At 31.9% G+C, this 57,671-nt stretch carries 48 protein-coding genes (1 of these 48 running past the window's edge); 12 read left to right on the forward strand and 36 right to left on the reverse strand.

All coding sequences use genetic code 11. The annotated features are described in order from the left end of the window. Positions 1-162: 162 nt before the first annotated feature. The 4 genes from RT714_RS12810 to RT714_RS12825 form a co-directional block, all read right to left on the reverse strand. Complete coding sequence (locus tag RT714_RS12810) at positions 163-1,056, reverse strand: HAMP domain-containing sensor histidine kinase (RefSeq protein ID WP_313758134.1); 894 nt, start codon at positions 1,054-1,056, stop codon at positions 163-165. Continuing rightward, the gene (locus RT714_RS12815) at positions 1,053-1,721 is read right to left on the reverse strand and encodes a response regulator transcription factor (protein WP_313758135.1); all 669 of its coding nucleotides are present in this window, start codon (positions 1,719-1,721) and stop codon (positions 1,053-1,055) included. The genes RT714_RS12810 and RT714_RS12815 overlap by 4 nt, the downstream gene beginning before the upstream one ends. 77 nt (positions 1,722-1,798) lie before the next feature. Further along, on the reverse strand, positions 1,799-2,617 hold the full coding sequence (locus RT714_RS12820; RefSeq protein ID WP_313758136.1) for a 3-keto-5-aminohexanoate cleavage protein: 819 nt from the start codon (positions 2,615-2,617) through the stop codon (positions 1,799-1,801). 87 nt (positions 2,618-2,704) lie between these two features. Beyond that, the gene (locus RT714_RS12825; RefSeq protein ID WP_313758137.1) at positions 2,705-3,088 is read right to left on the reverse strand and encodes a hotdog domain-containing protein; all 384 of its coding nucleotides are present in this window, start codon (positions 3,086-3,088) and stop codon (positions 2,705-2,707) included. A gap of 218 nt (positions 3,089-3,306) precedes the next feature. On the opposite strand from RT714_RS12825, the gene RT714_RS12830 reads away from it, so the two are divergent. The 3 genes from RT714_RS12830 to RT714_RS12840 are packed head-to-tail and all read left to right on the forward strand — an operon-like array spanning position 3,307 to position 7,377. After that, positions 3,307-4,014, forward strand: coding sequence for an ABC transporter ATP-binding protein (locus RT714_RS12830; protein ID WP_399326933.1), 708 nt, complete (start codon positions 3,307-3,309; stop codon positions 4,012-4,014). Positions 4,015-4,019: 5 nt separating this feature from the next. Then, a complete protein-coding gene (locus RT714_RS12835; RefSeq protein WP_313758139.1) occupies positions 4,020-6,083 on the forward strand; it encodes a CARDB domain-containing protein in 2,064 nt (687 codons plus the stop codon). After that, positions 6,076-7,377 (forward strand): ABC transporter permease, encoded by a 1,302-nt coding sequence (locus tag RT714_RS12840; protein WP_313758140.1) that lies wholly within the window; start codon positions 6,076-6,078, stop codon positions 7,375-7,377. Before RT714_RS12835 ends, RT714_RS12840 begins: the two co-directional genes overlap by 8 nt. 41 nt (positions 7,378-7,418) lie before the next feature. Here RT714_RS12840 and RT714_RS12845 read toward each other — a convergent pair whose 3' ends face one another. The 3 genes from RT714_RS12845 to RT714_RS12855 form a co-directional block, all read right to left on the reverse strand. Continuing rightward, on the reverse strand, positions 7,419-9,317 hold the full coding sequence (locus RT714_RS12845; RefSeq protein ID WP_313758142.1) for an S-layer homology domain-containing protein: 1,899 nt from the start codon (positions 9,315-9,317) through the stop codon (positions 7,419-7,421). Between the two features lie 35 nt (positions 9,318-9,352). Continuing rightward, positions 9,353-10,951: a CTP synthase gene (locus tag RT714_RS12850; protein WP_313758144.1), complete on the reverse strand. Its 1,599-nt coding sequence runs from the start codon at positions 10,949-10,951 to the stop codon at positions 9,353-9,355. A 190-nt stretch (positions 10,952-11,141) separates the two neighbouring features. Next, entirely contained in the window at positions 11,142-11,720 is a 579-nt protein-coding gene (locus RT714_RS12855) for a LysM peptidoglycan-binding domain-containing protein (protein WP_313758145.1), read from the reverse strand. 172 nt (positions 11,721-11,892) lie between these two features. Here RT714_RS12855 and RT714_RS12860 point away from each other — a divergent pair, with 172 nt between their 5' ends. From RT714_RS12860 to RT714_RS12870, 3 genes are read left to right on the forward strand one after another with little or no spacing between them, the layout of a single operon-like run. Beyond that, the gene (locus RT714_RS12860; protein ID WP_313758146.1) at positions 11,893-13,380 is read left to right on the forward strand and encodes a spore germination protein; all 1,488 of its coding nucleotides are present in this window, start codon (positions 11,893-11,895) and stop codon (positions 13,378-13,380) included. Beyond that, entirely contained in the window at positions 13,377-14,531 is a 1,155-nt protein-coding gene (locus tag RT714_RS12865) for a Ger(x)C family spore germination protein (RefSeq protein WP_313758147.1), read from the forward strand. The genes RT714_RS12860 and RT714_RS12865 overlap by 4 nt, the downstream gene beginning before the upstream one ends. 20 nt (positions 14,532-14,551) lie before the next feature. Beyond that, positions 14,552-15,640, forward strand: a complete 1,089-nt coding sequence (locus RT714_RS12870) for an endospore germination permease (RefSeq protein ID WP_313758148.1) — start codon at positions 14,552-14,554, stop codon at positions 15,638-15,640. A 15-nt stretch (positions 15,641-15,655) separates the two neighbouring features. On the opposite strand, the gene RT714_RS12875 is transcribed toward RT714_RS12870, so the two are convergent. From RT714_RS12875 to RT714_RS12895, 5 genes are all read right to left on the reverse strand, one after another. Next, on the reverse strand, positions 15,656-17,017 hold the full coding sequence (locus RT714_RS12875) for an amidohydrolase (RefSeq protein ID WP_313758149.1): 1,362 nt from the start codon (positions 17,015-17,017) through the stop codon (positions 15,656-15,658). Further along, positions 17,010-18,134, reverse strand: coding sequence for a M20/M25/M40 family metallo-hydrolase (locus RT714_RS12880; protein WP_313758150.1), 1,125 nt, complete (start codon positions 18,132-18,134; stop codon positions 17,010-17,012). Before RT714_RS12880 ends, RT714_RS12875 begins: the two co-directional genes overlap by 8 nt. A 44-nt stretch (positions 18,135-18,178) precedes the next feature. After that, positions 18,179-18,847 (reverse strand): hypothetical protein, encoded by a 669-nt coding sequence (locus tag RT714_RS12885; RefSeq protein WP_313758151.1) that lies wholly within the window; start codon positions 18,845-18,847, stop codon positions 18,179-18,181. A gap of 20 nt (positions 18,848-18,867) precedes the next feature. After that, positions 18,868-19,575, reverse strand: a complete 708-nt coding sequence (locus RT714_RS12890; protein WP_313758152.1) for a DUF5058 family protein — start codon at positions 19,573-19,575, stop codon at positions 18,868-18,870. A gap of 457 nt (positions 19,576-20,032) precedes the next feature. Continuing rightward, entirely contained in the window at positions 20,033-21,313 is a 1,281-nt protein-coding gene (locus RT714_RS12895; RefSeq protein WP_313758153.1) for a hypothetical protein, read from the reverse strand. Positions 21,314-21,681: 368 nt separating this feature from the next. On the opposite strand from RT714_RS12895, the gene RT714_RS12900 reads away from it, so the two are divergent. From RT714_RS12900 to RT714_RS12920, 5 genes are all read left to right on the forward strand, one after another. Next, the gene (locus tag RT714_RS12900) at positions 21,682-23,349 is read left to right on the forward strand and encodes a peptide ABC transporter substrate-binding protein (RefSeq protein WP_313758155.1); all 1,668 of its coding nucleotides are present in this window, start codon (positions 21,682-21,684) and stop codon (positions 23,347-23,349) included. An 83-nt stretch (positions 23,350-23,432) separates the two neighbouring features. Continuing rightward, on the forward strand, positions 23,433-24,362 hold the full coding sequence (locus RT714_RS12905) for an ABC transporter permease (RefSeq protein ID WP_313758157.1): 930 nt from the start codon (positions 23,433-23,435) through the stop codon (positions 24,360-24,362). Further along, positions 24,362-25,318, forward strand: coding sequence for an ABC transporter permease (locus RT714_RS12910; RefSeq protein ID WP_313758158.1), 957 nt, complete (start codon positions 24,362-24,364; stop codon positions 25,316-25,318). The genes RT714_RS12905 and RT714_RS12910 overlap by 1 nt, the downstream gene beginning before the upstream one ends. A gap of 12 nt (positions 25,319-25,330) precedes the next feature. Beyond that, complete coding sequence (locus RT714_RS12915) at positions 25,331-26,332, forward strand: ABC transporter ATP-binding protein (protein ID WP_313758159.1); 1,002 nt, start codon at positions 25,331-25,333, stop codon at positions 26,330-26,332. Then, on the forward strand, positions 26,332-27,294 hold the full coding sequence (locus RT714_RS12920) for an oligopeptide/dipeptide ABC transporter ATP-binding protein (protein WP_313758161.1): 963 nt from the start codon (positions 26,332-26,334) through the stop codon (positions 27,292-27,294). The genes RT714_RS12915 and RT714_RS12920 overlap by 1 nt, the downstream gene beginning before the upstream one ends. Before the next feature lie 51 nt (positions 27,295-27,345). On the opposite strand, the gene murJ is transcribed toward RT714_RS12920, so the two are convergent. From murJ to RT714_RS13025, 21 genes are all read right to left on the reverse strand, one after another. Further along, positions 27,346-28,875 carry a murein biosynthesis integral membrane protein MurJ gene (murJ, locus tag RT714_RS12925; RefSeq protein ID WP_313758163.1) on the reverse strand — a complete coding sequence of 510 codons (1,530 nt, stop codon included), beginning with the start codon at positions 28,873-28,875 and terminating at the stop codon, positions 27,346-27,348. Positions 28,876-28,986: 111 nt separating this feature from the next. Further along, positions 28,987-29,856: a protease complex subunit PrcB family protein gene (locus RT714_RS12930; protein WP_313758165.1), complete on the reverse strand. Its 870-nt coding sequence runs from the start codon at positions 29,854-29,856 to the stop codon at positions 28,987-28,989. Positions 29,857-30,074: 218 nt separating this feature from the next. Then, positions 30,075-30,785 carry an ABC transporter ATP-binding protein gene (locus RT714_RS12935; RefSeq protein WP_313758166.1) on the reverse strand — a complete coding sequence of 237 codons (711 nt, stop codon included), beginning with the start codon at positions 30,783-30,785 and terminating at the stop codon, positions 30,075-30,077. Then, positions 30,785-31,552: an ABC transporter ATP-binding protein gene (locus RT714_RS12940; RefSeq protein ID WP_313758167.1), complete on the reverse strand. Its 768-nt coding sequence runs from the start codon at positions 31,550-31,552 to the stop codon at positions 30,785-30,787. The genes RT714_RS12935 and RT714_RS12940 overlap by 1 nt, the downstream gene beginning before the upstream one ends. After that, entirely contained in the window at positions 31,539-32,600 is a 1,062-nt protein-coding gene (locus RT714_RS12945) for a branched-chain amino acid ABC transporter permease (RefSeq protein WP_313758169.1), read from the reverse strand. Before RT714_RS12945 ends, RT714_RS12940 begins: the two co-directional genes overlap by 14 nt. Positions 32,601-32,603: 3 nt before the next feature. Continuing rightward, the gene (locus RT714_RS12950) at positions 32,604-33,497 is read right to left on the reverse strand and encodes a branched-chain amino acid ABC transporter permease (protein WP_313758171.1); all 894 of its coding nucleotides are present in this window, start codon (positions 33,495-33,497) and stop codon (positions 32,604-32,606) included. Positions 33,498-33,520: 23 nt separating this feature from the next. Continuing rightward, the gene (locus tag RT714_RS12955; RefSeq protein ID WP_313758172.1) at positions 33,521-34,687 is read right to left on the reverse strand and encodes an ABC transporter substrate-binding protein; all 1,167 of its coding nucleotides are present in this window, start codon (positions 34,685-34,687) and stop codon (positions 33,521-33,523) included. Positions 34,688-34,891: 204 nt separating this feature from the next. Beyond that, complete coding sequence (locus RT714_RS12960; RefSeq protein WP_313758174.1) at positions 34,892-36,508, reverse strand: amidohydrolase; 1,617 nt, start codon at positions 36,506-36,508, stop codon at positions 34,892-34,894. 111 nt (positions 36,509-36,619) lie between these two features. Then, entirely contained in the window at positions 36,620-37,966 is a 1,347-nt protein-coding gene (gene allB / locus RT714_RS12965) for an allantoinase AllB (RefSeq protein WP_313758175.1), read from the reverse strand. Positions 37,967-38,001: 35 nt separating this feature from the next. Then, positions 38,002-39,342 (reverse strand): NCS1 family transporter, encoded by a 1,341-nt coding sequence (locus RT714_RS12970; RefSeq protein WP_313758176.1) that lies wholly within the window; start codon positions 39,340-39,342, stop codon positions 38,002-38,004. A 225-nt stretch (positions 39,343-39,567) separates the two neighbouring features. Further along, positions 39,568-40,782, reverse strand: coding sequence for an alanine--glyoxylate aminotransferase family protein (locus RT714_RS12975; RefSeq protein WP_313758177.1), 1,215 nt, complete (start codon positions 40,780-40,782; stop codon positions 39,568-39,570). A 14-nt stretch (positions 40,783-40,796) separates the two neighbouring features. Next, on the reverse strand, positions 40,797-41,546 hold the full coding sequence (locus tag RT714_RS12980) for a DUF2877 domain-containing protein (RefSeq protein ID WP_313758179.1): 750 nt from the start codon (positions 41,544-41,546) through the stop codon (positions 40,797-40,799). Continuing rightward, positions 41,536-42,801, reverse strand: a complete 1,266-nt coding sequence (locus tag RT714_RS12985; protein WP_313758181.1) for a DUF1116 domain-containing protein — start codon at positions 42,799-42,801, stop codon at positions 41,536-41,538. Before RT714_RS12985 ends, RT714_RS12980 begins: the two co-directional genes overlap by 11 nt. Positions 42,802-42,816: 15 nt before the next feature. Next, entirely contained in the window at positions 42,817-44,511 is a 1,695-nt protein-coding gene (fdrA, locus tag RT714_RS12990) for an acyl-CoA synthetase FdrA (protein WP_313758182.1), read from the reverse strand. A gap of 15 nt (positions 44,512-44,526) precedes the next feature. Next, on the reverse strand, positions 44,527-46,137 hold the full coding sequence (locus RT714_RS12995) for an L-lactate permease (RefSeq protein WP_313758184.1): 1,611 nt from the start codon (positions 46,135-46,137) through the stop codon (positions 44,527-44,529). 206 nt (positions 46,138-46,343) lie between these two features. After that, positions 46,344-47,708 carry an NCS1 family transporter gene (locus RT714_RS13000; RefSeq protein ID WP_313758185.1) on the reverse strand — a complete coding sequence of 455 codons (1,365 nt, stop codon included), beginning with the start codon at positions 47,706-47,708 and terminating at the stop codon, positions 46,344-46,346. Between the two features lie 22 nt (positions 47,709-47,730). After that, positions 47,731-49,083, reverse strand: a complete 1,353-nt coding sequence (gene allB / locus RT714_RS13005; RefSeq protein WP_313758186.1) for an allantoinase AllB — start codon at positions 49,081-49,083, stop codon at positions 47,731-47,733. A gap of 250 nt (positions 49,084-49,333) precedes the next feature. Next, complete coding sequence (allC, locus tag RT714_RS13010) at positions 49,334-50,572, reverse strand: allantoate deiminase (protein ID WP_313758188.1); 1,239 nt, start codon at positions 50,570-50,572, stop codon at positions 49,334-49,336. 198 nt (positions 50,573-50,770) lie between these two features. Continuing rightward, positions 50,771-51,910, reverse strand: coding sequence for an alanine--glyoxylate aminotransferase family protein (locus RT714_RS13015; RefSeq protein WP_313758189.1), 1,140 nt, complete (start codon positions 51,908-51,910; stop codon positions 50,771-50,773). Between the two features lie 25 nt (positions 51,911-51,935). Then, the gene (locus RT714_RS13020) at positions 51,936-52,283 is read right to left on the reverse strand and encodes a cupin domain-containing protein (RefSeq protein ID WP_313758190.1); all 348 of its coding nucleotides are present in this window, start codon (positions 52,281-52,283) and stop codon (positions 51,936-51,938) included. A gap of 117 nt (positions 52,284-52,400) precedes the next feature. Next, on the reverse strand, positions 52,401-53,636 hold the full coding sequence (locus tag RT714_RS13025; RefSeq protein ID WP_313758192.1) for a dicarboxylate/amino acid:cation symporter: 1,236 nt from the start codon (positions 53,634-53,636) through the stop codon (positions 52,401-52,403). A 205-nt stretch (positions 53,637-53,841) separates the two neighbouring features. Here RT714_RS13025 and allE point away from each other — a divergent pair, with 205 nt between their 5' ends. Further along, positions 53,842-54,606 carry a (S)-ureidoglycine aminohydrolase gene (gene allE, locus RT714_RS13030; RefSeq protein WP_313758193.1) on the forward strand — a complete coding sequence of 255 codons (765 nt, stop codon included), beginning with the start codon at positions 53,842-53,844 and terminating at the stop codon, positions 54,604-54,606. Positions 54,607-54,636: 30 nt separating this feature from the next. On the opposite strand, the gene RT714_RS13035 is transcribed toward allE, so the two are convergent. The 3 genes from RT714_RS13035 to RT714_RS13045 form a co-directional block, all read right to left on the reverse strand. Then, positions 54,637-56,292, reverse strand: a complete 1,656-nt coding sequence (locus RT714_RS13035) for a PucR family transcriptional regulator ligand-binding domain-containing protein (protein ID WP_313758195.1) — start codon at positions 56,290-56,292, stop codon at positions 54,637-54,639. A 67-nt stretch (positions 56,293-56,359) separates the two neighbouring features. Next, entirely contained in the window at positions 56,360-57,205 is an 846-nt protein-coding gene (locus tag RT714_RS13040) for a transposase (RefSeq protein ID WP_313758197.1), read from the reverse strand. Positions 57,206-57,340: 135 nt separating this feature from the next. Continuing rightward, positions 57,341-57,671, reverse strand: the final stretch of a protein-coding gene (locus RT714_RS13045; protein WP_313758198.1) for a 5'-nucleotidase C-terminal domain-containing protein. 1,457 nt of this gene lie beyond the right edge of the window; the window shows 331 of its 1,788 coding nt (coding positions 1,458-1,788); its start codon lies beyond the right edge, outside the window — the gene reads right to left on this strand; its stop codon occupies positions 57,341-57,343.

Raw genomic sequence — 57,671 nt, forward strand, 5'->3', positions numbered from 1 at the left:
TGATAAATTCTACATTAAGGTTGGTGCTCATTGCGTTTGACCTACTAAAGCTCACTATCGTTCGCTAAGTTAGGTCATAAAAAATAGTCTATAACTTCTAATATAGACTATAGCAAACTATTCTTTCCAGATTCTTTCTAGATTCTAACAATTATGAAAGAATTACATTAAATTTTTATCCTTTGGTAAGAATACAGAAAATCTAGTTTGTTCAGAGAAAGATTCTACTTGAATATACCCTCCCTGTCCTTCTATTATTTCTCTGGATAAATATAATCCTATACCTACCCCTTCTCTATCTCTTGCATTTTCACCTCTATAAAATCTTTGAAATATCTTGTTAATTTCTTCTTCCTTAATTTCAATTCCGTTATTTATAATATCAATCCTAAGAAAAACAGTATATTCTATAATTTTTATGTGGATATTTCCATGTTCTAAACCATACTTAATCCCATTATCCACAATGTTATAAATAGCTTCTTCAGTCCACTTAAAATCAAAGGATGCAAAATGATCATCATCTTCTACAAAATCTATATAAATATTCTTTTCCTCAGCTTTTTTTAAACTAGAACTAATAATATTTTTAATTAAGTTATTAACACTGTTCAAACTAGGATTTAATTTTATTACTCCCGTTTCTAACCTAGATGTCTTTATTAAGTTTCGAATTAAAAAACTTAATTTATTTGCTTGAAATATTATTTCATCAATATATTCTATAGACTGGTTTTCCTTTAAAAGTTGTGAATAAAGCACAATATTTGATATTGGCGTCTTAGATTGATGTGAAATATCAGAAATTAAAATTTCTATATTCTTCTTTTGGTTAATTAAGTTTTTTTCCGTTGCTTGAGAATCTAATAAATATCTATAAAATTTTGATTCTATTTTAGATAACTCTGATTCATCAAAACTTTTTTCAGTAAAATTGCCTTTTATAGCTAAATCTAGCATTTCATTAATTCTAATAGTTATAATCTTTATATTTTTTCTTATATATAGAATATACATTACTAAACCTACAATAACTATAATTAAAAAAAATTTCATAAATCAATCACCCAAGTATAGCCTATTCCATATACTGTTTTAATATATTCATGAGCATCTAATTTATTTCTCAATCTATTTATACTAACAGAAAGGGCATTTTCATCTACATACTCAGCACCATCAGACCAGATTTTATCAATCAATTTATCCCTAGATACTATCTTTCCAATATTTTGTATTAACATATTTAGCAATTTATACTCTGTTTTACTTAAAACAATTTCCTTATTATCCTTCAGAAAAATCATATCATCAAAATTAAATGAGTAATCATCTATTTCAAATTTATTTACGACCTTTTGAGAGGAACGTCTTAAAAGAGCTAAAAACCTAGCCCTTAAAACCATAAGACTAAAAGGCTTAGTAATATAGTCATCAGCGCCAAGCTCAAATCCTGTGACTATATCAATCTCCATGTCCTTAGCAGTTAGCATTATTATAGGGACTTCGCTTGTCTTACGAATTTCTTTACAAAATTCCATGCCATCACCATCAGGTAAATTTAAATCTAGAATAATTAAATCTATGTTATTTTCTAAAAACAACTTTCTGCCTTCAGATAAATTAAATCCTTGATAGAAATTATAATCCTCATCTTTTAAAGATAGAGCGATCCCTTTATTTAAGGCTATATCATCTTCTATTATTAAAATATTCTTCAATATTTACACCTACCTAATTTTAAAATAACTTCACTTTTTGGTGCCTGGCACCAAAAAGTGAAGTTATTGTTATTCATCTATCTCTTTTTAAGCCCTAATATTTCTCTTGCTTCATCTGGAGCAGCTATTTCTCTGCCTAGTTCCTTAGCTATTCTTACTACCTTTTCAACTAATTCACCATTTGACTTAGCTAATACTCCTTTTTCTATATATACATTATCCTCAAAACCTACTCTAACATGTCCACCCATAGCAATAGCAACAGCTCCTAATGGGAATTCATGTCTGCCTATTCCTGCTACAGTCCAAGTAGAGCCTGCTGGAATACTATCTACCATAAAGGATAAATCTCTAACAGTTGCAGCCATTTGTACTCCTAGTACAAAATCAAAATGCATTGGTTCTTTTATAAATCCTTGCTTAGCATATTTAATTGCATAATCAACCATACCCTTATCAAATACTTCTATCTCTGGTTTAACGCCTCTTTCAATCATAAGTCTACCAAAGTTTTTAATAGTATTTTCAGTATTTACAAATACTTCATCTCCACCAAAGTTACAAGTACCACAGTCTAAAGTTGCCATCTCTGGTCCTAGTTCTGTTGGCTGAAGTCTTTCTTCATCGGTCATACCTACTGCTCCACCTGTAGAAGGTTGAATAATAACATCAGGACATCTCTTGTAGATTTCATCCATACAAGCCTTGAATCTAGCTTTATCTTGAGTTGGAGTACCATCATCTTCTCTAACATGAAGATGAATTATACTTGCTCCAGCCTTATATGCTGCTTCCGCTTCTCTGCCGATTTCCTCTACTGTATATGGAACTGCTGGATTATTTTCTTTAGTTACTTCTGCACCACAAATTGCCGCAGTAATAATTAATTTTTCCATTAAAACGCCCCCTTTAATTCAATGTTCAATTAACAATTAACCGTTAACAATTAATACATTAATGTTTTAATTGTTCTTTGGGAATTGTTACTTTCTAATCTTGTCCTTTGGTACTACACAAGTTCCCTCTGCTCTGCACACTACCTCTGGTTCTTCTAATACATCACAAGCTGATGGACTAATATCTGGTCTAGGTATTATAACCTTTCTAGCTTCAAATACCATTTTTCTAGAAGTATTTCCTACACTAACAATCTCTCCCACTGCTTCAATATAATCCCCTGCATATACTGGTGCCTTAAACTCTACCTTATCATAAGCCACAAATAAGCCTTCATCTCCGTCATGTCTAATAAGTAATTCTGTAGCAACATCCCCAAATAATGCCAACATTCTAGCACCATCTACTAAATTCCCACCATAATGAGCATCTTGAGTACTCATTCTAAGTCTAATCATTGCCTTTTCCATATTGTCCCCTCCATTACTTATATAATTAGATTTATTATATCATATTGATAATATACTAACAAGATATTGAATTCTTACTATTTTCCAAGGAATACCTTATATTGTAATAGAATTACAAAACAGTAAGATATGCCTATAAACTTTAATAATATTGTAACCTTTTAATAAACCTTCTTATGATAAAATATACTCAGATTAATTGCATAGGAGTGAATTTTTTGAAGGAATTAATAGTATTAAGTAATCTAAGAAAGATATACAAAATGGGAGATGAAAAAATAGTTGCCCTTGACAATATAAATTTATCTATTAAAAAAGAGGAATTCATATGCTTACTTGGTACATCCGGCTCTGGTAAATCTACATTATTAAACATGATGGCTGGTCTAGAAAAGCCAACAAAAGGTGAGATTGTTATAGGTAATTACCCGATACACAAGATGAGTGAAAAAGATGTAACTAAATTCCGCCAAAAATACGTAGGTTTCGTATTTCAATCATATAATTTAATTCCTACTCTCTCAGCCCTAGAAAATGTATGCTTGGGACTAACTTTCCAAGGAGTACCAAAAGCCCAAAGGGAAAAGCAAGCAAAGCAAATGTTAATTGATGTGGGATTAGAGAAAAGATTGCATCATAAGCCATCTGAAATGAGTGGCGGACAGCAGCAAAGAGTCAGTATTGCAAGAGCTTTCGTTGGTAGACCTCAAATAGTATTTGCCGATGAGCCAACAGGAAATCTAGATACAAAAACTACTCTAGAAATAATGGATTTAATCACTGGTATGGCATATGATTTTAAACAAACTTTAATCATAGTTACCCATGATATAGAAATCTCAGATTATGCCCATAGAGTCGTCTATCTAAGGGATGGTCATATAGAAAAGATAGTAGAAAATCAAAACATAATAAGGGGGCAGTAATTTAGATGAAAAAATTTTTAAGCGTTTTTTTAGTAGTCTTATTAGTTATACTACAAATGCCAACCAAAGGATTGGCGGATAAAGATAATAATGATAATGATAAACCAAATCTTACAATTACATCTTCAAATGTATATTTAGCAGAAGCTGGAGAAAGAGTTTCTATATCAATTAAGTTAAAAAACACAAGTGATTATTATGCAGAAAACATCTCAGCAACACTTAGCAGTAAATCATCGGATGTTTATGTTGATGGTAGTGCATATGATGATATTCCTAAAATTAAAGATGGTAAAACTAATTCCCTATCATTTAAAGTAAGGGTAGATGAAAAAGCCGATGAAGGAAATCATGAATTATTATTAAATATAGTTTACTATAATGAATATGGAGAAAAGATGGAGCCAATATCCCATACCATCAATGTAAGGGTAACAAATAAAGCTATAGCGCCATTATTAGTAGTAGACAAGGTTAATGTAATTCCAAATACGGAAGTTAATGCTGGAGAAATCATAGCTGTAGGCTTTGATATTGAAAATATAGGAAGTGGCCTTGCTAAGGATATAAAAGTAACTTTAGACGGTCTATCAAATGAAAACTTCGTTTTAGCTAATGGAGTAAATTATAAAGTAATTCCCTCTTTAGATTCAGATAAAAAATATTATTTATATTTTGAATTAAAATCTTTAAAAACCCTAAAACCAGGCAATTATAAAATAGATTTAAGTCTATCCTACAAAGATATAAAAAACCAAGTTATAAAAGATGAAAGTAATTTCTTTATAACTATTGCATCAAATAATAACCGCTCATCTAATTTAATAATTGAAAATTTAGTTTACCCTACAGGTACACTTTTTCAAAATAAAGAATTAGACCTTAAATTTAACATTAGAAATCAAGGACAAGTAGATGCAGAAGAAATCATAGTCGAAGCAAAAAGTACAGACCAAACTGGACTAGTTCCAAAATCAGTAAGCATAGTAAAATTAGATTCTTTATCACCAGATGCTATACAAGAATTAAATTTCAAGTTCTTTACTACAAAGGCTGCTGAAACTAAAAACTATCCTATTGAAATTACAGTAAAATATATTGATGAGTTGGGAAAAGAAGATACTGTTAATCAGCTTATAGGTATATTTGTAGAAGCACCCGATAAGGATGCAGCTGCTAAAGGAAAACCCAAATTAATAATAGATAAATATAGCTTTGCACCACAATTAGTTAAAGCTGGAGAAAATTTTGATATGACTCTTTCCTTCTACAATACCTCCAGTAAAAAAACCGTTAAAAATATAAAAATATTTCTAACAGCAGAACCTGGAGGTTCAAAAACTGAAAATAATAGTAGCGGCGGTAGCTCCGCATTTACTCCAGTTGATAGTTCCAATACCTTTTATATTGACTCAATTAAACCTAAGGGCAAGGTAGAAAAGAAAATAACTATGTTTACTATCCCTGATGCCATTGCGAAAACCCATACTATAACAGCAAATTTCGAATATGAAGATAGTGAAGGTACTGAATTAAAAGATGTGGAATTAATTGGGGTTCCTGTAGTTCAGCAATCAAGACTTGAAACTGCAGAATTACAGCTTTATCCCGAGGCATTTGTAGGTCAACAATCACCAGTATCTATAGAGTTCTACAATACTGGTAAAGTTACTCTATACAATATGATGGTTAAATTAGAAGGAGATTTTCAAACAGAAAACGGAAGCTATTATATTGGTAATTTCGACACTGGTAATAGCGAGTCCTTTGAAGGAATGGTAATACCCTCAGAACCAGGAGAATTAAAAGGAGCAGTGTTATTTACCTATGAAGACTCCACAGGTCAAAAACAAGAACTAAGAAAAGAATTCTCATTAAATGTAGCAGAGATGCCTCCTATGGAGGAAAATCCAGATGATATGCCTCCCATGGAAGAAAACCGTGGATTTAAGAAAATTTTAAAATCCAAATGGTTGTGGATTGCTTTAATACTTATAGGAGCAGGTACAGGCGGCTTTTTCTTCTACAAAAAAAAGAAAAAAGAAAAGGAAATGTCCTTAGATGAGTAATATAGATTTATTTAGAATGGGAATTAAAAATCTGTGGAGAAGAAAACTAAGAACCTTTCTTACAGTTCTTGGAGTAATCATAGGTGCCAGCTCTATTATAGTAATGTTAAGTCTTGGATTTGGAATGAGCAAATCCTTTGAAGAACAGGTATCACAATGGGGCAGCCTGACTACTATAACAGTTCGTAAAGGCTGGGGAGAACCACAACGTGGAAAAAAAGAAGTTGCATTAGATGATAAAGCTGTTGCTTCTTTTAAAGCATTAAAAAATGTAATAGCAGTAAGCCCTACAATCCAAAGTCAAGGTACTATAATTAATGGTAAATATATATCTCAAATACCTATTAGAGGAATTGATTCTGAAACTATGGAGGCTTTTGGATATGAAGTATCAGAAGGAAGGTTATTGAATAAATCTGATGAGCTCTCTGTAGTATTTGGCAGTGATATGCCAAATAGTTTCCGTAACCCAAAAGCTAGGGTGTGGAAAGAGCCTAAGATAAATCTTATGAAAGATAAAATGACTTTAACACTTAATCCAGACTATGGCTGGTCCCAGTCTGGGGGGAAAAAGGTCAATTATAAGGAGTATAAAATAAAGTCTGTAGGTATTTTAACACCTGGAGATTGGGAAACCAATTATGGAATTTTTATGCCCCTCAAAGAAGTACAAAAACTTGTGAAAGAAAAAGAAAAATCTGAGGGTACAAAACCACAAATAGGTAGATCTAAATCAAAAGGTTATGACCAAGTAAATGTCAAAGTAAATGATATGAAAAATGTCCAAGAAGTACAAAAAACAATAAAGGATATGGGACATGAAGCTTATAGTTTAAATGATGAGCTAGAGTCTATGAAGAAACAAGCTGCTGTCATCCAAGCAGTCCTAGGGGGTATTGGTGCAGTATCACTTTTGGTAGCAGCAATAGGTATTACTAACACTATGGTCATGAGTATATATGAAAGAACTAAAGAAATTGGTGTCATGAAGGTTATAGGTGCATCACTTAAGGATATAAAAAGACTTTTCCTATTTGAATCAGCACTTATTGGACTTACAGGAGGAATCTTTGGTGCAGCTTTTGCCTATTTAATATCTTTCTTTGTAAATAAATTTAGTCCCCAATTTGGTCAGGCCATAGGTGCCTATGGTGCTACTAAAATATCTATAATACCAATATGGTTGGCTATTGCAGCCATGGGATTCTCAGCCTGTATAGGTATTGTATCTGGATATTTCCCTGCTAGACGAGCAATGAACTTATCCGCATTGGAAGCCATAAAAACAGAATAAAAATAAAAGGTGATTTCCCTATAGAAATCACCTTTTATTTATTATTTTAATAAGATAATTGTCTTTGCAATGAAAGTAGAGCCATCATAACTTCCAATTATATTTATAATATCACCTCTATAAAGATGACCGAAATCTAGCTTATTCCCTCTCTCATCTAAAACAACAACATCTTCTGCATATACTGTTATTTCTTCTCCAAATTTTGAGCTGTCTAGACTAAAATCTGTTATCTCTAAATCTAAATTTTTCTTTCTTGAATTAATACCTAATACTCTTCCTACCATGGTAGCTGATACTCCCACAGAATCTGCTTCTATTTCAATTATTTCATCACCTTCTACAACTATCTCCACATAAAAACCAGCTTTTAAATCATAAGAAGTTGCAACTGACCTATCTACTTTTATATATGAAACCTTTCCTAAAGAATACTTTTCTTCCTTCTTAGTTTTTTGGTTCATTATGGTTATCTTTGTAGGCTCCTGAAGTTTTGTTTCCAGTCCTAATATAATACCTTTAATATTCTTCTTATCAACTGTAGCTTCTATTTCCTTAGCTATATCATACTCTGCTATAATATAAACCTCATCTTTTATCTTTAAATCTTCTGGATCCACGGATTTTCTATTTCTACTTATATCAGTTTTTCTATTGATTAAGAACTTATGTGATTTGTCCTTAGAATCCAATATGGTAATATAATATTCATCATCACTGTCTTTTACAGGAGTTACGTCCTTTATAGTGCCTTCTATCTCCATATCCTTACTCTTGGAATCAATATCATATACTATCCCTTTTTTGATTTTTACATCTACTATATCTTTTTCCTTTAGATTATTTAGATATACTGATTTTCCATTTAGATATATATCTGCATTTTTATCTATGTCAAAATCCTTATACAGAGTCTTTTTTCCTTCTGTATATTCTATTGTCATCTTAAATGTAAGAGTATTTATATATTTAATCTTACCAGATATATATTCATCTGGAGATATTGCCTTAATTGATATAAGTTCCTTAGTATCCTTCTTTAACTTTAATTCTATCTCTTGTCCTTGTACTAAATCTAAATAGGTAGTTTGTTTACCATCTATATTTATAGTAGTATTATTAACTATTTCATAGGTATATTCATTTCCACGAGAATTTTCTATTATTAGAAATCTCTTATTTGATTCATTATATATTTTAACGATCTTACCATTAACTACATCTATTTCCGTCTTAGTTTCTTCCTTACCAGCCGAATTTTTTCCCATAAAACCATCAGCTGTTGACATCATTTTAGCCATTACAGCTCTAGTCAATGAAGAGTTTGGTCTAAACATTCCATCTCCTGTACCCTTAGAATCCAAAACTCCTGCATCAATTAAAACGGATACATATTTAGTTTGCATAGCAGACATACTCATTACATCTTTATAGGTTAATGATACTATTTGTTTATTCTTTGCAGTATCTTCTAAACCCATTGCTTTAACCAAGTATTCGCAGGTATCAATCTTAGTAATAGTCTTTTTAATTTGTCCCTTTTTATTAATATCCCTTAACTGTGATTCTGAAATTATACCCTTATAAAGACAAATAGCTAATCCTTCCTTAGCCCATTCATCTATCTTCAGTTCTTTTAACAAAGAATTATAGGCATATGAAGCATTTGCTCTTTCTGTTGCTGTAGGATTAGTTAATCTACCCAATAAGCTCATAGCTGCATCAAAATTAAGAATTCCATCTGGAGCAAATTTACTTCCATCGCCAACACCCTTTATATATCCCCTACTTGCCATATCTTCAATATAAGTATAGCCCCAATAAGTCGTAGGCACATCCTTAAATCTAGGCGCGGCACCATAACTTGGTATAGATGATAATAATATTGCCGAAGCTAGAACTATAGTAGCTCCTTTTTTCACACCCTTACAATTTTTCATATATACCCCCCCTTTTTTGAATTGACAATTCTCAATTATTTTTTAATCGTTGCCTTAATAAACTCTCTAAACAATGGATGAGCTTTTGTTGGTCTGGATTTTAATTCCGGGTGATATTGAACTGCTATAAACCAAGGATGATCCTTTAATTCAATCATCTCAACTAATCTTTCATCAGGAGATACCCCAGATATAACAAGTCCTTCTTCCTCTAGCTTATCCCTATACTCATTATTAAACTCGTACCTATGTCTATGTCTTTCATATATGATTTCATCATTATATATTTCTAAAGCCTTAGTTCCTTCCTTTATCTTGCAAGGATATAACCCTAATCTCATAGTACCACCAAGAGCATCAATGTCCTTTTGTTCTGGCATTAGGTCTATTACAGGATATGGAGTTTCTGCATTTAATTCAGAACTATGGGCACCTTTGAGATTTGCTACATTTCTGGCAAATTCTACAACTGCCAATTGCATACCTAGACATATACCTAAATAAGGAATTTTATTTTCCCTAGCATATTTGATGGCAACTATCTTGCCTTCTACCCCTCTATCTCCAAATCCACCAGGTACCAAAATACCATCTACATCGGATAAAAGTTCCTTATAATTGTCTTCATTTATTTCCTCAGCATGGATCCACTTAACCTCTACTTCTACATTATTAGCTATGGCACCATGATTTAAAGATTCTGATACAGAAATATATGCATCTTTTAACTCAACATATTTTCCTACTAAAGCAATTTTTACTTTACCTTGTGGATTATTTACTCTTTCAACAATTTCATTCCACTCAGATAAATCAAGTTCTCCACATTTTAGATTAAGATGCTCTAGAACCAATTGAGGAAGTCCTTCTCTCTCTAACATTAGAGGTATCTCATAAATAGTAGAAGCATCTATATTTTCAATAACTTCTGATGGATCTAAATCGCAGAACAATGCAATTTTTTCTTTAACATCTTCTGCAATAGGAACTTCTGTCCTGCAAATAAGCACATCTGGCTGAATACCAAGTCCCCTAAGCTCCTTAACACTATGCTGTGTAGGCTTAGTCTTTAACTCTCCTGCCTTAGATAAAAATGGCACTAGAGTTACATGGATATACATTACATTTTCTCTGCCCACATCATATTTTATCTGTCTAATAGCTTCTAAAAAAGGTAATGACTCAATATCTCCTACAGTCCCACCTATTTCAGTAATTACAACATCCACATCTCTTTCCTTAGAGGCTCTTATAATTCTTTCTTTAATTTCATTAGTTATATGGGGAATTACCTGAACAGTCCTGCCATTATACTCCCCTTTTCTTTCTTTATTAAGTACTGACCAGTAAATCTTCCCAGAAGTAACAGAACTATACTTACTTAAATTTACATCAATAAACCTCTCATAATGACCTAAATCTAAATCTGTTTCCGCACCGTCATCTGTAACAAATACTTCACCATGTTGATAAGGACTCATAGTTCCTGGGTCAACATTTATATATGGATCAAATTTTTGAATAGTAACCTTAAGTCCTCTGCTCTTTAAAAGCTGCCCTAAACTAGCTGCTGTAATGCCTTTACCTAAGGATGAAACTACTCCACCTGTAACAAATATATACTTAGTGGACACTTTAACAAAACCTCCTCAAAATTGCGTCTTTCAATTATATTCTATCCTATTAGTTTATCTTATATAAAAAAATATGTCAATTATTTAGATGATTTTAAAGAAGGAATAAAATAGTAAAGGGATATCCCCACCCCTATGGTTTTTACGGATATCCCAAGATTAAATCTATTAAATAATTCTCAATTATTTATTATGGTATACAAATTATTTGACCTATTCTAAGATCATTTGGATTTACAGTTGGATTTGCTCTTTGAATTGCATCTACTGTAGTATTAAATCTTTGTGCTAGAGTAAAGAAGGTATCTCCTGCCTTGACTGTATAGGCAAACGTCCCTGGAGGACAAGTTGTGATTGGCCCACAGTTTACACCAAGTGCAGTCCATGTCATTCTTCCTACTATTCCATCAGGTACAAGGTTTCTGCTTCTTTGGAATGCTATAACAGCTGATTGTGTTCTAGTTCCAAAGATACCATCAATAGGTCCTGGATCAAATCCCGCATTTCTTAAAAGCTGTTGAAGTTCTGCTACTGACGCTCCTCTACTTCCAATATTTAATGTAGGGCAACTAGAAATTGGTGGTGGCGGAGCAGCTGTTGGTACACAAATTACTTGACCAATAAATAATCTATTTGGATCTACCCCAGGATTAGCAGCTATTAAAGCATCAAGAGATATCCCAAAAGTTCTAGCTATTGTAAAAAACGTATCTCCTGCTCTAACTGTATATGCAAAAGAGCCAATAGGGCATGTTTGATTAATTTCCATAGTTTTACCTCCTCTTTTTGAATTATAACTCAATACATTATATTCAGTTTACTATAGCAGGTTACAATTTCTTTGATAGTTATTTTCAATATCTATCAAAATAAATAGCATAGTTACTAGTATCTTTGGTAAGAATAAGATTAATATTTTTATTGATAAGGATGTAATAACTATGGATAATCTTAAAAAATATAATTTGTATTCTTCTATAGATAAGAATATAGATTTAATGAAAACAATATTTAAAAATGATGAAACTATTAAATTTAGGAGATTCAAAAATCAGCATAATCCAAATATTAAATGCTCTATTATTTTTATTAATGGAATGGTGGATAACCGTATTATTAATGAAAATATAATCAAACCTATTATTACAAATAATATGAACTTCTTAAATGAAGCCAATATTAATTACCTTAAAGATCAAGCCATCATTTCATCAGAATGTGAAAAAACTAAGGATGTATTAAATATAGTTTCTTCTATTATAAGTGGTGATACAATCTTGTTTTTAGAAGGCTCTATAGAAGCTCTTATAATCGAAAGTAAAGGGTGGAAAACCAGAAATATTGAAGAACCTGATGTAGAAAGAGCAATTAGAGGTCCTAGAGAAGGTTTTACAGAATGTCTAATGATTAATCTATCTTTAATTAGAAGAAAAGTAAAAACAAATAATTTAAAATTTAAGTTTATGACCATTGGAGAAATAACATATACGAAACTCTGTATATGTTATATTGAAGGTTTAGCACGACAAGATATCTTAGACAATTTATATAAAAGGCTTAATACCATTAAAATAGATGGGATTCTAGATTCAAAATATATTCAGGAATATATTAGCAGAGAGCCCCATTCTATATTTGAAACCACATATAACACTGAAAAGCCTGATGTAGCTGTAGCAAAACTTTTAGAAGGAAGAATAATAATTGTGGTGGATGGTACCCCAGTAGTTATATCTTTGCCTTTTCTTTTTATAGAAACCTTTCAATCCAGCGATGATTATTATACGAACCATTATTATGCTTCCCTAAACAGAATACTTCGCATAGTAGGTTTTTTCTTGACCATAAGTACTCCTGCTATATATCTGTCTTTAGTTGCTTATCATCAAGAAATGATACCAACTCCCCTTGTTATGAGTATTTATGCTTCTAGATTAAGTGTGCCACTACCTACTGTATTTGAACTTATTGCATTGTTAATAGTTTTTGAAATACTTCGTGAAGCAGGAACTCGTATGCCTTCTTACATTGGGCAAGCCCTAAGTATTGTAGGAGCATTAGTTCTTGGTTCTGCAGCTGTAGAAGCAAAGTTTGTTAGTGCTCCTATTGTTATTGTTGTTGGAATATCAGGTATTACCAGCCTTATAACCCCTACCCTTGGCGGTGCTACAGTTATTATCAAATTAGCCTTAATTTTACTTTCTTCTATACTTGGGCTATATGGATATGTAATAGGAATGTCATTCCTACTTCTCCATTTATTAGAGCTTAAATCCTTTGGTATACCATATATGACAAATCTAACTACATTTAATACACAGGATTTAAAAGACACCATTATTAGAGCCCCCCGATGGTATATGAGATATAGACCTAGATATTTGGCAAATAAAAATCCTATTCGTACATCTGGAGGAAAGAGAAAATGAATAAATTTTTTATCTTTATATCTATTCTAGCTTTAATTATAATTTTACTTACTGGATGCTGGAATTATAGGGAAATCGATAAACTAGCTCTTGTTTCAGGAATAGCTATAGATAAAGATAGTTTAAGTAAAGGATATGAAGTAACAGCAGAAATAGTGAGTATATCTACATCTGCTAAGGAGCCAAATTTTAACTCCACAAAAATACAATCAAAAGGAGAAGGTATTTTTGACTGTATGAGAAATATGATTAATATTTCAGCTAAACAATTATTTTGGAGCCATGCTTCTATACTTATAGTAAGTGAAGATGTAGCCAAAGAAGGTATCTTACCTATATTAGATTGGGTAACAAGGGATTCTGAGCCTAGGCTCACGCTATATCTCTTGGTTTCAAAAGAAAATACTGCAAAGGATATATTGAGCTCTAAAAGCTTATCTACTGAAATACGGTCCTTTGAAATTGAAGATATGATTATCTCAAATGAAAGATTATCAAAAATTCCTAATGTCCAAGTATATCAGTTGCTTAATGATATTTCAACTACTGGAATTTATCCTGTCTTACCTACTGTTGAAATTGTATTTAATGGAGATAAAGAAACAATGGCCTTATCTGGAGGAGCCATTTTCAATAAAGATAAGCTTGTAGATTATATGGATTTCGAAGATATTAAAAACTATCTTTTTATAAGAAATCAAATTAAAGGTGGTCTTATTACTACCACCTTAGTTAATAATAATTCCATAGATAATATAACTTTAGAAATCTTTAAAAATAAAACTAAAATTACTCCTGTTATTTCAAATGAAGAGATTAGTATGGATATTAAAATTACAACAGAAGTATCCATTGCTGAATCTTCTGCTTCTATAAACGCTCTAAATAAAATTGATATTCAGAAACTAGAAACTATTGCTGAAAAAACCTTGAAAAATAATATTTTAAAAACAATAAATAGAGCACAAAATGACTTTGAACTAGATATCTTTGGCTTTGGAAATTTAGTGAAAGAAAAAACGCCCCATATTTGGAAGGATATTGATGATAACTGGGATGAAATATTTAAGAGTTTAAAAGTAAACCTAGATGTAGATATTAATATTAGAGGCAGCGGTCACTTGTTAGAAAGTGTCAAATCCCATAATTAATAGGAAGGTAGGAGGAATTAATGAAAACAGAAAACATCTCAAATTCTCAATTTAAATCATTAATTATTATGTTTATTCTTGGAACTTCTCTACTTATAAGCGGTGATTCTCAAGCTATGGAAGATACTTGGATTTCTCTCTTAATAGCTATGCTAATTGCTATTCCCTTAGTATTTATCTATTGTAAGTTAATCCTTCTTTTCCCAGGTACTACCTTATTCGATATACTCCTAAAAGTCTATGGAAAGCTTCTAGGAAAACTTTTTATAATTTTTTATACCCTTTATTTTTTTCATCTTGGTGCCATAGATATAAGAAATACCACTGAATACATTCAAGTAGTTTCTTTTCCTGAAACTCCTCAATACGTTACTGCTATTTTCATTGGAATTCTTTCCATTTATGCTATTAATCTTGGACTTTCTATACTAAGTACATGGACAAAATTGACTTTACCTATTATTATAGCGATGATTTTTACAACCTTTATATTAGCCATACCTAAATTCAATATTTCCTATATTAAACCAATACTATATAATGGCTGGAAACCAGTAATAAATAGTGCATATTCTCTGCTTACCTTTCCTTTTGCAGAAACTGTTATCTTTATAGTATTTTTTGGATATCTAAATAATAAAAAGGATACTACTAAAATTTATATTAGTAGTATCCTTATAGGTGGTTTTTTACTTTTAATAGCGGCTCTTAGAAATATTCTATTACTTGGATTTCCAAATCTTTCTAAAATTTATTTTCCTTCTCATTATGCTACTTCCCTAATAAATATACATGGTTTTATCCAAAGAATAGAAATCATCATTTCAATAAATTTAATATTAGCTAGCTTTACCAAAGTAGCTGTTTGTTTATATGCGTCTTCCATTGGAGTATCTAAAATCTTCAACTTCAGAAACTTTAAAAAGACTTCTATACTACTTTGTATTTTAATGATTATCCTATCTTTGCTTCTATATAAAAGTACTATGGGAATGTTTGAATTTATTAATATATATAAATACTATGTTATACCATTCCAATTCGTAATTCCTATCTTAACTTTTATCATAGCTAAGATAAGAAGAAAAAGCATTCAGGGTATTGAGTAATTATTTTATATAATACTAAATTTTTTTATCTAAAAACTCTTTTTTTATAGTCTTGTCATTTGAATTCATGAAGTTTAAATACTCTTCTTTTGTCATAGCTGGAACAAAATCTCTAAGAATGCTTTTAGCTTCTTTTGCATCATCAAAAAGCAAATCTATTATGGTTAAAGCTAGTGCCTTAGCTGGTTCCAAATAAAGATATTCTTCATCAATTATACAATATTCTTTTGAATGTAACTCTCCTCTTATGCCACCAAACATAGGATGTAAAGTAGGCATTATATGAGATACATCACCTAAATCAAAAGAACCCGTAAAATCTCCTCCTTGTATTATATCCTCTTCTCCAATTCCAAGACTTAATAGATTCTTAAATAATATGTCCTCTATTTCCTGGTGTTTTAACATTGGCAAATATCCTGGTAATTGTTTAATTTCAATATTTGCACCTACAGCCATAGCGCCAGCAATTAAGGATCGATTAACCTTTTCATTTGCGTCTAACATTGCATCTACATTTCTAGCCCTTGTATAGGATTCCATCCTAACATTGGCAGGTACTACATTTACAATGTCTCCTCCCTTTGTTATAATCGGATGAATTCTTACTCTATCACTTTCTTGAAAAGTCTCTTTTTGAGCATTAATATTGTTCATTGCCAATAATGCTGCATTCAGTGCATTTACTCCCTTATGGGGAGCATTACCAGCATGAGCTTCTCTGCCAATGAATGTAATATCTTCCCCAATAAATCCGTTACTCACTGGCCCAACTAATACTTTTTTATTACCTATATCTAAGACATGAAACATAACTGCAATATCAACATCATCAAAAGAACCGTTCCTTATTAATTCTTGCTTTCCTCCAAAATATTGGATAATTCCTTTTTCCCTAAGTTTATTTCTGTAATCCATCTCCACAAATTCTTCTGCAGGAGTTGCAATAAAGTCAATTTTACCGTCTAGTTCCTTATATACATCTGATTTTATAAGACCAATTGCCACAGCTAACATTCCTGCAATCTGAAAATTATGACCACAAGTATGAGAAACCCCTGAAGCTAAAGCATCTGGATGACCATTGCAAACTATTCCATCTAATTCTCCTAAAACTGCAATTTTTGGACCTGACTTATCATAATTTAATTTAGCTCTACAACCAGTATAAGCAATACCCTCATCTACCATATCAAGATTTAATTCCTCTTTGAAAAATTCTTTTACAAGTTTTGTAGTTTCAAACTCCCTATATCCAAGCTCTGGATTTTTATAAATTTTTCTGCCTATCTCAAATATTAAATCTCGATTTTCATCAATTGCAGAAATTACTTTAGACTTCATTATTTCTTTCTTCATTCCCATTTCACTATTCATCCCTTTTTACATATCTCACAATTGCCTCTGTTGTTTTCAATAGTTCATCAATTTCTAAATATTCTTCAACAGTATGAACCTTATTCATTCCAACTCCAATAATAATAGAATTAAATCCTTGTTCAGCAAATATATTACTATCTGAGCCTCCTCCTATTACCTTAAGCTCTGAAGGAACATTAATTTCCTCATAAACCTTTGCAAATTCCCTTGCAAATTTCAAATCATCCTTTGGCTTTAATACTGGATAATCACATTTATAATCCAATTTATAATTGCCGCCAAATTTTTCTATGGCTTCATCACATAATTTTTTATAAGAATCAATAATCTCTAAAATCTTTGCTTCTGAATGACTCCTTACTTCCCCAGTAATCCTACATATATCAGGAACTACATTTGAAGGAAATTCAGAGTTTATTGTGGAAATATTTGATGTAGTTAAATCATCTATTCTACCTATATTCATATGAGATAGAGCATAAGAAGCAATAGAAATAGCATTTATACCTTTTTCTGGCTCTATACCAGCATGGGCTTTTCTTCCTTGAAAACTAATTTCAATATCGTACTTACTAGGAGCAGAATGTGCAATAATCCCAGCATCTCCAGCATTATCAACTACAATCATATTCTTTGAAGGCAGCATATCATGGGGTACCTTATTCCAGTTAAAGTATTTTGCACCAAGCATACCTACTTCTTCACAAGGTGTTAAAACAACATAAATATCTTTATGTGATATTTTCTCCTCCTTAATGGTTCTCAAAGCTTCTATAATGCTAGCTATACCTCCCTTATCATCTCCACCTAATGTAGTACTTCCATCGGTTTTAATAATATTCCCTTCTATTATTGGTTCTACATTTAAATTAGGTTCAATTACGTCCATGTGAGCAGCAAGTGTTACTCCATCTCCTTCTATGTCGCCAGGAAACTTAGCTATAATGGAAGGTGAATCTCCACCATATTGCAGATAACCTTTGTCCAGGTAAATTGATGCACCCATTTCTTTTAATAAGTTAATGAGATATTTCGCATATTCACCCTCTTTTTTTGAAGGTGAATGAATCTTTAACATTTCAACTAGATTATCTAATAATCTTTCCTTTTTCAAAACTATCGCCTCCTAAGATTTATTTCTTAGTAACTTACCTTAATTTATTTACTATCTATTTGCTTGCTTAATTGTCTTTTGGCAAATGCAATTGTTGAAAATACTGCTACTAAAGTAACAATAAATGATGGTTTACCTGGAATAAAGGCTACAACCTTTGTCATTATAAAAGCAATAGCAAGAGCAAATGCACCAGTTTTTGGTGATTTTATTGCAAATTGAGCAAAAACTCCACCAAATAATGCAGGAATAATAAGAGATAGCATTTTCATAAATGATTCAGGCAATGCAGACAATACAGTTTGTCCAGCAAATACAGCTAATAGTAAAAATATAATTCCAATCCATATAGAAACTCCAATTCCTATAGTTCCCATAATTGCTCCTTCATCAGTACCAGATTTATAACCTGATCCCTCTACCGCTGATACTGCTGCTGGTATTCTCATATTTACTAAATTCCCCGATAAGAATCCCATATATAATCCTGCTCTACCAACAATAGGAAAATAACTAATAGGTTCACTAAAATAAAAAGCCCCTGAAACTGACATCTGAGAAATCGCTCCAGCTATAATTGCCCCAAATCCAGGATTAAATCCAAATCCCCAAGTCATGACTACTGGAGGCAAGAAACTTACAAGAAGTCCAAGAAGCATAGTAAATCTACCAATTTTCGTAACATCCTTAATATATTCATCATAAACGTTCATCTATATAATCCTCCTATACTCTAAAATGTTAAAGTTCCAATGATTGCTCCTCCAAACATTGCAATTGTCAGAGCCCATTCTTTTAACCACGTAAATTTCTTTTCTCCTAACTTCAGACAAACAATCATAATAATTAGACCTGAAATTGCTGAAACCGTTATATCAGGGTTTGTCTTAACCTTTAGATAATTACCAATATTAAAATAAGCAAAAGATCCAAGCATAGCCCCTATACTAACTGCTGGTAATAAGGCTTTTCTTCCGCTTGTTAACAAATTATTTACTTTATCCATTCTATGCCCAAATAAAAATACAAATACTATCCATCCAATTGACCCTAATGCCATTGTCCATAGAGCATTTGTAAATACTACAGGAGTCATATTAGTAGAAAGTTCAGATCCTAAAGCTTGAGCTCCAAAGTTGGCTGCCATTGCTTCAAAGTTGGAACCTCCAATTATACTCAATCTAAATGCAGATACAGGAGAACCCATAGTAACTAATAAAGCCAATAAGCTTCCCACAACTCCTAAAGCTGGACCAATACTACCTATTGCACTTGTTTTAATCCCTTTTTTTATCCTAGAATAATCCATCCCCATATCCAAACCAGCCTTAACTGATTTTCTAGTTATTAATACAGATTGAATTAATATAATAGATATGCCTATTACTGATACAATCCACATAATAGGGTGATTTGCATAATATAAATGATTTGTCTCCATTTTTTATTTCCACCTTTCATTAATCATAGAATTAATTAATCTAATTTTATATCTTAATTTTAGAAATACCATTAAAACATTTAAATACTTCAAATTATTATAGCCAAATTCTCATAATTAAATATAGTTTCTTAAAATTCCTTATAATTACTAGTACAATGGTTAATTAACTCTTAACTTATTAATATTCAGTATCTTATCACTTCCTTTTATAATATTTAAATTTAGATTTGAAAGTTTAAATGCTTTTATATAGGTATTCTATAAAATATAAACTACTGGTAAAATCTGGTGATGATTGTTTTTATGTCTTTAATACGTCCTTAATTATGTCCTAAATATGTCCTTAATTGCCTAAATTATATTATATCTTTTTATAATTGTCAATAATCCTTTATTTGCTATAATTAAAAAACTCTAATTAATAAATTAATTAGAGTTTTTTAATCATATATTATTATCTTAATTTAATCTTAATTTTGCGGCGGGGTCTGCCGGCACCTAAGGAATTCTCTAAGTTTGATTCTTCTCCATATCCCTTATCTATAATACTTTTTAGAATACGATTTGCACTGCGTTCACTTATACAAAGTATCTCTGAGAGTTCTTGACTTGTAAATTCATCCCTTCCTAGTTTATTTATTACACCATTAATCTTTTCAATATATTGATAACTGATTCCTATTTCTTTAGATAACTGTAAGGTTTTTTTATTTGCTAAGTTTTTGTATTTAATTTGACTTTTTCTCATAATTGGTCCTACTACATTTTCCCCATCATAAAAATAAATATTACCCTGTTTTTCAAAACTACTCTTTCTTAAAGCATTTCTTGCATTTATTTCAGACTGATAAATAGTTACCCCTTCACCTATGCCTACACCAAGTATTATATTACTTAATTTACAATTGTTTATTATTCTAGATAAAGAATTTATATTCTCTGCACTTAATAATGCCCCTTTATTCGATATAATAAGATACTCATTTGGATTGATAGTCTGCATCATACCTTCTATTTCTTTGGAATACATTAGAATTTCTTCTTCCAGTTGAAGTTGTCCCTCTGTACTATTATAAAGCTCAGGATTTCCTTCTACTACTTGGATGACCTGTATCTGAATTACACGTTCATGGATATTTTTCAATCTAATACTATTTTTCAATTCATCAAATCTACTTTTAATATCAATATTTGTTGCCTGTATTCTATAAACAGGAATATTATGCACTTTCAAATAATTATATATATATCCAAAAGATGTAAAAACACAATCAATCTGTTTGTCTTCATATTTTTTTATATAGTATCTTAAATAATCCTCTTCACTCTTTGAAGGCAAATATCTTTGAATGTCATAGCTTCTAACATTAATATTAAACTCATTAAATACGTCAAGTAAATCCTTTTCTTGAATTATATCTAAGGCAATTTTGGTATTTTTAATATCTCCCCAATCCATACGAAATTCACATAAAGCCTTAATAATACCAATTATTCCTCTTTCTGTATATACAACGGGCTGTTCAAATCTTATTTGTGAAGAAAGCTCAGAATAAACACCTATTCCAGTGAAAAATATACCATCTATTCTAGAATCAATACTTTTTGCCATATCAATAAGTTTTTTTATCTCATCCTCTGCGTATTGGATAAATTCTATATCCTTATTCTCCTGGGAGAGAATTGTATGTATCTTTTCAACCGAATCCGAAGCACCCATTATAGCAATTCTCATATATATCTCTCCTCTCAAAAAAATTACTTAAATATATAAAAAATGAAATCTGCCTAATTATTAATTCAATTTAATACAAAATACAACAAGGTTTTCTACAACTTATTCTAACATAAATATTATGAAAGTGCCATATATGATAATCCTGCACCCTTGGCTATTCTGACCAACAATTTATGAAACATATAAATTTAAAATGCCGTTCTATTTTATTCCAAAAATAAATATACTACCCTAAGACCATTGTATTTACATATTCCATTACCTTGCTACTCTATTAAAATATTGTTATTGAATTTAGTATCAAAAAGTGGTAAAATCATTTAAACAATCTTAATTTTCACAATATTAAAAAGGAGGATTTATATATGAACAAGAAACTTTTAATTTTAGTAAGCTTGTTACTTGTCACAGCCGTTATCTTTACTGGCTGCGTTCCAAAAGGTGGAGATAATTCAGCAAATGATACACCAGCAGCAACAGATACAACACCTGATTCTACACCTACTGGTCCAAAGATTTTAAAAACTAATAATTCCAGTGAGCCAGGCTCTTTAGACCCTGCATTAGCACAAGGAACTCATGAATCTTGGGTTCTAGACCATACTTTCGAGGGACTTATGAAGATTGACGCTGACTTAAATGTTGTTCCTGGCATGGCAAAGGATTACAAGATATCCGATGATAATTTGATCTATACCTTTACACTACGTGATGATGTTAAATGGTCAAATGGCGATCCAGTTCTAGCTTCAGATTTTGAATTTGCTTGGAAAAGAGCATTAGATCCAGAACTAGCTTCAGACTATGCTCACCAACTCTATTATATAAAAGGTGGAGAAGCTTATAATACTGGTAAAGGAAGTAAGGATGATGTATTAGTTAAGGCATTAGATGAAAAAACTCTTGAAGTTACTCTAGAAGCACCTACTGCATATTTCCTAGAATTAACTGCATTCTACACATTATATCCTGTTAATCAAAAAGTTGCAGAAGCAGATCCAAATTGGGCAAAAGATGCTAAAACTCACGTATCCAATGGTCCTTTTACATTAACTGAATGGCAACATAATGCTAGTATAAAGATTAGAAAAAATGAAAATTATTATGACAAAGATAGCGTTAAATTAGATGGCGTTGATTTTGATATTATTGATGATGAAAACACTGCATGGCAAAAGTATGAAGGCGGAGATTATGATTTCCTTTCTCCATTGCCACAAGCTGTAGTAGCACAGATGAAAGCTAATAATAATCCTGAATTAATAATCGGTGCAGAGGTAGGTACTTACTACTATAATCTAAACTCTAAAGTTAAACCATTTAACAATGTTAAGGTTAGAAAAGGATTGTCCATGTCATTAGACCGTCAAACCATAGTTGATAAAATAGCCCAAGGTGGTCAAATTGCAGCTGAAGGTGTTGTTCCATTTGGTATGCATGATGAAAATGGAAAAGAATATCGTGATAACGTTGGTAAATTAGCAGAATTTAACTTAGAAGAAGGTAAAAAATTATTTGCCGAAGGTTTAGCTGAAGAAGGTATGAAACCTGAAGACTTCAAAAATATAGTTCTTCTATATAATACTTCAGAAGGACATAAGAAAATCGCTCAAGCAGTACAAGAAATGTGGAGAGTTAATCTAGGAATTGAAGTACAACTTGAAAACGTAGACTTCCAAGTTAAACTTGATAGGGAAAAAGCTGGAGATTATCATATCTCTCGTGCTGGTTGGATAGGAGATTATATGGATCCTATTACTTTCCTAGAACTATGGCATAGTGAATCAAGTTTCAATGATGCAAAATACAATAATCCTGAATACGATAAATTAATTAACATAGCTAAGACCAGTCCTGATGCTAAAGAACGTTTTGATGCTATGAGAAATGCTGAGAAAATTGTTATGGCAGATATGCCTGTAGTTCCTCTTTATTTCTATACTCAACCATATGCTCAAAAACCATATTTAACAGGAGTATATAAACCATTAGTTAACTATCCAAGATTGACTTATGCAGATATAAACAAATAGATATATGGGCGAGCAGAGCTCGCCCCTACTCTATATATAGGTAAATTATCATACTTAATTTAAAACATCAAAGGAGGGGGAATATGAAAAAATACCTTTTTAAACGACTAATTATGTCAGTTATTACCCTTTGGGCTATTATAACTATTACTTTTTTTCTAATGCACTCCATACCTGGCAATCCCTTTAGAAAAGAAGGAAAAATGCCAGAAGTGGTTTATGAAAACCTTTTAAAGAAATATGGCTTAGATAAACCAAAGTCTCAGCAATATGTAATATATTTAAAAAATCTTTTAAAAGGAGATTTTGGAGATTCTATGAAATCCAGAACGGAAACAGTAAACGATATGATAAGACGTGGATTTCCAATATCAGCATATTTAGGAGCAGAAGCCCTAATCATTGCCATAATTTTTGGTCCTGCTTTAGGAGCTTTGGCAGCCTTATACCAAAATAAGGTTCCAGATTATATTTCCATGATAATTGCAATTATAGGTATTTCTGTTCCAAGTTTTATAATGGGTACAGTTCTAATCCAATTCGTTGCAAAAAACGTATCTTGGCTTCCTATAGGAGGATGGGGAGAATTTAAACATACATTGCTTCCCGCATTGGCACTATCTTTAATGCCTTTGGCTTATATGGCAAGGCTTATGCGTTCTAGTATGTTAGAAGTTTTAGGACAAGACTATATTAAAACTGCTAAATCCAAAGGAATTTCCAAAGCTGCTGTTATTATAAAACACGCCGTAAGAAATGCTATACTTCCTATAATATCTGTTCTTGGAACTTTAATTTCCAATCTTCTAGTTGGTAGTTTTGTTATTGAGAAGATATTTGGTATTCCCGGACTTGGAAAATTCTTTGTTCAATCTATTAATAACAGAGATTATACCCTTATAATGGGAACTACGATTTTTTATGCCATTATACTAATAGCTTTACTGCTATTAGTAGATATTGCATATATGTTTATTGACCCACGTATTAAACTTACTAAGGAGGGACGTTAATGGAAAGTCAAACTAAATTTACTAATGAATTTACTCAAGAAATGTTTGAACCTGCATCTTCGGAAGATAGAAATGCAGAAAAGATTAGACGTCCAAGTATAAAATACTGGCCAGATGTTTGGCGTAGACTAAAACAAAACAAATTAGCAATGACAGGTCTTGTAATAATAGTGCTTATGATTATCATGTCTATTGCAGGACCATTTATTAACGGCTTTAGCTATTTTCAACAGGATTATGCTAAAATTAATTTGCATCCTAACAGCACTCATTGGTTTGGTACTGATGAGCTGGGACGTGATCAATTTACAAGGGTCTGGTATGGCGCTAGATACTCTCTAATAATTGGAATACTTGCTGCTGCTATTGATTTCATTATAGGTGTAATATATGGAGGAATCGCTGGAATATCTACAAGACGTGTGGATTCCATTATGATGCGTATTGCAGAGGTTATCTATAGTATTCCTTATTTGCTTATAGTAATTCTTCTGTCAGTAGCATTCTCAAAGGAAGGCTCTGGTACATCTTTATTTGTGCTAATATTAGCCATGACTCTTACAGACTGGGTTCCTATGGCAATATTAGTTAGGGGTCAGGTACTTCAATTAAAAGAATCTGAATATTCCTTAGCTGCCGAATCCCTTGGAGCTCCAAAGGGATGGATTTTAAGAAAACATATAATTCCAAATACATTGGGACCAATTTTAGTAAATATAACCCTTACTATTCCTAGGGCAATATTTGCTGAAGCTACTCTTGGTTTCTTAGGTCTTGGATTTCAAGCCCCAAAATCAAGTCTTGGTTCCTTAGCTAACGATGGTTTGGCAGGTATGGCTGTAGGAAATTCTTATCAAATAATTATACCAGCAATATTTATTTCCTTAATAATGTTTGCTTTTAATGTATTAGGTGATGGCCTTCGTGACGCATTAGACCCAAGACTACGTAAATAGAGAGGTGGAAAAATGGAAAAACTATTAGAAGTCAAAAACTTATCTGTATCTTTTAAGACATTCTTTGGAGAGGTAGAGGCCGTTCGTAATATTAGTTTTGATGTAGGAAAATCACAGACTGTAGCCATTGTTGGAGAATCTGGATGTGGAAAAAGTGTTACTGCCAACTCCATAATGCAATTACTACCTATGCCGCCTGCTTTCTTTAAAAATGGAGAAATAATATTTGATGGCACTGATTTATTAAAAAAATCAGATAAAGAAATGCAAGCTATTCGTGGCAATGAGATTTCCATGGTATTCCAAGATCCTATGACCTCTTTGAACCCAACTATGAAAATTGGAAAGCAAATTGTTGAAGGTCTTGTTAAGCATCAAAGATTATCTAAAGATGATGCAAAGAAAAAAGCCATAGAAATGCTAAATCTAGTAGCAGTACCTCAACCTGAAAAAAGAATTAACCAATATCCACACGAGTTTTCTGGTGGTATGAGACAAAGAGTAATGATAGCCCTTGCAATGGTATCTACTCCAAAATTATTGATTGCTGATGAGCCTACTACTGCCCTTGACGTTACAGTACAAGCTCAGATTCTAGAACTTATGAAGGAAATACAGCAAAAATTATCCATGTCAATTATACTAATCACCCATGATTTGGGAATTGTAGCAGATATGAGTGATAAAGTAATAGTTATGTATGCAGGACAAATTTTAGAGGAAGGATTTACGGATGAAATATTTAAAGCTCCAAAGCATCCTTATACTAAGAAACTTTTAGCTTCTGTTCCTCGTTTAGACATGTCTAGGAATGAGCCTCTTCACTCAATTGAAGGGACACCACCTGATTTATATATTCCGCCTAAAGGATGTTCCTTCTACGATAGATGTGATCATGCAATGAAAGTTTGCAAGGAATATATGCCTGAATTTGATAATCACAGCGGAACCCATAAAAGTCGTTGTTGGCTAAATCATCCAATGGCAAAAGTTTCTGAAGGGAGAGAAAGCTAATGGTAGAACCTTTAATATCTGCAAGAAATATTAAGAAACATTTTGACGTAGGGGAAGGAATGCTAAAGGCCGTAGATGGCATTAGCTTTGATATATATCCTGGAGAAACCTTCGGATTAGTTGGAGAATCTGGATGTGGAAAATCTACTGCAGGTAGAACCATTATAAGACTATATGAACCTACAGACGGAGAATTAATATTTAATGGAAAGAACGTCTATAGTCTTTCCCACCGTGAAATGCAGGAAGTTAGAAAGAATTTTCAAATGATATTTCAAGACCCCTACGCTTCTCTAAACCCTAGGATGACTGTAGAGGAAATAGTTGCAGAGCCACTAGATATTCATCACGCTTATAAAAATAAAGAAGAACGTAAAGAAAGAGTCGTAGAATTATTGAAATTAGTAGGATTAAACGAAGAACATTCAATGCGTTTCCCCCACGAATTTTCTGGTGGTCAAAGACAAAGAATTGGAATTGCAAGAGCATTGGCATTGAATCCAAAATTTATAGTTTGTGACGAACCTATTTCAGCTCTAGATGTATCAATCCAAGCCCAAGTAGTAAACCTATTAAAGGAATTGCAGGAAAAACTAGGTCTAACCTATATGTTTATAGCCCATGATTTATCCATGGTAAGATATATATCTGATAGGGTTGGTGTAATGTATCTAGGTCATATGATGGAATTGGCTCCATCGGAGGAATTATATGAAAATCCAATCCATCCATATACAAAGGCTTTATTATCAGCAATACCAATACCAAATCCCGAAATTCAAAGATCTAGACATAGGATAATGCTGGAAGGCGATGTGCCAAGTCCAATCAATCCTAAAGAAGGCTGTAGATTTGTGGATAGATGCTCCTATGCCATAGATAAATGTAGAGAGGCAACCCCTATGTTTGAAGAAATAAAACCAAATCATTTTGTAGCTTGTCATAGGGGAAGAGAGTTATAAGAACTGAAAATTAAAAGAGATAAAAGAAACGATGCTTTGCATCGTTTCTCTTTATCTCTTGAATATAACACCTAGTTCCTTTACTTTAAATACAATACATAAAATAAAATATACTACTGCCCCAACTACTACTGATACTAATAATAACAACATTTTCATGACTTTTGTAGTTGCTATTATAGCTCCTAGTTTATAGTATATTAAAAAAACTACAACTCCCATACATAATGAAGCTGCAAAGGTTTTTATAAAACAAATTAAATATTTAATTAGACCTATTGAACCGATTTTTCTCCTAAGACTTAAAAACAGCATAATAGTAGTTACAGTTGCTGATATACTTGTAGCTAATGCTAAACCCATATGCGCCATAGGTTTTATTAGTAGTAAATTTAATACTAAGTTTATAATCACTGCTACCATGCCATTTATCATAGGTGTTTTAGTGTCTTGTAGTGAATAATATACTCTATTAAGCATTAAACGCAAGGATGAGCCTACTAATCCTATAGAATAATATATAAGTGCCTGACTAGTCATATAGGTCGCTAACTCATCAAAAGCATTTCTTTGAAAAAATAAGTACACCATAGGTTCTGCTAATATCAAAAGTCCTATTGTAGCTGGTACAGTTATAATAAGTATAATATTAATCCCACGTCCCAAAATTTCCTTTACCTTTTCATTGTCATTTTGTGAAAATGCCTGGGATAGCATTGGAAATATTACTGTAGTTATAGCCATTATAAACACTGCTATGACCATATCATTGACCTTAGAAGCATAACTAAGAGCTGATATACTACCTTCTATTAATCCCGATGCCAAAGTCTTATCTATAATTACATTTATCTGCTGTACTGCGGAGCCAATAAGTACTGGAAGTATTAAAACCATTGCCTTATTTAAGTATCTATCTTTTAAGTTTATCTCAAGTTTATATCTATAGCCCATATGTCTAACTGCAGGTACCAATATTAGAAATTGAGCAAATGCAGCTATTACGGATATTATCATTAAGGTAACCACACTAGAATCCTTTGCAAAGAAAAATAAATAAATTAAAAATACAAAATTATATGGTAAACCTGATATAGCTGGCGGTCCAAATATTTGACTGCTATGAAGTAATCCTGAAAATATATATGTAAATCCTAAAAATATTGCTATTGGAAGCCCTACCCTATTTAGCTTTACTGCCAAGTCAAATTGCTCACCTTGAAAGCCTTTTGCTAATATCTTAATAATTGCAGGTGAAAATATATAGCCTAGTACAACTATAAATATGGTAATTATCAGTACTATATTAAAAATATTATTCAAATATTTTAATTTCCCCTTTCTACCATATTTCTCTCCTATTTCAGAAAATATTGGTATCAATGTAGTATTTAGGGCAGCACCTAACGTTCCCATTATAATTACAGTAGCTGTTATAGCTACAAAATAGGTATCTGTTTCCATACCTGAACCAAATCTATTGGCTATCATAACCTCTCGAATAAACCCTAAAGCCTTAGATATTAATGTAAATATGGATATCATTGCTGCTGATTGTGCAAGTTCTCGTTTTTTACTCATTATATTCACCTTTTCACCCTATCTTATATTTATAATAATTGTATCAAAAATGTTTATTAGTGTCATCTGTTATCTCTTTTATATTAATAGCCTATAATATAAAAAAGCAATCTATTTAATTGATAGATTGCTTTTTAATCCTTCTATAGTAAATACATAAGGAGTACCTATTAATTTATTCTTATCAATTTCTATAGTCATGGTTTTATAAGTAATAACCTGCAGCTGCATACTGTCTGCCTTTGGTGGTATAATGTTTAGATATACTTTATATCCATCTTTATGCCTTAATATTTTATCAACATCTAAGGAATATCCTGGCGTTGGAAATTCTTTAGTAATAGTGACTAATACATTGTCCGTTCCTTCCTTTACTACTATAGCTTCCTCTCCATTATAAGACTGAGCTATTCCTGCAATATTAAATGATATTTCCTTTATTCCCCTCATCTCTTCTAATACTCCTTTCAATCTTTGCAAGATTATTATGGCTTCAGCCTGAGTAACCTTTCTATCTGGTGCAAAATTTATACTTGAAACACCATTGATAATCTTCAAATTAAATAATACTCTTAGTAATTCTATGCTATCTTTATTCATAGTATTAATATCTTGGAAAGGAAGTTCTTGATTTTCATATTTTATTGTATCTATAGATATTAATTTGTTACCAATTATATCTACTAATTCTTTCCTAGTTAAAGGTTCATATATACCAATATTATTTGTAATTTCATCTAATCCATAATCCTTAAATAAAGATGCTAAAGACAATGTAAAATCTTTCTTAGAAATATTATCCTCAGGATTAAGTTTATTAAATTTGTCCTTGGCTAAATAGGGGAAATAATAAGCCACAAAGTCCTTTTCAATAAGATCCTTAGACCAATGATTAATTAATTTATCATCAATACTAGCAAAAGCGAATACATTTGTAGAAAGAATCAGTAATATTACAACCATAGATACCAACTTTTTCATGTAATCATCCCCTTTTAAATTTAGTGAATAACTAATAGTTATAAAAATTAAAGACCTAATAGCTTGACCCAAAACTATTCACTCTTCACCATTAATTAATATTATATCCTAATAAAGTAAAAAAGTAGTTACATTATGATTACAAAACAATAACTTCACTTTTTGGTGCCAGGCACCAAAAAATGAAGTTATTCTCAATATTCACTATTAATTAGCTTTTACTTCGCTTCTCCTAAATATGCTGCTTGTACTTTTTCATCATTTAACAATTCTTGTCCTGGGCCTTCAAGCACTAAAGAACCTGTTTCAAGAACATAGGCATAGTCAGCTATTTCTAACGCCTTCTTTGCATTCTGCTCAACTAATAATATTGTATTCCCTTGACTGTGAATTTCCTTTATAATATCAAATATATCTTTTACTAATAATGGTGCTAATCCCAATGAAGGCTCATCTAACATAAGTACCTTAGGTCTTATCATTAAAGCTCTTCCTACTGCAAGCATCTGCTGTTCTCCACCAGAAAGTGTTCCTGATTTTTGCCAAGACCTTTCCTTTAATCTAGGAAATAGCTCATATACCTTATCTATATCCTTCTTTATCTCTGGCATATCACATCTTGTATAGGCTCCAAGAATTAGATTTTCCTCTACCGTAAGATTTGCAAATACCCTTCTTCCCTCAGGAGATAGAGCTATACCCTTTTTTACTATTTCCATAGTCTTAAGATTAGTTAAATCATCTCCATCATATTCAACTTTCCCATCTTCCTTTTTTACTAAATTCATTATAGCCCTTAGGGTGGAAGATTTTCCTGCTCCATTTGCACCTATTAAAGTAACTATTTTATTTTCTTCAATATTAATATTTATACCTCTTAAGGCCTTAATTCCTCCATAACTAACATGAAGATTTTTTATAGTAAGCATCATTCCACCCCCAAATACGCTTCAATAACTTTAGTATTACTTTGGATTTCTCCTGGATTGCCTTCTGCAATTAAAGTTCCATGGTCTAATACAAATATCTTTTCGCAAATACCCATAACAACTTCCATATGATGCTCTATTAAAAATATAGTTAAATCGAATTCTTTCTTTATATCCCCTATAAACTCCATTAGCTCTTGAGTTTCTTGAGGATTCATTCCCGCTGCTGGTTCATCTAGGAGTAATAGTTTAGGATCTGTTGCTAAAGCTCTAGCTATCTCTAATCTTCTCTGCTTACCATAGGGTAGAGAAAATGCCTTTTCATCCTTTTCATCATATAGCTCAACTTTCTGCAACAAATACTTGGCTTTTTCCATTATCTCTTTTTCTTCCTTACTATAATTGGGCAATCTTAATACGGAGGAAAATATATCGGATTTAAGCCTTAAATGCCCACCTATAAATACATTATCAAGAACCGATAATTCTTTGAATAATCTAATATTTTGGAAGGTACGACATATTCCTAAATGTGCTATTTGATCTGGTCTAAGGTTTGATATTACCTTCTCATTTCCTTCTGGATTAAAAATAACTTGTCCCTCTGTTGGTCTATATACACCTGTAACCACATTAAATACAGTAGTCTTTCCTGCACCATTAGGTCCTATTAGTCCTACTATTTCTCCGTCTTTAATATCTGCTGTAAATTTATTTACTGCAACAACCCCGCCAAATCTCATAGTTACATTATCAATTTTTAGCATATTTACCCCTCACTTTCCCTAGGGCATTCTTTATGAACCCATCCTTTTTAAATATAACTACTAACATTAAAATAAGTGAAAATACTACCATTCTAAGCCCTGGTAGTGCAGGGGTTGTCATAAATCCCAAATTCATAGGTTCGTCTAAGAATCTAAGGGCTTCCATTGCTATAGTTATTATTATTGCCGCTATGGCTGTACCATTAATATTTCCCATGCCACCTAATACTACCATTAGTAGAATATTAAAAGTGAGGGCAAATTTAAATAAAGTCGGGTCTATTGTTCCTAAAGATGCTGCTAAAAGACCTCCCCCAACTCCAGCTAAAAAAGAACCAATAGTAAAACTCATTACCTTATGTTTAAATAAATTGATTCCCATGGATCTAGCTGCAATCTCATCTTCACGAATTGCCTTAAATGCCTTACCATAACTACCCTTCATCAGCAATTTCATAAATACAATGGTAAGGATGGCTATACCCCAAGACCATAGAAGATTAACCTTTGGCTGCACTTTAAATATTTCTGCTAAGAAATCATTTGTAATCTTTGGTATTCCCTTAAGCCCTAAAGAACCATTAGTTATACTTTGCATATTAATAATTACAACTCTAATAATCTCAGAAAAACCTAATGTAGCAATAGCCAAGTAATCATCAGTTAATTTTAAAACTGGAGCACCAATTAGAAATCCAAATAAGGCTGCCATAAGTCCTCCCATAATCAAGGCAAGAATAAATGGCATATTAAGATTTAAAAGAAATGGTGCCATTGGCTTCATGTAGAAATTCATTTCTTTGGCTGCTGTAGGCATAGTAAGAATCGCTACAGTATAGGCTCCTATTGCCATAAATCCAGCATGTCCTAAAGAAAATAGTCCTGTAAATCCATTGATTAAATTCATGCTTAGAGCAAGAATTATATAAATTCCACAAAGATTTATAATTGTAACCTTGTAATTATCTAAGAAAATATTTAAAAAAATCAATCCTATTAAAACTATTCCTATCAATAATATATTAAAAAGTAATTTATTCTTCTTCATAGGCTACACCTTCTCCGCTATTTTTTCTCCCATTAAACCTGTTGGTTTAACAAGGAGTATAACAATCAGTAGTACAAAGGCAAATGCATCCCTATATCCTGTTAACTGAGGTAAAAATGCTACAAGAAGTATTTCTCCTAGTCCTAGAATAAATCCACCTAGCACTGCACCAGTAATATCTCCTATGCCTCCAATTACTGCTGCTATAAAGCATTTAAGGCCAGGTAATACTCCCATATGAGGCATAAGCTGAGGATATTTTATTCCCCACATAATACCACCTACTGCTGCTAAAAAAGAACCTATAAAGAAGGTTGTAGATATTATCCCGTTAATATTTATTCCCATTAAACTAGCTGCTTCATAATCCTTAGATAGTGCTCTCATTGCCATACCAGTTCTTGTTTTTTGAATGAAAAAATTTAAACCAATCAAAAGAATTACTGTAACTACTGGGATTACAAAGTTTACAAGAGAGATTGAAACTCCCCCCACATTTGCTATTTTATTAAAAATATCAGGGGTTGGGAAGGCCTTAGGCCTTCCACCAAATATCAATACACCTAGGTTTTGTAATAAAAATGATGCACCTATGGCTGATATAAGAATTGTAATTCTCGGTGAACCCCTTAGAGGTTTATAAGCAAGTCTTTCTAAAAGCAATCCCAAAATTCCAGTAATGATTGCAACAAGTATAAATACTATATACCAAGGTATTGAAGTATATGTTATACCATAGAATGTTAAATAAACACCTAGCATAAAAATATCTCCATGGGCAAAGTTTATTAATCTTAATATCCCATAAACCATAGTATATCCAATGGCAATTAGAGCATAAAGACTTCCTAATGAAATACCATTAGCCATATGTTGTGCAAACTCTTGTATGCTCATCACAATTCCTCCATTAATTTAACTTATTTTATTGGCTCTACTGTTGTTAGATAAACGAACTTACCATCTTTTACTTGATTTATGACTGCAGATTTAACAGCATCTCCATTCTCATCCAAAGTAATAGCTCCTGTTGAACCTATAAAATCCTTAGTTTCTGCAAGCTTTTCTTTTATAGCCACCGAATCAGCTGAACCAGCCTTTTCAATAGCATCTATAATTACCATATAAGCATCATAACCTAAAGCTGCAAAAGCGTTAGCATCTTTATTAAATTTAGCTTTATAGTCTTCTAAGAAAGTCTTAGATACTTCTGTTACAGGAGATTCCGAAGTAAAGTGTGTACTATATACTGCACCTTCTACTGCAGCACCACCTATATCTATAAACTCTGGAGCTTCCCAAGTGTCTCCCCCAAGAATTGGAACTGTAATACCTAAATCTCTTGCTTGTTTAATTAATAAAGCTGATTCACCATAATTTCCTGGTGCAAATATTACATCTGGATTTAAAGATTTTATATTAGTTAATTGAGCTGAGAAATCTTGATCTCCTGTATTATAAGAAGCTTTTCCAACTATAGAATCTTGAGAACCAGTTAACTCTACAAACGCTTGCTCAAAATATGTGGAAAGTCCTACGGAGTAATCTTGTTGTACGTCTTGAATTATAGCAGCTTTACTTGCACCTAAATCGTTAAATGCATAATTAGCCATAACTGTACCTTGGAATGGATCAATAAAACATACTCTAAAATAATAATCATTATTTAAAGTAACAAGTGGATTAGTTGGTGAACAACCCACTGCTGGAACTTTGGCAGCCTTAACAATATCTCCTGCAGCCATAGATAATGAACTGCTATAACTACCTATAATTGCAACTACCTTATCCTTATCAATAAGACGAGATGCTGCATTTGCCGCCTCAACCTTATCTGACTTATTATCTACTATTACTAATTCTACTTTTTTACCTAATACTTCTCCTACTTTTTCATTAGCTAGCTTAATACCTTCTACTGTCATCTCTCCACCAGCTGCACTAGACCCTGTCATAGGCTCAAATACACCTATTTTAATAACATCACTACTGCTATCTGAACCCGATGTTTCCTTGGTTCCGCATCCAGCTAGAGAGCCCAGGATTAAACTCACTGACAAAATCAATAAAAATACCTTTCTCTTCATTCAAATTCCTCCCTTTTATTTTATTAAAGACATGAATTAAATGCCTCAAATACTTAATTATGCAGGAATTATTATGTCGCTTTTTCATTGTAACATTATAACACTTAGTTAGAATAAAGTCAATTATGCAACTTTTTGAAATATTTAAACATAAGGACAAGTCTTCCGTTCCAGTTTTAGAGCGGAAGACTTGTCCCTGTGTTCTTATACTAATTCTCCACCAAATATAGTAGCTACAACCTCTACATCTTTTATATTATCCTCTTCTATATTAAATATATCTTTAGATAATACAACTATATCCGCAAACTTTCCTTCTTCTAAGGAGCCTTTTATATTTTCTTCAAATGAAGCATAAGCTCCTCCCATAGTATAACCATATACTGCTTCATCTACTGTTAATTTCTGTTCTGGTAACCATCCTCCCTGTGGATTTCCCTCTAAATCTTTTCTTGTAACAGCCTCATATATTCCTTTCATCACATTAAATGTTTCTACAGGAGAGTCAGAGCCACAGGCTATAGTTATATTTTTATCTAGCATAGTCTTCCAATTATATGAGGTGCTTTCTCTATCTTCTCCCACTCTACTCCTTACAATTTTCCAATCATAATCTAAAAATATAGGTTGAATATAAGCAATTATTTGTAGTTCTGCAAGTTTATTTAAAAGTTCTTCATCGGTTATTTGACAATGTACTATACCATGTCTATGATTATCCTTAGGATTCTTGTCTAAAGCCTTTTCTATGCTTTCCAAAGCCATATACATCGCCCTATCTCCTATACCGTGAATCGCCAGTTGAATATTATATTGGTTTGCTAAATCTACTATAATATCTAATTCATCTTGAGACAATTTAGTTATACCCTTATTATTACAATCATCAGAGTAAGCCTCGGTCAGTGCCGCTGTTCTAGCTCCTAAAGAACCATCCACCAGTAATTTCAAAGGTCCTAGTTTAAAAAACTTATCTCCCCAAGACGTACTATATCCTTTATCTATGAAACTTTGCAATTTATGTTTATCTTGAATTAAAAATTGCTCATATACTCTTACCTTCAATTTATTTTCTTCTTTTAATTCCTGATATGCCAATATTATTTTTTCATAATCTACATCTGGAAATGCATCAAAATCATCTGTTCCAACTGAAGTAACTCCATATTTATTCAAATCTTCAATAGCCCTTACCATCATATTCTTTATATCCTCTACTGTAGGGCTAGGCAGTTTAGAATATACTAATCCAAGAGCATTTTCCCTAAATATCCCCAAAGGCTCTCCATTTTCATCTAAGTCAAAATGTCCCCCATCTACTTGCGGTGTGTCTTTTGTTATATTTAACAACTCTAATGCCTTGCTATTTACTACAACAATATGTCCGCATGCTCTTCCTATTAAAATAGGATGCTCTAAAGATATATTGTCCAAATCATATCTTGTAGGGAATCTCTTTTCTCCTATGAAATAGTCTTGATTCCAGCCCCTGCCATTAACCCATTCCCCTTTTTCTATAGCTTTTTCTTCTATAACATTCTTTATTACACTATTTATCTGATCTATAGAATTTGCCCCTCCAAGTTCTATCCTATTTAAAGAATATCCGTAACTTAATAAATGCATATGGCTATCATTAAATCCTGGCAATACTACTTTTCCTTCTAAATCAATAATTTTTGTATTATTATTTTTTAGAGTCATTATTTCTTCATTACTACCTCTTTTTTCAATAATATCCCCTTTAATACCAATAGCTTCAACTATATTTCTTTCTTCATCCATAGTATGAATTTTTCCGTTTATTAGTATCAAATCCACTATATCCCCTCCTCTTATATTTATTTACATTATACTACAATAAAAATAAAATAACTTCCTCTTTTGGTGCCTGGCACCAAAAAAAGAAGTTATTTGGGGCATTACGATATATTAAGGTCTTAAGAATTTTCCTATAGGTTCAGATATTATCTTTCCATCTTGGAATATAGTTTTTCCCCTAAGAATAGTCCTTACAATCTTTCCTTTAAATTCTAACCCTACAAGCGGACTGACTTTATGCATATAAAATAAATCATCTGCTTTTAAAGTAAAGCTCTCATTTAAGTCTACTAAAACCATATCAGCATCGTATCCTTCTTTTATTGCTCCTTTGTTTTTTATTCCAAATCTTTTTGCAGGATTTAGTGACAATAACCTAGAAATATCCACAAGGGATAATCCTCTATTATGATATCCTTCCGTAAGCATTACATTCATTGTAGATTGACATCCTGATATTCCACCCCAGACCTTAAAGAAGTTACTGTCTTTTTTCAATTCAAAAGGTGCTGGTGAATGGTCTGAACAAACTGCATCTACATCTCCTGCAGCAACATGTTCCCATAGTTTCTCTTTTGTATCCTTTGCCCTAAGAGGCGGACAACATTTTCCTATTGGTCCCAGTCCCTCTAAATCATCTTCTGTAAATGTTAGATATTGGGAAACTGTTTCACAACTTACATCTATACCTTTTCTTCTAGCCTCAACAACTAACTTGACAGCCTTTGCAGTACTAATGTGAGCAATATGAAGTTTACATTTAGTTTCTTCAGCAAATAATATAATCCTTTGAACAGCTTCAACTTCTGAAATTTCTGGTCTAGAGTTTAAGAAATCCCTAGGTGAAGTCTTACCTTCTTTAATAAATTTCTCAGTTAATTTATTTGTTATATCCCTATTTTCAGCATGAACTGATACTGGCAAACCTAGCTTGGCAGCTATTTCCATCCCCCTATATAAAGTCCAGTCATCTGCACCTTCAAATTCTTCTAAACCACTAAAACATGTAAAAGCTTTAAAGCCAACTACTCCTCTTTCTGCCAATTCTTCTAATTTTTCTAAGTTATCAGGTGTTAATCCTCCCCAGAAACTATAATCAACTAATGAATTTTTCTTAGCAGCTTCAAGCTTTAAATCAAAATTTTTTCCATTTGTAGTCACTGGCGTAGAGTTAAGTGGCATATCTGTAAATGAAGTCATTCCTCCAGCTGCAAGAGAACTGGTACCAGTAAGCAATGATTCCCAATTTGTACGACCTGGTTCATTAAAATGAACATGACAATCATATCCACCTGGCAATATATACTTGCCCTTTGCATCTATTTCTTCCTTTGAAGTTCCTGATATTTCAGGTGCTATTTCAACTATTGAACCATCAACTACTGCTATATCTAACTTTTCCACTAACTTGTCTGTAACTACCATTCCATTTCTAATTATTAAATCAAATTTACTCATTACATATTCCCCCTATCTATTAAATTTCTAGGATTTTACCAATATGTTTTTGATGATGGCATTTTCTTCATTAAAATATAATAAGTTAATGCTGTAGGTGGAAGGCTTGCATACCATGATAATCTTACTTCTACTAAAGCTGCAACTGCACCTACTATAATAGCAATAATAGCCGCCCAGTTCACTCCTTTAAAAGGTCCTTCAGTATCATATAAATCTTTCAAATTAACATTTTCTTTTTTAATAAAGAAATAATCAACGATCAATACTGCAAATATTGGCCCTAAAAATGCCGAATAAGCTTGTACAAATAGATTAAGTCCTGCTGCTGATTCTGGACTAATTAGCTTCCATGGGAATGTAGCAAATGAAAGTAGCCCAACAATTATAGCTGATTTTTTAAATGGAAGTTTAAAAGTATCCATCAATACATAAGATGGAGGTAATATATTATTTAAAACATTTGTAGTAACCTGTGCTGCTGCTATAAATATCATTGTAACAATTACTAAAAATTGATTATCTACTGCAGATGAGAATACATCTATTGGATTTGCCATTCCAGTAGCAGTTGATACTATAAGCCCAATCATACCCATAAATATAGTTATTGGCAATATGGCTGCCCAATATATTAATCCTGTAATTGCAGGTTTTGTTCCTTGTTTATAGTTTCTTACATAATCTCCTACGTTTAGGAGCACTGTACAGTTAACTCCAGTAAATGCTGTAACTCCACCCCAGAAAGGTAGTCCCCATGAACCTTCAAAATCTACTATTTCTGAAGATATTACTGCACCATATTTTCTTATTACACTAAAAAACATATAAGTAAGAGTCAATAAAATAAATATGGAGCCAATGTTTTCTAGCCATTTTATTCCCTTAAATCCTGTAGTTGCTAAAGCTATTTGTATTATTTGGAAAAGTATAAAAAATAATACTTGATTTTCATATCCAAATAAAGAATATGATACCATATTAATAGCTGATGCACCTACCCATGATTGAAAACCAAACCATATTATTGCTGGAACCCCTCTTATAAATCCTGGAAGTTTAGAACCTTTTATACCAAAAGCAGATCTAAGCTGAATTGTATAAGGTACACCATATTTATGACTAAACTTACCATTAAATACTAAGCCAACTGCTACAACAGTTGCACCTATAAACATTGCTACTAATGCTTGAATAATATTAAGTTCATGAGTCATACTTGAGCCTAAAGTAAAAGTTCCTATTGATACACAACCACCTAACCACGCAAATAAATAAGACCAATTATCCAAAATACGTTCCTTTACAGGATATAAAGATTCATCCTGTCCATCATGTCCAATATCATCTAGAACAATATTATCTACTGTACTCATCATTTTACCTCCTAATTAATATTAACACACACTTTGACACATAATTGTTAATCTACTTTCCTCCTTTTTCACTTTATTTACCAATATTATATTATTTTTAACAATGTTTTGTTTATCCCTTATAGATAAAAGAACTTTTTAAATTTATCTTATTACTGCAAAAAATAAAACAACTTCAGTTTTTGGTGCCAGGCACCAAAAACTGAAGTTATTAAAGTTTTAATATTATTTTTGTTCATCATATATATCTAAAGCTGCTTGTAGTGCTTCTCCTCTATTTACTTTGGCTCCCTTTCTGATTAATGTAGCTTCCAATGCAGAAAGTACTCTTAGGACGTTTTCCTTACGGCTACTGTATCCCATGGAACCTACTCTCCAAATCTTGCCTGATAATGAACCAAAGGCTGCTGCTATTTCTACTCCAAAGTCTTCTATCATTCCCATACGTATCTCAGATTCTTTGATTCCTTCTGGTACAGATACACATGTTACCGTTGGCATTTTATTTACCTTATCACCAAATACTTCTAATCCCATAGCCTCTATACCTGCTACTAGAGCCTTTTCGTTTAATGAATGGCGAGCAATTCTAGCTTCAAGTCCTTCTTCTCTAATTATTCTAAGTCCTTCTCTCAATGCATATAACATTGTAGTAGCTTCTGTATGGTGGTTTAATCTAGATGGACTCCAATACTCTTGAATTTGACTTAAGTCAAGATAATTTGTACTTATCATTCTATCATTATGTGAATCAAATTGTAGACCTTGTTCTACTTTTCTTCTTTCCTTTAATATTTTTTCAACTCTCTCATTATATGTTAAGGGTGCCATACCAGTAGGCACTGATAAACATTTTTGTGTTCCAGTAATTACAGCATCTATATTCCAATCATCAGTCTTAAACTCTGCACCTGTTAATGTGGCAACTGCGTCTACTACTAATAATATATCATTTTCACGACAGAATTTTCCTAGTTCTTCTAAAGGTTGCATACGTCCTGTTGAAGTTTCTCCATGAACCATAGCTACTACCTTAGGATTAACCTTCATGATTTCTTTTTTCAAATCCTCAAATTCATAAGTCTTGCCCCATTCAATTTCAGTAGTATACACATCTCCTCCTGCTCTTTTAGATATCTCTGTTAGAAGATGTCCAAATCTACCGAATATAGGAACATAAACTTTGTCACCTGGCTCTATTATACCTGAAAGCACAGCTTCTATTCCTGCCCTAGCAGTTCCATCTACAGTAAAAGCTTGGTGATTTTTAGTTTGGAATATATATCTTATTAACTCCATTGTTTCATCCATTATTTGTAAAAAGTTAGGATCATATTGACCTAATATTGGTGCACTCATAATTCTAAGAACTCTTGGCTCTGCTTCTACAGGCCCTGGTGTCATTATTGTTCTTTGTGGTATTACTAATTCTCTATACATATAATTTCCTCCTTTTAATTTCTAAAAACAGCTCCTAATAATATTCCTTTTAACGTATCCATCCCAGATGTATGTCCTATATGAATTAACTTCATTGCTGAATTTAATATTTTATATTTGTCTCCTATAATTAAATCTATACAAGTTTCTTTAACTACTTTGCTAAATTTACCTTGCACTGCATAATCTAAATATTCATAGGATATATCTGTAGTTTTAGTTCTCCCATTATTTTTTATGGAATTTTTAATCTTTTCTACTAATCCTTTATTTTTTCCAGTAGCTTGTAATATGGCTAATAGTCCTACTAAAACATCATCACCGCTTGGAGTAAGACCTAGACCTTTACCAATTATTTTGTCAGGAAAACTTTCATCACTAATATCAACTTCTATACCAGATTTCCAATTTGGATTAATTGCAACTATTGAATTTAACAAATCTATATTTCTAGCTAAATTTTCTTCCCATCCATAAACTGAAAGCTTTGGATCAAAAATATCAGCATCTTCAAAATTAAAATTCTTTGTGTATAATTCATCGCCAATTTTAAACTTATCCACTAATTTATCTACATTATCCCTAGATATACAAATACTAAATGGAGAAACCCCTTCTTCTTCTCTTCCTAAATGAATCAATCTATCTTTAATTTTAATGTTCATGCTTTTCTTAAATATAGAATGTACGTATGCTAAAGGTTCTTCCTTTAAAATTGAAATAACTTCTTTACTATAAACAGTTACCTTAATCTTATTCTTCATCTCCTAAAACACCGTATCTTTCAGCCAATGCAACAAGTGCTTTCTCAAAACAAGCTAAAGGTGCTCTAACTGTTCCTGCTCCAATTTGTCCAATTCCTGCTTCCTTATGAGCCATACCTGTATTGATTATAGGAGTAATTCCAGTTTCTACTACCTTTCTAATATCAATTCCCAAACAGGTACCCTTAAAATTCCAAGTAGGTATAGAATAATTAGGATTTGAACTTATACAAATTTCTTCCATTTCTTCACTTATAGCCAATGCATCATCAAATCCGCCTGCACCCACAAATCTTGTAACTCCTGGTGCTGCTATCATTGCCATAGCACCAAGTCCAAAGGATTCAGTAATAGCACTATCTCCCATATCAGGACTTATTTCATCTTCACTATATCCACTAAACAATAGACCCTGGGGAGTATTCACTGGAGCTGTAAACCACTGATCTCCAAGTCCGCTTACTCTAATACCAAATTCATATCCATTTCTAGTCAAGGCCGTAACTATACTGCCTTCTTCTATGGTTCTAGCATAGTCCATAACAACTTTACAAGTGGCCATTGCAATATTTAAAAAGAATTGGTCTGTATCTGCTAAAAATTTCATCACTTCTTCTAAATCACCATGGTTTATATCCAATTGAATTAAATAAGGGGCTATATCCTTGAAAAACAACGTAGATGCAGCAATATTTCTTTGATGAAACTCATCACCCATAGTAATTGCCTTTGCAATAATAACATTTAAATTTATTCCACCATCAATTTTCTTCAAGGCTTTGGAAATACTTGGTCCTAATACATCCTTCATCCAGTGTAATCTATCTATTACCTCTTCACTATAGGCTCCAAATCTTAGAACTTTTCCTATGCCTTCATTCATTGTACAATATGCTAAATTTCCTCCTGTCTTATTTACCACTACTAAAACAGGCATATTACCAGAAGTTATACCACCCATTGGGCCTACTGCACTAACATGATGGCAAGGTATAAATTTTATTTCACCAGACTCTAACATTTCCCTAGCTTCTTTTTCATTTTTAGCCCAGCCTTCAAATAATACTGCTCCTATACAAGAACCCTGAATAGGTGCAACCATATTTTCCCATGTATTTGGCGGGCCAGAATGTAATAAAGTCTTACCATTTAATTCTTTTATCACTGATTTTGCTGGTACTACATCTACTAGGAAAGGTTGAGCTTCTGTCATTTTCTGTATAACTAATTTATTTGCTTCTTCAATTGACCTCATATGATTACCTCCTTATTATTTCAACTTTGAAAGTATGGATGCTAAATATTTGTTTCCCCCTGCTATAGGCTTCCACTTGTAATGAACTACTTCTGCTCCATACTTTGCCATAGGCTCAGCAAAATGTTTTAATCCTATATTAATTACTTTTAGCTCTTCTGTAAGCAATGAAATACTTTGTTTTGTAAGCATTGTTTTATTACTAGCTCTATTTATATATTTGATTATTTCAGCAGCCATAATTACTCCTTGAGCATTACTTTCCATTACTATAACTCCTGCATTTTCAAGTTTACTTACTTGGTCATGATATATTTGCGGATCAGCCATAGTACCTGTTACTGAAGCTATAAATACAATTTCTATTTTATTTTCTTCTAAATCCTTTTTAATCTTTTTAATAACTGGAACAAATTCCCCTGCAATATCTTCATGTCCTCCATATCCTATTACAAAGTCTAGAAGAACAACAGCCGTATCTTCTTCCTTGCAAATATCCTTCATCATTTCTAATCTAATAGTTGGATCCATCATAGGATGTGGCTTGCCCCTTGTATATTCATCATCTCCTAAGTCAATAATTAAATGTTCATTATGCTTTAGCATAATACCTTTATCATGATTTTTTTGATGTTGAATATTTAATTTATCTTCTATTATCATTGCAGCTTCCGCAGCCAATGTACCTCCACTATATAAGCCTTTTATTCCTTTTTGTTTATTGCTTTTTACAAGTATATCTATATTTGGTACTAATCTTTGTAATAGCCTTTTAGATAACTCTATTGCCTTTATAGCTGCTTCCTCTAAAGTCCATACATAATGAATATTACCTTCATTTTTCAGAGGCTTCTCCCCTATAAAAATAGCTACTATTGGCTTATCTATAGTTTTAAATATATCGATTATCCTATCTCTTACTTCTTCAGCCGGAGGTTTTGATATAAATACAATTACTTCTGTATCAATATCATTAGACAGCAACTCCAATGCACTAATTGCTGTAATACCACCAATTTCTGAGGATAAATCCCTGCCTCCTATGCCTATGGCATGAGATACACCTGCTCCTTTTCTAGAAATTATACTGCTTACCTCTTGAATTCCAGTACCAGAAGCTCCTATTATACCTATATTTCCCTTCTCTATAACATTTGCAAAGGCTAAGGGAACCCCGTGGATAATTCCAGTACCGCAATCTGGTCCCATTACCAATAAATTTTTAGATCTTGCCTTTTCTTTTAACTTCTTTTCATCTTCTATAGATACATTGTCACTAAATATAAAAACATTTAGTCCTTTATCTAATCCCTTATTTGCCTCTTCTGCTGCATATTCTCCTGAAATTGATATAAGTGCTAAATTAGCATCTGGAAGTTTTGACATACTGCTATCCCAGCTCATTGCTACAGGAATTTTATCTCTTTTTGATTCTACTGACTGATCCTTTAAAAATTTATCTACTTCTTCTACTACCTTTGGAACAATACTTTCTTCTTCACTATCAATTACTATACAAATATCATTTGGTCCTGCTTCATCTAATTTCTCTGTATAAAAATTAGAATTAGCAAAAATATCTTTATTCGCTGGTGTTCCCATCATTATAGATATTCGATTAACATGATCCATTGAAGACAATAGTTTAGTTAAAAGCATTAAATTGATTGAATCTTGATAAGAATTTTTCTTAATTACAGTAAATAACATTGTATCCCTCCTTATCTACAATGAGATATAAGTAGCTAAAAAATATGTTATTATTCCAAAACACACTATAATGCCTAGTACAAAGGATAATATTATCTTTAAAATTTTTCCCTCTTCTCCTAAAATATTAGAAGTGGTTGCACCAAGTACGATATTGTTTGGAGCAACTGCAGTTCCTATTGCTGCCCCGCCTGTTTGTGCTCCAAGGATTACCCCTTGATTTAAGGATAATAACTCAGCTGTTGTAAATTGAAAATTTGAAAATAATATATTTGAACTCATATTACTACTTGTAATAAAAGAACCAACTAAACCTATAAAAGGTGCTATAAATCCATAGTTCTTTCCTAATATATTTGAAGCTCCAATTGCCAATACATCTATTTGTCCAGTTCCACTCATTACTTTCGACATCATAGTAAGACTGATTATGGCTATACTTGAAGGAATAGCCTTTTTAGCCACTCCTTTAAATATGATGTTTAACTTCCCTCTTTCTATATAGCCCTTTTTTAAATAAAATATATAACCTGCCAAAGCAGATATTAACAAGAAAGTTGAAGGATGTACCAAGGGAGCAAAGGGTGCATATTTTATTATCTGAGAGTTTATGAAACCATATCCTGTACTGGTCATAGGAAAATTTGGTCCTATACTAAAATTTGTTAATACACCTTTAATCTTCGGATTTATAAGTAATACCAATGTAAGAATGGTCATTACTATATATGGAAAAAAACTTTCATATAGTTTTATATCCACAGATGATTTTGAAAGAACTTGACTTTTATTTCTATTCATTATTTCACTATCATCCATGCCCCAAGGATCTTTATACATAGGAATCTTATTAATAAATATAAATCCTAATAATGCAATACATCCTGGAAGAAAATTAGCTATAATACCGTTAATTTGAGTAAGAAGCAGTTGTCCTCCTCCTTGTATAAGAGAGAATATTAAAACTGCAACTAAACCTTTTTTAACGCCTTTATCTTTTCCATAGAACCAACAAATACTAAGTCCTGACAAAATATTTATTATCCATAAAAACATTCCTGCATAAAATCCTGAGCTATTTAAAATATTTCCCTCTATACCTGTTTGTGTTACTAAGGAAGACCAGGCAACAGCAAGTGTTCCATAGGTACCTGCCCATGAATGTCCTATAAGAGGTATTACCACAGCCCAAACTGGTAATACTCCCATCTCAATAAGTAGTGGGGCAGTAACTGCTACTGGTACACCAAAACCAGTTACTCCTTGAAGAAAACTTACAAAAACCATACCAAGCCCTAAAATTCTAACTAATTCATTTGGTGCTATTTCTTCCAAACTTTCCTTTATAGAACTAAATGCCTTAGCTTCGTTAGTTACTTCATAGATTAGTAGAGCTGTTATTATTACCAAAATAATAGATAAAGAATTCCATAAAGCTTTTAAAAGCTCATTTACGATTAAATTCACTCCACTTTTATAAAAGAATATTGCTACAAATATTGCTATGACTAATGAAATAGGTGCAGCCCTAAAGGCTGGTAATTGTACTTTTATCATAAGAAACAGAAGCATACCTATAGGAATAAAAGCCATAATCCAAAAACCTAAACTAACTGGTAAACTCATATATAATCACCATTCTTTAAAATATTTTAAGAAGTTATAATCTTTCCTTATTTATATTATCATACAAATTTAAAACAAATTAATTATCAAATTTTACTAAAGAAAATGCATTTTTCATATCAATAATTGATAATAAAATAAAACTTCGTCTTTAGATATAACTAAGACGAAGTTTTTTAATGTGATTTTGTTTATAAATATTAATTTTATTCAAATATTGTTCCTTTTCTAAAAGGAGCAGCTTTTTTCATGTTTTTCATTAAAAAGTAATATAATAATCCTGTTGGTAACAAACTTGCATACCAAGATATTTGAACAAAGAATAAAGACACTATTGAACCACCAATTATAGCTATAACTCCAGCCCAGTTTATTCCTTTAAAAATTCCCTCAGTATTATAATACTCATTTAAGTTTAATTTCTTCTTTCTAAGAATAAAATAGTCTACTACAAGTACTGCAAATATAGGTCCTAAAAATGCTGAGTATATTTGAACAAACAATGACAACCCTCCAGCAGATTCTGGTCTTACTAACAACCATGGGAATGTACAAATAGATAAAATTCCAACTAAAACCGCAGATTTCTTATAAGATAAATGGAATGTATCCATAAGTACATAAACAGGTGGAACTATATTATTCAGCACATTTGTAGTAACTTGTGCAAAAGCAACGAATACTAATGTCATAATAGTTAAGAATTGATTGTCCATAGCAGTTGAAAATACAGCTACTGGATCATTATTTCCTGTTGCTCCTGAGACCATAAGTCCAATTAATCCCATAAATAATGTTGCAGGAAGAATAGATAACCAATAAAGAGAGCCTGTCATAAATGGCTTAGTTTCTCTTTTCAGCTCTCTTGAATAGTCAGAACCATTTAAAATCATAGTAGAATATATTCCTAAAAATGCTGTGGTTCCTCCCCAAAATGGCAATCCCCATGTTCCTTTAATATTAGTTATAGTGGCAGCAACTTCTACTCCAAATTTTGTATATACAGTATAAAACATATAACCAAGAGTTCCTAATATAAAGAACACAGCTATATTTTCCAACCATTTAATTCCATGAAAACCGTTAATAGCTAAAACAACTTGTAATACAGTAAAAAGAACAAATACTACTGGCATATTATCAAAGCCAGTTATAGTTTTTAAACTGACATTTATAGCACCAGCACCTACCCAAGATTGAAAACCGAACCATACAATAGCAGGTATTCCTCTAAGGAAACCTGGAATCTTTACACCATCAACACCAAATGAACTTCTAGCCTGAACAGTAAAAGGAATCCCATATTTATGTCCAGCAGAACCTGATAAAACAAGGGCTATAGCTATAACAGAACATCCTATGGCCATAGCAACAATTGCTTGAGTTAAGTTTAAAACACCAATTAAACTAGCACCCATTGAAAATGTTCCAATTGAAACACATCCCCCTAGGAAAGCTGCTAAATATGATAAATTGTCCATTATTCTTTCCTTAGTAGGCAATAACTCTGGCTTTGTTTTCTCAACAAATTCTTGATTTAATTTAGTCACTTCATGCTCAATAGTAGTCATTGTTTCTCCTCCATCCTAGTTTTTATTTCTTTATTAGTTGTCCATAACCTTTTTTACCAATTACATTATTTTCTTCAGCAACAACCTCTCCTCTTAAAATAGTGCAAACTGGCAACCCTTTTCCTTTTAGACCTACGAATGCTGAAATTTTATTAACGTATTTTAAGGACTCTGGGGTAATTTCCCATTCTCTTTCTGGGTCTAGAATTACGATATCTGCATCAAATCCTACTTCAATAGCCCCTTTTCTTCCATATAATCTAAAGGCCTTAGCAGGTCCTTCACTTAATGTACGTGCTAATATAGTTGGAGAATATCCTCTCTTTACAACTCCTTCACTAAATGTAACTTGCATTACATTCTGAATACCACTGATTCCACCCCATGCACCAAAGATTCCATGAGCTTTTTCATCTTTTTCCTCAAGGGCACAAGGAGAATGGTCTGAACTAACACAGCTTAAGGTGCCATTATCTACATATTTCCACATTTCTTCAACAGCATCTTTTTCTCTTAAAGGAGGTGCACATTTAAACAAACTACCATTTTTTATAACATCATCTCTATTAAAAGTTAAATAATGACTGCATGTTTCTCCAGTAACATCTACACCTTCCTGTTGTGCTTTCTGAATAATTTTTGCAACTTCAGGGTGGCTTACATGACAGATATGAATTTTGGTCCCTATTTCCTTTGCCAAATCAATAACATTTTTTGTAGCCATTATTTCTGCCATTAAAGGACGAGAATTTAGGAAGTCCTCCCATGTTTGGTTTTCTTTTCTCATGGCTCTTCCTTCTTCCCATTTAATAATGGAAAAATCTTCACAATGGAATCCTGCTCTTGCATCAACTGTTTTTAATATTTCAAGGGCTTCTCTTACCTGCCCCATAGTTAAAGAAACATAATCAGGAGATACTGGTCCAATAAAGGATTTAAAAGCAACACATCCTTTTCCATCTAATTCTACCAATGAATTTAAATTATAATCTACTAAGCCTCCCCAAAAGCAATAATCTACATATGCATTTGGTGATACAGCTTTATATTTATCATCAAAAATCTTTCCATCTGTTAATGCTGGTTCATTCTGTAAAGGCATATCTATAATAGTAGTAATACCTCCAGCAGCAGCTGCTGCTGTTCCATGCTCATAATCCTCTCTCCATGTATATCCTGGATCATTAAGATGAGCATGAGTGTCTATAGCCCCTGGGAATATATATTTACCACCTGCATCTATAACCTTGTTAGCTTCTAAATCAGACTCAGGTGCCACTATTGCTGATATTTTACCATTTTTTATGCAGATATCAGCTTTATAAATTCTTTGGGATGTAACTACTTGACCATTTTTTACGATTAAATCGAACATATCTTCCCCCTCTTTCTTGAATAATGATTGTTTTAAGTATATATTTTATGACTTACTAAGATTATAATATTTTTAACAATCTTATGGTTTGTCCTATATGGATAAATTTTCATTATTGATTTATCTTATTAATACAAACTATATACTTATATAAAATAAAACCACTATTAAATAATAAAATAACTTCCTTTTAATCTTAAAATCAAAAGAAAGTTATTTTATTTAGGTTGGTTTAATGTCAATTATTAAATTATTTATAGGCTAAATTATATAATGTATCTATTAACACTTTAATTCCTTCAGTTAAATCTTCTATCTTCGTAAATTCAGCTGGGTTATGACTAATACCTTTATGACTTGGTACAAATATTAATGCCGTTGGTATATGCTCTGCAAATATTTGAGAATCATGTCCTGCACCACTATGCATTAATTTATAGTTTAAACCCTTTGCCTCACATTCTCCTTTAATAATATTAACTAAATTGGAATCCATAGGTACTGGCTCCCCGTCCATATAATTGTTTATGCTAATTTTTAAGTTCATCTTTTTAGCTATTTCTTCAAGTTTCTCTGTTACTTGATTTGTAAATTTAATTATTGCATCTTTTTGAGTATGTCTTACATCTAGGGAAAATATTACTTTCCCCGGCACAACATTTGTAGTATTTGGTACTACTTCTACCTTACCTACAGTAGCCACAAGAGGATCACCATATTTTATGGCAAGATCCATTATTTCTGAAATCATTTTGCTTGTTCCATGTAATGCATCTTTTCTATAACCCATAGGAGTCGTACCAGCATGATTAGCTTCACCTTCAACTTCTATCATATATCTTTTTTGTCCGACTATATGCTCTACTATTCCGATTGATTTTTTCTCTATTTCAAGTACTCCGCCCTGTTCTATATGAAGTTCAATAAAAGCCTTTAAATCATCCCTAACCTTACTATTTTTAAAATCAAATCCTGCCTTATGCATGGCCTCAATGAAACCTATGTCATTTTCATCTTTTAGTTCCGCCACTGTTTCCCTATTAACTGACCCAACTATATTTTTTGAACCCCAAAATGTAAATGGAAATCGGCTGCCCTCTTCTTCTGCCATAGCTACTACTTCTATATTTCTAAGAGGTTGTCCATAAGTATTTTTTAGGTATTCCATAGCAATGAGGCCACCTATTATACCTAACTGCCCGTCTAGTTTTCCTCCATTTACTACTGTATCTATATGAGAGCCTGTTAATATTGTTTCGTTTTTAAAGTCAGTTCCTTCTAATCTACCAAAAAGATTTCCAACTTCGTCATAATATGCTCCAAAACCTTTTTCTTTAATTAGATTTCTTAGTGCTTCTTGAGTTTCTATCCAACAATCTGTATATAATAATCTGGTAACACCGTCATCTGAACTTTCTCCAAATTTACTTAGCCATTCTATAAAATCAGCAGTCTGTTTTTCTAAATTTAATTCCTTAGCAGTATTCATTTTTGACACTTCCCCTCATGAAAATTTCAGCAAACTTTATATTAATGCCCCCCTATTAATATATTATTTTTAATATGTTAATTCATTATCTATTATGGATAAAAGAATTACAATGATTTATCAACTCATTGTAAAATTGATTAAAATAATATCGTCTTACGGCTTATCACCATAAGACGATATCTCAAATTCTGTTCTCTACCTTAATTTTGCTAATAGAGTACCTACACCTTTACCCATTTCAATTTCAATTCCGCATCTTACTAAAGTTCTTTCAATAGCTCCAAGAACAGATACTAGATAATGCTCATCTATATTACCCATATGTCCAAATCTAAACATCTTACCTGCATAGGCTGCAAGTCCTCCTGCTACTACAGCGCCTTCTTCTGCCAATATCTTTCTAAATTCTGCATCGTTAATTCCGTCCATATATAATACATTTGATAAAGTAACTGCTCTATGGTCTTTTTCTGCAAGAATAGTAAATCCTAACGCTTCAAGAGCAGCTTGTGTTGCCTTTGCATACTTAATATGTCTTTGGTATCTATTTTCAATACCTTCTTTTTTAATTATATTTACTGATTCTTTAAGTGCCCAAATAAGGTTTACAGCTGGTGTAGCAAAGTATTTTGAAGGATCTTCCATTATTGGAATCCATTTCTCAAAATCAACATAATAATCTGGAATCATACCAAAGGATTTTCGTCTTGCTAAAGCCTTTTCACTTGCCCAAAGAATTGCAAGTCCTGGACACACTCCAAAAGCTTTTTGTGATCCAGTTAAAAGAATATCTATATTCATAGAATTTAATTTCTCTGGTTCTGCAGCTGTAGCACAAACTCCATCAACAATATACAAAGTTTCCGGGAATTTTTTCATCATTTCTCCAATTTCAGCAACTGGTGCAGCTACTCCTGTTGAAGTGTCTACATGAGTAACAGTCATAGCATGATAATGTTTTTCTGATAATTTCTTTTCAATATCTGCAACTGGAACTATTTGTCCCCACTCAGATTGAATTAAGTCTACATTGATACCTCTTCTTTCACAGATTTCAATAAATCTGTTTCCAAAAAATCCATGAGATACAATAAGAATATTATCTCCTGACTTCATAGTATTTGCAATTGCCATTTCCATTGCCATAGTTCCTGTTCCAGCTATTACAAATACTTGACCTGTTGCATCCCATAATTCCATCATATCATTTAATAATTCTTTATAATCTTTTACAAAACTTGGATCACCAAATGCAACAATTTCTCTGCCCATTTCATCTTGAATACTTCTAACTACAGGTGTTGGTCCTGGTATTGCTACTAATTTTTGTACCATTTTCATTCCTCCTAAATTCTATAAATTAATTATATAATATTAACATAACGTATTCTAAATCTTCTTCTCCTGCAGATTCTATTGAGTGAGAATCTCCATCACGACAAATAGCCAAATCTCCTGGCTCAAGAATCGTTTCTACACCATTATCATTATATAATGCTTTTCCTTTTAATATAAAATATGCCTCTTGATCTCCTTGGTGGGTATGATAACCAATGGAATTACCTGGCTTTATAATGGACTTTCCATATAATCTTCCCTTCCCTAAAAAATCTTCCTTCTCAAAGAAGTTTATTACAGTTACATATCCCTTGCCGCCTTTAAGACCTTCAGTTACTTCTGTAGTATATTCATTAGATCTCCTTATCATTCTATCACCTCTTCATTATTTATTTTCTTTAATGTGATTATCCATTGAGGATAAAACTCCCATCATTGTAACTCTACGGGGCTATTTTGTTAAGATTCTTCAAAATTTATGTCTACTCTATGAATTAGAGCTAGATATTACTTTTTTACCGTTGAATATATCGTAATCAAGTTCTTTTTCATCAACTGCTATTATCATAGCAACTAAAGCATCACTGTCTACGTTTAGTACAGTTCTAAACATTCCTGAGAACCAATCTATACCCGCCAATAATGCAATACTTTCTGGTGGTAATCCCATTGCCGGAAGAACTGTTGCAAGTGCAACTAAGCCACCTCCAGGTACTACAACTGTACCTAAGCAAGCTAAAGTCGATAATACTACTATTCTAACTAATTCAATCATTGACATCTCCATACCAAAAAATTGTGCCAATGTTATACAAGCTAATGATAGATAAAGTGACAAACCATTACTATTAAGAGCCATCCCAAGAGGATTAACTAATCTAGAAATCCTTTTACTTACTCCAAGTTTAATCTCACTATCTTCCATTTTAGTTGGAAGTGTAATGGCAGATGATGTAGTTGTGAAAGCAACAACTGTCATCTTCCAAAGATGCTTAGCTAGTCTTACAGGACTAACTTTAGCATATGCAGCAGAAATAAGAATTAAAAATACCATATAAATTACTGTTCCTATAGCCATACTACCTAAGAACTTAGCTAGTGGAACAATTACTTTTACACCAATAGTTCCAGTAACCCATGCTAACAATGAAAAAATACCAATTGGTGCAAGATTCATTACCATTTTAACAACATTTAAAATTGCTACGTTAAAATGTCTAATAAAGTTAAGAACTACATTATCCTTATCTTGTTTACCAATTACACTCAATGATAGTCCAAATAAAATTGAAAATATAATTACTTGTATCATATTCGCTTTTGCCATAGCATCTATAATATTTGTAGGAAAGAAGCCAACTATCATTTCAGATAATGTTTGTTCTGAAGCAGCTATAGCTGTAGCCCCCATATCCATATTTAACCCTGCTCCTGGTTTAACTATATAACCAAGACCTATTCCAAGAGCCGCTGCCAATGCAGTTAAAGCCATAAACCAAGCAAAGATCTTTCCTCCTAACTTACCTAATTCTTTAGGATCTAAACTTCCTACAGCTTCAATAACAGCACCCATAATTAAAACAACTACTGACATCTGAATTAAACGAAGAAAAATATCACCAACTACTTTTACTGGAGCAATTGCCGGCCCCACAATTAGTCCTATTACCATACCAAGAACCATTGAGATCATAATCTTGTTTGTCATGTTCAGCCTTTTCATTTGACTCCCTCCTACAGTTTGTTATTTATCTAACTTTATGCTATATTTATATTTTATATCTTGATTAGATCGAATTAAGGATAAAAAGTTGTTTTATTTTTATCAGTATTGGATAAAGGTTTTTTGTGTAATTAATTTAATAATATATATAGTATAATTAATTTTTAGTATAATTAATTTAAAATATAGAAAGGAGAATTAATTTATGGGTTATCGTAATGATTTATTAAGCAGCAGATCCATTATAAGACATGGCAGCTATGCTCTTATTACACCAGAAGGACTTGTTAATAATATTATTCCTCACTTTGAAAAATGTACAATTAGTGTGGTTGCTTCTCCAAAACTAGGTGCTAGTTTTGTTCAATATCTTGTAGAAATGGAAGCTGGTGGAAGAAATACTAAGGGATTTGGCGGAAATGGAATTGAAACTTTTTTATATGTAGTTGAAGGCTCACTAGATGTTTTAATTGATGGAACAAAATATGAGTTAACTGAAGAAGGATATATATTCTGCCCTCCTAGTTTAGGTATGATTATTGAAAATAATTCAAATGAAAGCGCTAAATTTGTTCTTTATAAACAAAGATATGTTCCTGTTGAAGGAATAAAAGAACCATGGGTAGTATGTAATAATGTTAAAAATTTAGAAGTTGTTAATTATGATGATATGGAAGATGTTACTATAGTAGACTTCCTTCCAAAGGATATATCCTTTGATATGAACTTCCATATACTAGCATTCCAACCAGGTGGATCACATCCATTTATTGAAACCCATGTACAAGAGCATGGAGCATATTTATTAACTGGAGAAGGCATGTATAATCTAGATAATAACTGGGTATCCGTCAAAAAAGGTGATTTCATATGGATGGGACCTTTTGTACAACAGGCAACCTATGCTATAGGATATGAACCTTTCTCATATGTTTATTCAAAAGATTGCAATAGAGACCCCGAAATATAGTTTAAATTAAGGTAAGGATAAATCCTTACCTTAATTTATTATGCGAAGAATCTTAAGCCCTACTTCAATTTCAAGCATTTTTCCCCTATCTTCTATATCTAAATTTGTTAATTCCCTTATTCTATTTAATCTATATAATACAGTTTTATAATGGACATATAATTCCTCAGCAGTTTTTACTGCATTTAAATTACAGGATAAATATTTCTCTAAAGTATCTATAAGCTCATTATTCTTATCTTTATCATATTCTTTAAGCGTCCACAATGCTGGATGAACGAATTTATTCAGCTCTTCTCTATCTTGATATCTGCATAAAAGCTTGTATATGCCTAATTCTTCAAAGGTAACTATCGAATCTTTTCCAAATATCCTATAACCAAAATTTACTGCATCCATAGCCTCAGAGTAAGATTTACATATTTCCATAGGGTTTTCTGCCAAGCCGCCTATACCTATTGATACAGAAATATTTCCTATTTCATTAGAAATAATTTTTTTAAGCTCCTTACCAAATTCTTTTATTGTGGCATGTGCATCCTTTATATTACATTTTTCTTCTACAGGCCACAATACTATTATATTATCTCCTTTATTAATAGATATATAGTCTGTAGTATAATAATATGATACCCTGTCTATCCTTTTCTTTATTTTTTCCATCAATAAATGAATTCCCTCTGATAAATTTTTATTAATAAGAATATAATCTCCATATTCACTTATATTTAAAAGAATAACTATGAATTTTCTTTTTAAATTCCAACCAAATAAAGTTCCTCTACCAAAAATACTTTCTTCAGAATCAAATCTACCATTTATTAAATCATCCATTAAGTCACCTTTATACTTCAGCTCAACTTCCTTAACTGCCACATCTTTTAACATCTCTAATCTCAATGTAGTTGCCGCACTTTCCAAAGCAATAAAATCCAGATCTTCCATTATTCTATTTCTTTCAATAACTGCTAAATAGCCTTTTATTTCATTTAAAACCTGAATAGGCTCTACTATAGCTGTATATATGATATCATCTATATTAGGCATCTTGATTTTCAAACCGTAAATTGGAAAATCTTTTTCTACTAAGCTCTTAACTTCATCATCAATTATTTCTATACTTCCATATTTTTCATCATTCCAAGCAATTGGATTTAACTCATTATTTAATATTATAACTGGATTCTCAACTAAATCTCCAAGGGTTTTTGCAACAGCATCTATACCCTTCATTTTAAGGGATAACTTGGTAAATCGCTTATGACAATCCTTATAGTAGTTTAGTCTATTTACTTGATCATTAAATATTTCCCCCATTACTGGATACATTATATCTATATATTTTGTATCACCTGATATTTCAATAATAGGAAATCCTAATTGATTTCCTAAATCTATTACATCTTCAGGTATAGAGGTTAGAAATCTAGAAATTTTTACTATTAAAGCAGCAGCTCCTTTTTCCGCTAACTCTTTTACTAAGGTTTTTTGTGCTTCTATATCCTTATCAATCGAATAAAAACTCGTTAATAGAAGTTCTCCTCCTTTAATCCAATTGGCTATATCTGGTACCTCAATTATTGTAATACCTTCTACATAAACATTTTCATCTTTAACTGTCCCAGCTACTAATTTTGCATTTTTTAAACAAGGCATCTTGATTAATTCACTAAGTAATATCCCCATCTTACTCCTCCTCAGCTGATAAATAAATTCAGTTTTTGGAATCTCTGGTTCCAGTCACCAAAATTGCTTATTTTTGTAAAATATTTCTTATGGCATTTATCGTTACGTTTATATTATCACTTATTTCTTCTTTCGTATATCCTTGATTAATAGCTTTAATTACGTAATCATATTTGTATTTTGTTAAATATCTTTTTCTAGAACCTTCTTTAATTAGCTCATAATCTAAAGTCGCCGGACATACAGATTTTAATATATCATCAAGTAGAGCTGTATTTTTAAACCCATTGTCCTTATTTAAGGATTCTTTAAATTCATCTGAGCCTATTACTTCATCTTCTTCAAACTCTTCGTTTAATTTCATGTAATCCTCTGGCGGCTCATTCATTAACTTCCCATATTCTTTTATGGCTTGCAGCCTATCTAGTGAAAGCATATCTAGAAATTCTTCGATATTTACTAAATTATCTACATTCATCCTATAGAACACATCTGAACTCCATTTATATTTAACCATAGAATCACAAATATTAGCATATACCGGGTTATTATGTATATATCTTATAAGCCTAATAAAATATGATTCATTTTGTACCAATATACTTCTATACCTATTCTCAAATGGAGAACCAGTTCTAGATTTCTTCCAATTATAATATTTCGCATATCTAGTATTTATCCTATGCATTATCTGACTAATTGGAATATTATGAGTCTTTATGATAAAATGATAATGATTATCCATTATGGCATAAGCCAATAAATGAAAATCAAATAATTCCTTTACATTCCCTATAATCTCTAATAGTTTCATTTTTTCTTCAGCTTCTTCAAAAATAAAAGATTTATTATTTCCCCTGTGAATAATATGATATATAGCACCATAGTATTCTACCCTCTGTCTTCTTCCCACGAAATTACCTCCTTCCCTCGTATATATTCTACAAATATTTCCAAAATCCTCTATTTTTTTTGATAAAATTTAAAATAACTTCAGTTTTTGGTGCCTGGCACCAAAAACTGAAGTTATTCTTTACAAAATATTCTATTATGGAATTAATATTACTTGATTAGGGAATATTAAATGTGGATTTTTTAATTTATTATATTCTGCCAGATTCTCCCAAGTAGTATTAAATTGTTTAGCTATTTTCCATAGAACATCTCCTGATTTTACTACATATTTTTGTGCTTCTATAGTTATAGCTGCTCCTGGTTTTACCTCCGGTTGAGGTTTTATTTCTGGTTTTGGCTGAGGTTTTATCTCTGGCTGTGGTACTGGTTTTATTTCTATTTTTGGTGATTCTACAACAACTACTCTGCCTTCTACCTTAGGTTCAACTTCTCCTACTTCTTTAAAATATTCAATTAATATATCT

It is taken from the genome of Tissierella sp. (genome assembly GCF_032104385.1).
GTDB lineage: Bacteria > Bacillota > Clostridia > Tissierellales > Tissierellaceae > Tissierella.

Bases quoted from the DNA above. Each gene is read 5' to 3' on its own strand.
- RT714_RS12810 (WP_313758134.1), bottom strand. From the start codon at position 1,056: ATGAAATTTTTTTTAATTATAGTTATTGTAGGTTTAGTAATGTATATT.
- RT714_RS12820 (WP_313758136.1), bottom strand. From the start codon at position 2,617: ATGGAAAAATTAATTATTACTGCGGCAATTTGTGGTGCAGAAGTAACT.
- RT714_RS12825 (WP_313758137.1), bottom strand. From the start codon at position 3,088: ATGGAAAAGGCAATGATTAGACTTAGAATGAGTACTCAAGATGCTCAT.
- RT714_RS12835 (WP_313758139.1), top strand. From the start codon at position 4,020: ATGAAAAAATTTTTAAGCGTTTTTTTAGTAGTCTTATTAGTTATACTA.
- RT714_RS12840 (WP_313758140.1), top strand. From the start codon at position 6,076: ATGAGTAATATAGATTTATTTAGAATGGGAATTAAAAATCTGTGGAGA.
- RT714_RS12845 (WP_313758142.1), bottom strand. From the start codon at position 9,317: ATGAAAAATTGTAAGGGTGTGAAAAAAGGAGCTACTATAGTTCTAGCT.
- RT714_RS12855 (WP_313758145.1), bottom strand. From the start codon at position 11,720: ATGGAAATTAATCAAACATGCCCTATTGGCTCTTTTGCATATACAGTT.
- RT714_RS12860 (WP_313758146.1), top strand. From the start codon at position 11,893: ATGGATAATCTTAAAAAATATAATTTGTATTCTTCTATAGATAAGAAT.
- RT714_RS12865 (WP_313758147.1), top strand. From the start codon at position 13,377: ATGAATAAATTTTTTATCTTTATATCTATTCTAGCTTTAATTATAATT.
- RT714_RS12870 (WP_313758148.1), top strand. From the start codon at position 14,552: ATGAAAACAGAAAACATCTCAAATTCTCAATTTAAATCATTAATTATT.
- RT714_RS12875 (WP_313758149.1), bottom strand. From the start codon at position 17,017: ATGAATAGTGAAATGGGAATGAAGAAAGAAATAATGAAGTCTAAAGTA.
- RT714_RS12885 (WP_313758151.1), bottom strand. From the start codon at position 18,847: ATGAACGTTTATGATGAATATATTAAGGATGTTACGAAAATTGGTAGA.
- RT714_RS12890 (WP_313758152.1), bottom strand. From the start codon at position 19,575: ATGGAGACAAATCATTTATATTATGCAAATCACCCTATTATGTGGATT.
- RT714_RS12895 (WP_313758153.1), bottom strand. From the start codon at position 21,313: ATGAGAATTGCTATAATGGGTGCTTCGGATTCGGTTGAAAAGATACAT.
- RT714_RS12900 (WP_313758155.1), top strand. From the start codon at position 21,682: ATGAACAAGAAACTTTTAATTTTAGTAAGCTTGTTACTTGTCACAGCC.
- RT714_RS12905 (WP_313758157.1), top strand. From the start codon at position 23,433: ATGAAAAAATACCTTTTTAAACGACTAATTATGTCAGTTATTACCCTT.
- RT714_RS12910 (WP_313758158.1), top strand. From the start codon at position 24,362: ATGGAAAGTCAAACTAAATTTACTAATGAATTTACTCAAGAAATGTTT.
- RT714_RS12915 (WP_313758159.1), top strand. From the start codon at position 25,331: ATGGAAAAACTATTAGAAGTCAAAAACTTATCTGTATCTTTTAAGACA.
- RT714_RS12920 (WP_313758161.1), top strand. From the start codon at position 26,332: ATGGTAGAACCTTTAATATCTGCAAGAAATATTAAGAAACATTTTGAC.
- murJ (WP_313758163.1), bottom strand. From the start codon at position 28,875: ATGAGTAAAAAACGAGAACTTGCACAATCAGCAGCAATGATATCCATA.
- RT714_RS12930 (WP_313758165.1), bottom strand. From the start codon at position 29,856: ATGAAAAAGTTGGTATCTATGGTTGTAATATTACTGATTCTTTCTACA.
- RT714_RS12935 (WP_313758166.1), bottom strand. From the start codon at position 30,785: ATGCTTACTATAAAAAATCTTCATGTTAGTTATGGAGGAATTAAGGCC.
- RT714_RS12940 (WP_313758167.1), bottom strand. From the start codon at position 31,552: ATGCTAAAAATTGATAATGTAACTATGAGATTTGGCGGGGTTGTTGCA.
- RT714_RS12945 (WP_313758169.1), bottom strand. From the start codon at position 32,600: ATGAAGAAGAATAAATTACTTTTTAATATATTATTGATAGGAATAGTT.
- RT714_RS12950 (WP_313758171.1), bottom strand. From the start codon at position 33,497: ATGAGCATACAAGAGTTTGCACAACATATGGCTAATGGTATTTCATTA.
- RT714_RS12955 (WP_313758172.1), bottom strand. From the start codon at position 34,687: ATGAAGAGAAAGGTATTTTTATTGATTTTGTCAGTGAGTTTAATCCTG.
- allB (WP_313758175.1), bottom strand. From the start codon at position 37,966: ATGAGTAAATTTGATTTAATAATTAGAAATGGAATGGTAGTTACAGAC.
- RT714_RS12970 (WP_313758176.1), bottom strand. From the start codon at position 39,342: ATGAGTACAGTAGATAATATTGTTCTAGATGATATTGGACATGATGGA.
- RT714_RS12975 (WP_313758177.1), bottom strand. From the start codon at position 40,782: ATGTATAGAGAATTAGTAATACCACAAAGAACAATAATGACACCAGGG.
- RT714_RS12980 (WP_313758179.1), bottom strand. From the start codon at position 41,546: ATGAAGAATAAGATTAAGGTAACTGTTTATAGTAAAGAAGTTATTTCA.
- RT714_RS12985 (WP_313758181.1), bottom strand. From the start codon at position 42,801: ATGAGGTCAATTGAAGAAGCAAATAAATTAGTTATACAGAAAATGACA.
- fdrA (WP_313758182.1), bottom strand. From the start codon at position 44,511: ATGTTATTTACTGTAATTAAGAAAAATTCTTATCAAGATTCAATCAAT.
- RT714_RS12995 (WP_313758184.1), bottom strand. From the start codon at position 46,137: ATGAGTTTACCAGTTAGTTTAGGTTTTTGGATTATGGCTTTTATTCCT.
- RT714_RS13000 (WP_313758185.1), bottom strand. From the start codon at position 47,708: ATGACTACTATTGAGCATGAAGTGACTAAATTAAATCAAGAATTTGTT.
- allB (WP_313758186.1), bottom strand. From the start codon at position 49,083: ATGTTCGATTTAATCGTAAAAAATGGTCAAGTAGTTACATCCCAAAGA.
- allC (WP_313758188.1), bottom strand. From the start codon at position 50,572: ATGAATACTGCTAAGGAATTAAATTTAGAAAAACAGACTGCTGATTTT.
- RT714_RS13015 (WP_313758189.1), bottom strand. From the start codon at position 51,910: ATGGTACAAAAATTAGTAGCAATACCAGGACCAACACCTGTAGTTAGA.
- RT714_RS13020 (WP_313758190.1), bottom strand. From the start codon at position 52,283: ATGATAAGGAGATCTAATGAATATACTACAGAAGTAACTGAAGGTCTT.
- RT714_RS13025 (WP_313758192.1), bottom strand. From the start codon at position 53,636: ATGAAAAGGCTGAACATGACAAACAAGATTATGATCTCAATGGTTCTT.
- allE (WP_313758193.1), top strand. From the start codon at position 53,842: ATGGGTTATCGTAATGATTTATTAAGCAGCAGATCCATTATAAGACAT.
- RT714_RS13035 (WP_313758195.1), bottom strand. From the start codon at position 56,292: ATGGGGATATTACTTAGTGAATTAATCAAGATGCCTTGTTTAAAAAAT.